The sequence below is a fragment of the Curtobacterium sp. PhB190 genome (assembly GCF_004365385.1).
Lineage (GTDB): Bacteria > Actinomycetota > Actinomycetes > Actinomycetales > Microbacteriaceae > Curtobacterium.
Genome location: NZ_SODN01000012.1, coordinates 54,573 through 112,243, shown reverse-complemented (window position 1 = coordinate 112,243; position 57,671 = coordinate 54,573). Strand labels below are relative to the sequence as shown.

The 57,671-nt window shown below is 68.7% G+C and carries 42 protein-coding genes (1 of these 42 only partly in view); 18 read left to right on the top strand and 24 right to left on the bottom strand.

From position 1 onward, the window contains the following. The 3 genes from EDF47_RS17585 to EDF47_RS17575 all read left to right on the top strand — a co-directional run. Nucleotides 1–425 carry the 3' portion of an ROK family transcriptional regulator gene (locus tag EDF47_RS17585; protein WP_133938826.1) on the top strand. It extends 706 nt beyond the left edge of the window, so only the last 425 of its 1,131 coding nucleotides appear in the window; its start codon lies off the left edge, out of view; it ends in the stop codon at nt 423–425. 92 nt (nt 426–517) lie between these two features. Continuing rightward, nucleotides 518–2,533: a beta-galactosidase gene (locus EDF47_RS17580; protein ID WP_133938824.1), complete on the top strand. Its 2,016-nt coding sequence runs from the start codon at nt 518–520 to the stop codon at nt 2,531–2,533. After that, nucleotides 2,530–4,692 carry an alpha-galactosidase gene (locus EDF47_RS17575; RefSeq protein WP_243834080.1) on the top strand — a complete coding sequence of 721 codons (2,163 nt, stop codon included), beginning with the start codon at nt 2,530–2,532 and terminating at the stop codon, nt 4,690–4,692. Before EDF47_RS17580 ends, EDF47_RS17575 begins: the two co-directional genes overlap by 4 nt. 311 nt (nt 4,693–5,003) lie before the next feature. Here EDF47_RS17575 and EDF47_RS17570 read toward each other — a convergent pair whose 3' ends face one another. Beyond that, entirely contained in the window at nt 5,004–7,697 is a 2,694-nt protein-coding gene (locus tag EDF47_RS17570) for a glycoside hydrolase family 2 protein (RefSeq protein WP_133938822.1), read from the bottom strand. A 117-nt stretch (nt 7,698–7,814) separates the two neighbouring features. On the opposite strand from EDF47_RS17570, the gene EDF47_RS17565 reads away from it, so the two are divergent. Genes EDF47_RS17565 through EDF47_RS17540 form a run of 6 tightly spaced genes read left to right on the top strand, consistent with a single transcriptional unit; the run spans nt 7,815 to nt 15,447 of the window. Further along, nucleotides 7,815–9,500: an ABC transporter substrate-binding protein gene (locus EDF47_RS17565; protein ID WP_133938820.1), complete on the top strand. Its 1,686-nt coding sequence runs from the start codon at nt 7,815–7,817 to the stop codon at nt 9,498–9,500. Nucleotides 9,501–9,534: 34 nt separating this feature from the next. Further along, nucleotides 9,535–10,524: an ABC transporter permease gene (locus EDF47_RS17560; protein ID WP_111086984.1), complete on the top strand. Its 990-nt coding sequence runs from the start codon at nt 9,535–9,537 to the stop codon at nt 10,522–10,524. A gap of 12 nt (nt 10,525–10,536) precedes the next feature. Next, a complete protein-coding gene (locus EDF47_RS17555; RefSeq protein ID WP_133938818.1) occupies nt 10,537–11,571 on the top strand; it encodes an ABC transporter permease in 1,035 nt (344 codons plus the stop codon). Then, entirely contained in the window at nt 11,568–12,440 is an 873-nt protein-coding gene (locus tag EDF47_RS17550) for an ABC transporter ATP-binding protein (protein WP_123313058.1), read from the top strand. The genes EDF47_RS17555 and EDF47_RS17550 overlap by 4 nt, the downstream gene beginning before the upstream one ends. Beyond that, the gene (locus EDF47_RS17545) at nt 12,437–13,330 is read left to right on the top strand and encodes an ATP-binding cassette domain-containing protein (protein ID WP_123340275.1); all 894 of its coding nucleotides are present in this window, start codon (nt 12,437–12,439) and stop codon (nt 13,328–13,330) included. The genes EDF47_RS17550 and EDF47_RS17545 overlap by 4 nt, the downstream gene beginning before the upstream one ends. Next, a complete protein-coding gene (locus tag EDF47_RS17540; protein ID WP_166673263.1) occupies nt 13,291–15,447 on the top strand; it encodes a glycoside hydrolase family 36 protein in 2,157 nt (718 codons plus the stop codon). Before EDF47_RS17545 ends, EDF47_RS17540 begins: the two co-directional genes overlap by 40 nt. 204 nt (nt 15,448–15,651) lie before the next feature. Here EDF47_RS17540 and EDF47_RS17535 read toward each other — a convergent pair whose 3' ends face one another. The 5 genes from EDF47_RS17535 to EDF47_RS17515 form a co-directional block, all read right to left on the bottom strand. Continuing rightward, nucleotides 15,652–17,280, bottom strand: coding sequence for a DHA2 family efflux MFS transporter permease subunit (locus EDF47_RS17535; protein WP_133938814.1), 1,629 nt, complete (start codon nt 17,278–17,280; stop codon nt 15,652–15,654). Nucleotides 17,281–17,356: 76 nt separating this feature from the next. After that, nucleotides 17,357–17,989, bottom strand: coding sequence for a response regulator transcription factor (locus tag EDF47_RS17530; protein WP_123340278.1), 633 nt, complete (start codon nt 17,987–17,989; stop codon nt 17,357–17,359). After that, a complete protein-coding gene (locus tag EDF47_RS17525; protein WP_166673262.1) occupies nt 17,986–19,188 on the bottom strand; it encodes a sensor histidine kinase in 1,203 nt (400 codons plus the stop codon). Before EDF47_RS17525 ends, EDF47_RS17530 begins: the two co-directional genes overlap by 4 nt. Nucleotides 19,189–19,217: 29 nt before the next feature. Continuing rightward, nucleotides 19,218–20,027, bottom strand: coding sequence for an ABC transporter permease (locus EDF47_RS17520; RefSeq protein WP_123340280.1), 810 nt, complete (start codon nt 20,025–20,027; stop codon nt 19,218–19,220). Then, nucleotides 20,024–20,863 carry an ABC transporter ATP-binding protein gene (locus EDF47_RS17515; protein ID WP_133938810.1) on the bottom strand — a complete coding sequence of 280 codons (840 nt, stop codon included), beginning with the start codon at nt 20,861–20,863 and terminating at the stop codon, nt 20,024–20,026. The genes EDF47_RS17520 and EDF47_RS17515 overlap by 4 nt, the downstream gene beginning before the upstream one ends. 199 nt (nt 20,864–21,062) lie before the next feature. Between EDF47_RS17515 and EDF47_RS19980 the strand changes: the two genes are divergently transcribed. The 4 genes from EDF47_RS19980 to EDF47_RS17495 are packed head-to-tail and all read left to right on the top strand — an operon-like array spanning nt 21,063 to nt 24,196. Beyond that, nucleotides 21,063–21,416 carry a lactococcin 972 family bacteriocin gene (locus tag EDF47_RS19980; protein WP_165901411.1) on the top strand — a complete coding sequence of 118 codons (354 nt, stop codon included), beginning with the start codon at nt 21,063–21,065 and terminating at the stop codon, nt 21,414–21,416. A 32-nt stretch (nt 21,417–21,448) separates the two neighbouring features. Continuing rightward, nucleotides 21,449–23,326, top strand: coding sequence for a hypothetical protein (locus EDF47_RS19975; protein WP_165901410.1), 1,878 nt, complete (start codon nt 21,449–21,451; stop codon nt 23,324–23,326). Next, a complete protein-coding gene (locus EDF47_RS17500; RefSeq protein WP_123340284.1) occupies nt 23,323–23,994 on the top strand; it encodes an ATP-binding cassette domain-containing protein in 672 nt (223 codons plus the stop codon). The genes EDF47_RS19975 and EDF47_RS17500 overlap by 4 nt, the downstream gene beginning before the upstream one ends. After that, on the top strand, nt 23,981–24,196 hold the full coding sequence (locus EDF47_RS17495) for a hypothetical protein (protein ID WP_131846333.1): 216 nt from the start codon (nt 23,981–23,983) through the stop codon (nt 24,194–24,196). The genes EDF47_RS17500 and EDF47_RS17495 overlap by 14 nt, the downstream gene beginning before the upstream one ends. 50 nt (nt 24,197–24,246) lie before the next feature. Here EDF47_RS17495 and EDF47_RS17490 read toward each other — a convergent pair whose 3' ends face one another. Next, nucleotides 24,247–24,819, bottom strand: a complete 573-nt coding sequence (locus EDF47_RS17490) for a hypothetical protein (protein WP_131846332.1) — start codon at nt 24,817–24,819, stop codon at nt 24,247–24,249. 139 nt (nt 24,820–24,958) lie between these two features. Between EDF47_RS17490 and EDF47_RS17485 the strand changes: the two genes are divergently transcribed. Then, a complete protein-coding gene (locus EDF47_RS17485) occupies nt 24,959–25,891 on the top strand; it encodes an NADP-dependent oxidoreductase (RefSeq protein ID WP_133938808.1) in 933 nt (310 codons plus the stop codon). Between the two features lie 347 nt (nt 25,892–26,238). On the opposite strand, the gene EDF47_RS17480 is transcribed toward EDF47_RS17485, so the two are convergent. The 7 genes from EDF47_RS17480 to EDF47_RS17450 all read right to left on the bottom strand — a co-directional run bounded on the left by EDF47_RS17480 (nt 26,239) and on the right by EDF47_RS17450 (nt 38,829). Further along, on the bottom strand, nt 26,239–28,242 hold the full coding sequence (locus EDF47_RS17480) for a hypothetical protein (RefSeq protein ID WP_131846330.1): 2,004 nt from the start codon (nt 28,240–28,242) through the stop codon (nt 26,239–26,241). 26 nt (nt 28,243–28,268) lie between these two features. Then, complete coding sequence (locus EDF47_RS17475) at nt 28,269–29,597, bottom strand: DUF2130 domain-containing protein (RefSeq protein WP_133938806.1); 1,329 nt, start codon at nt 29,595–29,597, stop codon at nt 28,269–28,271. A gap of 17 nt (nt 29,598–29,614) precedes the next feature. Continuing rightward, on the bottom strand, nt 29,615–35,767 hold the full coding sequence (locus EDF47_RS17470) for a DUF4011 domain-containing protein (RefSeq protein ID WP_131846328.1): 6,153 nt from the start codon (nt 35,765–35,767) through the stop codon (nt 29,615–29,617). A 94-nt stretch (nt 35,768–35,861) separates the two neighbouring features. Then, nucleotides 35,862–36,101 carry a hypothetical protein gene (locus EDF47_RS17465; RefSeq protein WP_131846327.1) on the bottom strand — a complete coding sequence of 80 codons (240 nt, stop codon included), beginning with the start codon at nt 36,099–36,101 and terminating at the stop codon, nt 35,862–35,864. Beyond that, nucleotides 36,101–36,346 (bottom strand): hypothetical protein, encoded by a 246-nt coding sequence (locus EDF47_RS17460; protein ID WP_131846326.1) that lies wholly within the window; start codon nt 36,344–36,346, stop codon nt 36,101–36,103. Before EDF47_RS17460 ends, EDF47_RS17465 begins: the two co-directional genes overlap by 1 nt. Before the next feature lie 202 nt (nt 36,347–36,548). Beyond that, nucleotides 36,549–37,820 carry a hypothetical protein gene (locus EDF47_RS17455; RefSeq protein ID WP_207896182.1) on the bottom strand — a complete coding sequence of 424 codons (1,272 nt, stop codon included), beginning with the start codon at nt 37,818–37,820 and terminating at the stop codon, nt 36,549–36,551. A gap of 16 nt (nt 37,821–37,836) precedes the next feature. Further along, complete coding sequence (locus tag EDF47_RS17450) at nt 37,837–38,829, bottom strand: hypothetical protein (protein WP_207896184.1); 993 nt, start codon at nt 38,827–38,829, stop codon at nt 37,837–37,839. A gap of 140 nt (nt 38,830–38,969) precedes the next feature. On the opposite strand from EDF47_RS17450, the gene EDF47_RS17445 reads away from it, so the two are divergent. Further along, nucleotides 38,970–41,078, top strand: a complete 2,109-nt coding sequence (locus EDF47_RS17445; RefSeq protein WP_133938804.1) for an AAA family ATPase — start codon at nt 38,970–38,972, stop codon at nt 41,076–41,078. Continuing rightward, a complete protein-coding gene (locus EDF47_RS17440; RefSeq protein ID WP_131846324.1) occupies nt 41,059–42,261 on the top strand; it encodes a restriction endonuclease in 1,203 nt (400 codons plus the stop codon). The genes EDF47_RS17445 and EDF47_RS17440 overlap by 20 nt, the downstream gene beginning before the upstream one ends. 9 nt (nt 42,262–42,270) lie before the next feature. On the opposite strand, the gene EDF47_RS17435 is transcribed toward EDF47_RS17440, so the two are convergent. Then, nucleotides 42,271–47,061, bottom strand: a complete 4,791-nt coding sequence (locus EDF47_RS17435) for a type ISP restriction/modification enzyme (protein WP_133938802.1) — start codon at nt 47,059–47,061, stop codon at nt 42,271–42,273. A gap of 58 nt (nt 47,062–47,119) precedes the next feature. Continuing rightward, nucleotides 47,120–48,154: a 5'-nucleotidase gene (locus tag EDF47_RS17430; RefSeq protein WP_243650019.1), complete on the bottom strand. Its 1,035-nt coding sequence runs from the start codon at nt 48,152–48,154 to the stop codon at nt 47,120–47,122. A gap of 509 nt (nt 48,155–48,663) precedes the next feature. Between EDF47_RS17430 and EDF47_RS17425 the strand changes: the two genes are divergently transcribed. Next, nucleotides 48,664–49,602 (top strand): hypothetical protein, encoded by a 939-nt coding sequence (locus EDF47_RS17425; protein ID WP_131846322.1) that lies wholly within the window; start codon nt 48,664–48,666, stop codon nt 49,600–49,602. On the opposite strand, the gene vsr is transcribed toward EDF47_RS17425, so the two are convergent. The 6 genes from vsr to EDF47_RS17390 form a co-directional block, all read right to left on the bottom strand. Beyond that, nucleotides 49,592–50,446, bottom strand: coding sequence for a DNA mismatch endonuclease Vsr (gene vsr / locus EDF47_RS20250; RefSeq protein ID WP_243834079.1), 855 nt, complete (start codon nt 50,444–50,446; stop codon nt 49,592–49,594). The genes EDF47_RS17425 and vsr overlap by 11 nt on opposite strands. Nucleotides 50,447–50,541: 95 nt before the next feature. After that, nucleotides 50,542–52,098, bottom strand: a complete 1,557-nt coding sequence (locus EDF47_RS17410; protein WP_131846321.1) for a PTS transporter subunit EIIC — start codon at nt 52,096–52,098, stop codon at nt 50,542–50,544. A 59-nt stretch (nt 52,099–52,157) separates the two neighbouring features. Continuing rightward, a complete protein-coding gene (gene murQ / locus EDF47_RS17405) occupies nt 52,158–53,081 on the bottom strand; it encodes an N-acetylmuramic acid 6-phosphate etherase (protein ID WP_133938800.1) in 924 nt (307 codons plus the stop codon). Nucleotides 53,082–53,089: 8 nt separating this feature from the next. Beyond that, entirely contained in the window at nt 53,090–53,995 is a 906-nt protein-coding gene (locus EDF47_RS17400; protein ID WP_133938798.1) for a MurR/RpiR family transcriptional regulator, read from the bottom strand. A gap of 197 nt (nt 53,996–54,192) precedes the next feature. Further along, complete coding sequence (locus EDF47_RS17395) at nt 54,193–54,780, bottom strand: hypothetical protein (protein WP_133938796.1); 588 nt, start codon at nt 54,778–54,780, stop codon at nt 54,193–54,195. Between the two features lie 9 nt (nt 54,781–54,789). Further along, a complete protein-coding gene (locus EDF47_RS17390; RefSeq protein ID WP_133938794.1) occupies nt 54,790–55,446 on the bottom strand; it encodes an NUDIX domain-containing protein in 657 nt (218 codons plus the stop codon). 91 nt (nt 55,447–55,537) lie between these two features. Here EDF47_RS17390 and EDF47_RS17385 point away from each other — a divergent pair, with 91 nt between their 5' ends. After that, the gene (locus tag EDF47_RS17385; RefSeq protein WP_133938792.1) at nt 55,538–56,479 is read left to right on the top strand and encodes an ADP-ribosylglycohydrolase family protein; all 942 of its coding nucleotides are present in this window, start codon (nt 55,538–55,540) and stop codon (nt 56,477–56,479) included. A gap of 147 nt (nt 56,480–56,626) precedes the next feature. Here the strand turns inward: EDF47_RS17385 and EDF47_RS17380 are convergent, their stop codons facing one another. Together EDF47_RS17380 and EDF47_RS17375 are read right to left on the bottom strand one after the other, a co-directional pair. Further along, nucleotides 56,627–57,103 (bottom strand): DUF4395 domain-containing protein, encoded by a 477-nt coding sequence (locus EDF47_RS17380; RefSeq protein WP_133938790.1) that lies wholly within the window; start codon nt 57,101–57,103, stop codon nt 56,627–56,629. After that, nucleotides 57,100–57,564 (bottom strand): thioredoxin family protein, encoded by a 465-nt coding sequence (locus EDF47_RS17375; RefSeq protein WP_133938788.1) that lies wholly within the window; start codon nt 57,562–57,564, stop codon nt 57,100–57,102. The genes EDF47_RS17380 and EDF47_RS17375 overlap by 4 nt, the downstream gene beginning before the upstream one ends. Between the last annotated feature and the right edge of the window lie 107 nt (nt 57,565–57,671).

Genomic DNA, 57,671 nt, shown 5'->3' with positions numbered 1-57,671 from the left:
TCGGGCACCTTCCGGTCCTCGGTGGTGGGCCCGACTGCGGCATCGGGCACGCGGGGTGTGCCTCGAGCTACCTGCCGAGTCCGGTGATCGTGCGGAATGCCGGGCGAGAGGGATCGTCGTACGAGCAAGTCGTCGAGCTCGCGCGGAACGGTGACGAGCAGGCCGTGGCGGCGTTCGAGGACGCCGGACGAGCACTCGGTGTCGTCCTGGCCACCGCGGTGCACATCGCCGACCCTGCCGCGATCGTCCTGACCGGCGACGGGCTGCCGGTGTACGACCTGGCACGGACCACGGTGGACGAGTCGCTCCGTGCGGCCCTGGCGCCGTACCGGCAGCCGGTGACCGTCGAGGTGCAGCCGTTCGAGTTCTCGGAGTGGGCGCGAGCGGGGGCGGTCCTCGCGATCCGGCAGCTGCTGGAGACCTGATGCGGCACCACTGACAGTGCGTTAGTTACACACGTTGACAAACACCGCTGGAGACGGGAGGCTGGTGCGGTCCACCCATCGAAGGAGATGCCGTGACCGCTGCCCCCACCGTCCCGTGGCCGACCGACGGCCTGTCGTTCGGCGGCGACTACAGTCCTGAACAGTGGCCGCGCGAGGTCTGGTTCGAGGACGTCCGCCTGATGCGCGAGGCCGGGGTGAACCTGGTCACGATCGGGGTCTTCTCGTGGGCGCTGCTCGAGCGGTCGCCGGGGGAGTACACCTTCGACTGGCTCGACGACGTCATCGCCCTGCTGCACGACAACGGCATCGCCGTGGACCTCGCGACGCCGACCGCCGCCCCGCCGAACTGGCTGCTGACCGCCCACCCCGAGGTCCTTCCGGTGGACGCGACGGAGCGACGGGAGCGCCCGGGCGGACGCCTCGGGTGGTGTGCGGCGTCGACGGTCTTCCGCGAGCACGCCCTGCGGATCGTCGGCGCCCTGGCCGAACGGTACGGTCACCACCCGGCGGTGCGGCTGTGGCACGTGAGCAACGAGCTCGGTGGCGGGAACGGCCGCTGCTACTGCGAGGAGTCGGCAGCGGACTTCCGGCGCTGGCTCGCCGACCGGTACGGGGACGTCGACACCGCGAACGCCGCGTGGGGAACGGCCTTCTGGGGACACAACTACACGTCCTTCGACGAGGTCTCACCCCCGCGTGGCGTCGGCGGCGCACCGAACCCCGGCCTCTTCCTGGACTTCGAGCGGTACTCGTCCGACGCCCTGCTCCGGCACTTCGACGCCGAGAAAGCCGTCATCGAGCAGTACTCGGACGTCCCCGTCACGACGAACTTCATGGTCGGTGCGGGGTCGCAGGTCGTCGACTACGCCGCGTGGGCGAAGCACGTCGCGATCCCGGCGAACGACCACTACACGCTCGTCGACGACCCGCACCGCGAGCAGGACCTCGCCCTCGCCGCGGACCGGATGCGCGGCATCACCGCCGGCCGCACCCCGTGGTTGCTCATGGAGCACTCGACGGGCGGCCCGAGCTGGCAGCAGCGCAACCGGGCGAAGGAACCGGGCGAGATCCTGCGCAACTCGCTCGCGCACGTCGCCCGTGGGTCCGACGGCGCAATGTTCTTCCAGTGGCGGGCCTCCACCGCGGGGGCCGAGCAGTTCCACTCCGCGATGGTCCCGCACGCCGGTACCCGCACCCGGATCTGGCGCGAGGTCGTCGCGCTCGGCCGCGCACTCCGCGACCTCGCCCCCGTGCAGGGCAGCCGCGTCGAGCCCGCCCGGGTCGCGATCGTCGTCGACGAGCCGTCCGGCTGGGCGCTGCAGTCCGGGCTGAAGCCGCACCGGGGACTGCGGTACTCGCGGGAGCTCCGTGCCTGGTACGCCGCGTTCCACGACCGGCAGGTGCTCACCGACGTCGTGCCCTCGGACGCCGACCTCGACGGCTACGACGTGGTGGTCGTCCCCACGATGCTCATCGTCGACGACGCCACCGCCGCACGGATCGCCGCGGTGGTCGACCGCGGCGCGACCCTCATCGTCACCTACCTGTCCGGCGTCGCCGACGAGACCGCCCGCATCCGTGCCGGCGGCTACCCGGGCGCGTTCCGGCAGGTGCTCGGTGCCTGGAGCGAGGAGTTCACCCCGCTGCAACGCGACGAGATCCGCACGCTCGACGACGGCGGCACCGTCACCGACTGGGCCGAGGCCGTCGTGGTCGACGACGCCGACGTCGTGCTCCGCTACACGGACGGATCGCTCGCGGACCGCGCAGCGGTCACCCGCCGCGCCGTCGGCGGCGGCGCCTGGTACGTGTCCGCGATGCTGCCTGCCCAGAGCGCCCAGCGGCTCGTGGACCGGGTCATCGAGGAGCGCGCGCTCCCGCGGACGGTCACCGCGCCTCCCGGCCTGGAGGCGGTGCGCCGCGTCCACGACGACGGTTCCGTGTTCCTGTTCCTCGTCAACCACCGCGCTGCCGACGTGACGGTCGTCGCGTCCGGTACGGACCTGCTCGACGGCTCCGGCCACGGGCCGGAGACCGTCGTGCCCGCCGGTCGCGTCCGCGTCCTGCGCGAGGAGCGTGCGTCGTGACCGTCGTGGAACGCGGTCCGGCGCCGGCGCGCGCACTCGACGGACGGCAGGTGCAGGTCCTGCGCGGCGGCGGGGTGTCGCTCGTGCTGGCGACCGCCGACGACGGGCTGCCCGAGGTGCTGCACTGGGGCCGCGACGTCGGACCCGTGACGGACGGCGACGGCGCCGAACTGCTGCTCGCGCTCGGACGGCCGCTCGGACCGAGCGCCCTCGACGCGGCCTGGCCACTGACCGTGCTGCCGACCGAACGCGACGGGTGGGAGGGGCGACCCGCGATCGCCGGACACGTCGACGGGCTGCCGCTCGTGCCGCGGTGGCGCGACGTCGAGGTGACCGCGGAGCCCGGCGCGCTGGTCGTGACCGCGGTGTCCGACGAACTGCTGCTGCGGAGTGCCTTCCGGCTCGACGACGCGGGCGTGCTGCGCGTCGGCCACACCGTGACGAACGGGGCCGCAGCGCCCGTCCACCTGCAGGCACTCGAGGCGACGCTGCCCGTGGGCGAACGGGTCGGCGAGGTGCTCGACCTGGCCGGACGCTGGACCCGGGAGCGCACCCCGCAGCGCCGGACCCTGACCTCCGGTAGCCATGCGCGGGAGAGCCGCCGCGGTCGCACCGGCCACGACGCCCCGACGCTGCTCGTGCTCGGGACGCCGGGGTTCTCGGACGCTTCCGGTGAGGTCTGGGGCGTGCACCTGGCCTGGAGCGCCGACTCGGTGCACCGGTACGACCTGCTCGCCGAGGCGCGACCGCTGCTCGGTGCCGGGGAACTCCTGCGCGCCGGCGAGGTGGTCCTCGGGCAGGGGGAGTCCTTCGCCGCGCCCGACGCCGTCTTCGTGTGGAGCGACGCCGGGCTCGACGGCCTGTCCGACCGGCTGCACGACTCACTCCGCAGCCGCCCCGGTCACCCGAAGCGCCCCCGGCCGGTGGTGCTCAACACGTGGGAGGCCGTCTACTACCGGCAGGGCCTCGCGCCCCTGGTGGCACTGGCCGAGACCGCGGCGGACATCGGTGTCGAGCGGTTCGTGCTCGACGACGGCTGGTTCCTCGGGCGCCGCTCGGACTCGACGTCGCTGGGGGACTGGCGCGTCGACCCGACGGTGTGGCCGGACGGCCTCGGGCCGCTCGTCGACCGGGTCCGCGGACTCGGCATGGAGTTCGGGCTGTGGTTCGAGCCCGAGATGGTGAGCCCGGTGTCCGAGCTCGCGGCCGCGCACCCCGAGTGGCTGCTGCAGCGCCCCGAGGACGACGTCCGCACCTGGCGGAACCAGTACGTGCTCGACATGGCGAACCCGCTCGCGCGGGCGCACGTGCTCGAGGCGATGTCCGCCGTCATCGGGGCGCACCACGTCGACTTCGTGAAGTGGGACCAGAACCGCGACATCGTGCACGCGGTCCACGCCGGACGTGCCGGCATCGACGCGCACACCCGCGGGGTCTGGTCGCTGATGGACGCCCTGCGCGCCCGGCACCCGTGGCTCGAGATCGAGGCGTGCGCGAGCGGCGGCGCCCGGGTGGACCTCGGCGTGCTGGAGCGCACCGACCGGGTGTGGCCGTCGGACTCGAACGACGCGTTCGAACGCCTGCCGATCCAGCGGTGGACCGAGGCACTGCTGCCGCTCGAGCTGATCGGCTCGCACGTCGGCCCCGAGGTCTCGCACACCACCGGACGGCACCTCGACCTGGACTTCCGGATGGCGGTGTCGCTGTTCGGTTCCGCCGGCATCGAGACCGACGTCACCCGACTGGCGCCTGCGGAGCTCGACCGGCTGCGGGCGTGGACGGCGTTGTACAAGCGGGAACGCGGGCTGCTGCACACCGGCCGGCTGCGGCACCTCGAGCTCGGCGACCCCGGGCTCGTGGCGACCTCGGTCGTCGCCGTCGACCGGTCGCGGGCGCTGGTGCGGGTCGCACGGACCGAGACCGGGCCGCAGTCGCTGCCGGTGCCGTTGCGGATGCGGGGGATCGACCGGGCGCGGCGCTACCGGCTGGCGCCCGTCACGGGGCTGCGGGTGCCGCACGGGCTCGACATGGTGCCGCCGGCGTGGCTCGTGCGCGGGCACCTGGAGCTGTCGGGCGCGGTGCTCGAGGACGTCGGGGCGCGGCTGCCGCTGCTGGCCCCCGCGACCGCGATCGTGTTCGAGCTGCACGCCCTCGACTGACGCGACCCTGCCTGCCGCCGTCGGCCTGCCTGCCGCCGTCGGCCTGCCGGCCGCCGTCGGCCTGCCGGCCGCCGACGGCCGGCTGGCGTCGGCCGTCGGCCGTCGGCCGTCGGCCGTGGTCGGGCAGGCGCGGCCGGCGAGCGGGCGGAACATCCCGGTTCGTGGCGTGCACACGCGGGTGTTTCGCCCGCTCGGCGGGACGAGGCGGCCGTACTGGTGCGCTGACGGTTCTGGTTCGCGATCTCGCAGGATCGTGAACCAGAACCGTCACGCCGCTGGCAGAACCCGTCCCCGCCCGAGCGCCGGGCTCGTCAGGGGAGGAGCGAGCCCGCGTGACGGAGGACGAACGGGCCGACGAGTGCCTCGGGGTCGATGCCCGGCGCACCCGTCACCGTGAAGGTCACCGACTCGCCGGCCAGCAGGGACACCAGTCCGTCGTCGACCCGAGCGGCCGGGTCCACACGGTCCGGGAACAGCGAGACGTCCCGCGCGTAGGACGTCGCCGTCACCGTGACGACCGCCCCGTCGTCCGTCGCCGTGACCGACGCGGACAGCGGTGCGCGGGCGAGCACCTGGTCGACGACCTCGGCGAAGTCGAACACCGTGCGGGTTCCGGCTCCGGTGACGACGAGCACCTCGGACCCGGCGTCCCCGGGCACGGCGAGCGAGGCCGGCAGCGTGACCCGGTCGGCGTCGGCGGGTGCGGCGGCGAGCGAGAACGACGACGAGTCGAGCACCGTGCCGTCGAACGCGACGCGGGAGACCGTGACCTCGTCTGCGGCCGGCGCCCCGGACGCGTTCACGAGCACGACGTCGAGCCCACCAGCAGTGCCGGCCGCGCCCGCAGCCCCGGCGGCGCTCGCAGTCCCGACCGCAGCCGGCTGCACGGTGAGCAACACCGGCTGGTAGGCCTGCCGCACCGCGTACCAGACCGGTTTCCGGATGCCCGCGTGGTCGACGAGCGCCCAGGACACCACGGGCCAGTCGTCGTTGAGCTGCCAGACGATCATCCCGGTGTTGTCGGGCGTGCGGGACCGGAACCACTCCATGCCGAAGCGGATCGCGTGCGCCTGGTTGAGCTGTGACGCCCAGTGCCAGTCCTCGATGCTCGTCGGCGTCGGCAGGTGCCCGCGCATGCCGTCGGCGAGCTTCCGGTTGCCCTGGTCGGCCTTCTGGTGCACGAGCATCTCGTGGCCGTCGGGGTCGAGCGGCTCGTCGTGCACCACCGCGGTCAGGGTCGACCAGGCGGGCGGGCCCTGGAACCCGAACTCCGCCACGAACCGCGGGTTCCAGTCGGCGTAGGCGCGGTAGTCGAGCCGGTTCCAGACGTCCCAGATGTGCACGCTGCCGTTCCGCTCGTCGTTCGGCGTCAGGTACTCGTCGAACGAGAACGGGCTGCCCGGCGTGTACGGACGGGTCGGGTCGAGCTCGGCGACGATCGCGGGCAGGAGCGAGCGGTAGTAGCCGTTGCCCCAGGTCCGGCCGACGAGCGACGGCCGCCAGCCCCACTCGGCGTAGGCGACGAGGTTCTCGTTGTTGCCGTTCCACACCACGAGCGACGGGTGCGGGCTGAGCCGGGTGACCGCTTCGCGGACCTCGGGCTCGACCTCGTCGGCGAGCCAGGGCTCCTCGGCGTAGGCGGCGCAGGCGAACAGGAAGTCCTGCCAGACGAGCACGCCGAGCTCGTCGCAGCGGTCGTACAGGTCGTCGGACTCGTAGATCCCGCCGCCCCAGATGCGGAGCAGGTTGACGTTCGCCTCGATCGCGTCGTCGATCCGGTCGGCGTAGCGCTCGGGCGTCATCTCGGTCAGGTACGCGTGGTCGGGGATCCAGTTCGCGCCCCGCACGATCACCGGCCGGTCGTTCACCCGGAGCAGGAACGGGGCTCCGCCGGCGTCGGCGGCGGTGTCGAGCGTCACGGAGCGGAACCCGACGCGGCCGGTCCAGACGTCGTCGCCGACCTCGACCCGGACGTCGTACAACGGCTGCTCGCCCTCGCCGCGCGGCCACCAGACGGCGACGTCGGGGACCTCGAGCCGCACGACGGCGGAGCCGTCGACGACGGCGCGCACGCTGGTGACGGACGTCGCGCCCGGCGCGGACGGGCGGCCGGGAGGCACGGTGCCGGACCCGACGGGTGTCGCCGCCGCCTCGGTGCCGCTCGCGCCGGGGGCGGACGTGCTCTGCTCGGCCAGGGCGACGCCGTGGCCGTCGGACCCGCCGGGGGTGACGTGCGGGGTCAGGGTGACCCGCGCCTCCAGGCCGGCCCGACCGGACACCCCTGCGACCGGAGCCGACCCGATGTGCTGGGAGAAGGCCCCGGTGGAACCTGCGGACTCGACGTCGACGTGCGCGGTGAGCACGCCGGTGGTGCCGTCGACGTCGACGAGGGGGCGGACGGCCGCGATGCGGGCGCCGCTCCACGACTCGATGCCGATCGACTTCCAGATGCCGCTCGTTGCGACGTCGATGCCCCAGTCCCAGCCGAAGTTCGACGCGTTCTTGCGGAGCGCGTTGTACGGGTGGTGGTTGACGTGGGGGAGTTCGCCGCCGTGCAGGGCGGACAGTCGCTCGGCCGCGGGGACCGGGGCGTCGAAGGTGATCACGAGCTCGTTCGTGCCGGGGCGCAGCAGGTGCCCGACGGGGAACCGGTACGCGCGGTGCTGGTTCGCGGTGGTGGCGACGACGATGCCGTTCAGCTCGATCGTCGCGAGGGTGTCGAGCCCCTCGGCGACGAGGTCGTGGCGGGCGTGCGTGGTCGGGCCCGTGCCGGTCTCGCCCGACCACGCGAAGGTGCGGCGGTACCGCCACACCGTGTCGCCGATCCACTGGGTCGCAGCCTCGTTGTCGCCGTCGAACGGGTCGGGGATCCGGCCCGCCCGCAGCAGGTCGGTGTGCACGCAGCCGGGGACGATCGCGGCGACCGGCTCCCGGTGCGCATCGGCCTGTGCCGGGCCGTGCACCGCCTCGACCGTCCACGTGCCGTCCAGGGTGGTCCGCTCCATTGCGTCTCCTCAATCGTGACGGGGCCGTGACCCGACCCCTTGACCGCCTTAGTTTACGCGTGTAACAATCACGCTCACAACGTGGATCCTGCGACGACGCAGACCGAGAGGACAACGATGTTCAACCCAACCCGTTCACGGCTCGCCATCGGCGCCGCCGTCCTCCTCGCCGCCGGCCTCGCGCTGAGCGGCTGCAGCGCGAGCGGCAACGCCAGCACGAAGGGCGACGCCGCCTCGACCCTGGTCGCCTACACCGGACAATCCGGCGACTACCAGATCAACTTCAACCCGTGGTCGCCGTCCAACATCGGCGGCGTCGGCACGATCTACGAGTCGCTGTTCTTCATCACCAACGTCAACACGAACGACCCGAAGCCGCTGCTCGGCAAGTCGTACGAGTGGAACACCGACGGCACGCAGCTCACCATCACACTGCGCGACGGGGCGACCTGGAGCGACGGCGAGCCCTTCACCTCGAAGGACGTCGTGTTCACGCTGGACATGCTCAAGAAGCAGAAGGCCCTGAACTCGATCGGCTACGACGGCACCGCGAAGGCAGACGGCGACTCCAAGGTCGTCGTCACCTTCGACAAGCCGTCGTTCGTGCTCGGCCCGAACCTGCTCGGCAAGACCTGGATCGTGCCCGAGCACCTGTGGAAGGACATCGACCCGACCACCGACGTCGTGCGCGAGCCCGTCGGCACCGGTCCGTACACGCTCGGCACCTTCAAGGCGCAGGCCTTCACCCTCGAGGCGAACAAGAAGTACTGGGACGGCGCCCCCGCCGTGAAGACCATCCGCTACCTGTCGCTCTCCGGCAACACCGCCGGCGCCGACGCGCTCAAGCAGGGCTCGATCGACTGGCAGACCGGCCCGGTGCCGAACATGGACGACATCGCCGGCAACTACAACGGCTACGACGGCATCACCGTCGGCCAGAACCAGATGGCGCTGCTCACCTGCGCGAACACCGACCTCGGCTGCACCGGCCCGCAGACCGACCCGGCCGTCCGGCACGCCATCGCCGACGCGATCAACCGCAAGCAGCTCAACTCGCTGGCGTTCGAGAACACCGCGAGCGAGATCTCGCCGACCTTCGCGCTCACCACGACGCAGAAGGACACCATCTCGAAGGACATCGAGCTGGCCGTGATGCCGGAGACCGCCGACAAGGCCGCCGCCGCGTCGTCGCTCGAGGGCGCCGGGTGGAAGAAGGGCGCCGACGGCATCTACGCCAAGGACGGCAAGAAGCTGTCCCTGACCGTCGAGGTCGTCACCGGCTGGACCGACTACATCACCGCGATCGACACGATGACGCAGCAGCTCAAGGCCGCGGGCATCGAGCTCAAGGCGCAGCAGTCGTCGTGGAACGAGTGGACCGACAAGAAGACCAAGGGCAACTTCGAGCTCGCCATCGACTCGCTCGGCCAGGGCCCGACGGCGAACCCGTACTACCTGTACAACAACTACTTCACGACGGCGAACACCGCGAAGGTCGGTGCAGCAGCCCCGATGAACATCTCGCGGTACAGCAACCCCGACGTGGACAAGGCCATCGCGAAGCTCGCGACGATCAACCCCGAGGACACCGCCGCCACGCAGCCGGAACTCGACACGATCCAGCAGCACATCGTCGAGGACCTGCCGTACATCCCGGTGATGACCGGCGGCACGACGAGTGAGTTCCACGCGGCGAAGTTCACCGGCTGGCCCACGAAGGACGACCTCTACGCCTTCCCGGCGGTCTGGGCGAGCCCCGACAACGCCGAGATCTTCAAGGCGCTGAAGCCGGCGAAGGGCTGACCACGATGGGATCGCGACCGAGGAGCACTCGACGATGACCTACTTCCTGCGCAAGATCGGCTTCTACATCGTCGCGCTGTGGGCGGCACTGACGCTGAACTTCATCATCCCGCGGCTGCTGCCCGGGAACCCGGTGGACATCCTGCTCGCCAAGCTCCAGCAGCGCGGCGGGCAGGTGACCCCGGCGACACGGCAGGCGTACGAGCTGCTCCTCGGTGGCGATTCCTCGGAGCCGCTGATCTCCCAGTACGGCCACTACCTGGTCAACGTGTTCCGCGGTGACCTCGGGGTGTCCGTCAGCTACTTCCCGGCCCCCGTCACCGAGGTCATCGCGAGCTCGCTGCCGTGGACCATCGCCCTGGTCGGCATCGCGACCATCCTGGCCGCCATCATCGGCGTCGGCCTCGGGGCCTTCGTCGGCTGGCGTCCGGGCACCTGGCTCGACTCGTTCGTGCCGGCCACCACCCTGCTCGCCGCGGTGCCGTACTTCTGGCTCGCGCTGATCCTGGTGTACTTCTTCGCCACCGGCATCCACCTGTTCCCGGCACAGGGCGGCTACGACGTCATCCTCACACCGGGGTTCAACTGGGACTTCATCGCCTCCGCGATCCAGTACGGGGTGCTGCCCGCGGTGACGATTGTGCTCGCATCGCTGGGCGGCTGGCTGCTCGGCATGCGCAACATGATGGTGTCGACGCTGTCCGAGGACTACATCACCACCGCCCAGGCCAAGGGGCTGTCCGACGGCAAGATCCTGCGGAACTACGCCGCCCGGAACGCCGTGCTGCCCTCCGTCGCCGGGTTCGCGATCTCCCTCGGGTTCATCGTGTCCGGCTCCGTCGTCACCGAGCAGGTGTTCTCGTACCCGGGCATCGGGTCGAAGCTGCTGTCCGCCGTGACCAACAACGACTACGCGCTCATGCAGGGGATCTTCCTGTTCATCACCCTGGCGGTCCTCGGCGCGAACCTCGTCGTCGACCTGCTGTACGGGCTCATCGACCCGCGGACGCGGGCGCGGAGCTAGGGAGGACACGCCATGACCAACATCCAGCAGGACACCGAACCCACCATCGGCGCACTCGCCGAGGAGGCCGACGCCGGGTCGACGCGGAGCATCGCCACGGCCCGAGCGTCACGACCGAAGGGCGGCATCCGCCGTCTCCTGCCGACCCTGACCCCGTGGCTCATCACGGGCATCGCCCTCGTCGCCGGCGTCACGCTGTTCGGCGTCGTCGGGCCGCTGCTCGTCGGCGACCCGACCACCATCCGCGACTCCGGACTGCAGGGACCGAGCGGCGAGAACCTCCTGGGGACGACCCAGACCGGGCAGGACGTCCTCGCCCAGCTCGCCTACGCCACCCGGGGCAGCCTGCAGATCGGCCTGATCGTCGGCGTCCTCGCCACGGTGCTGTCCGCGTTCTTCGGGATCCTCGGCGCCTACCTGGGCGGGATCATGGACGAGGCGTTCTCGCTGTTCTCGAACGTGTTCCTCGTGATCCCCGGCCTGCCGCTCGTGATCGTCATCTCCGGCCTGGTCCCGCGAGAGGCCCGCGGGCTCTGGACCATCGCCGTCGTCCTCGCGATCACGTCGTGGGCCGGGTCCGCCCGGGTCCTGCGTGCGCAGACGATGTCGATCCGGAACCGCGACTACGTCTCCGCCGCCCGTGTCGCCGGCGAACGACCCTGGCGCGTCATCGCCGTCGAGATCCTGCCGAACCTGCTGCCCGTCCTGGCGTCGCAGTTCGTGTTCGCGGTGATCGCCGCGATCCTCGGGGAAGCGGGGTTGTCGTTCCTCGGCCTCGGGGCGTCGAACTCGTCGACGCTCGGCACCATGCTCTTCTACGCCCAGAACGGCTTCGCGCTGGCGAACGGCGCCTGGTGGTGGTTCGTGCCGCCCGGCCTGCTCATCGCCCTGCTCGGCATGGGGCTGTCCCTGGTGAACTTCTCGATCGACGAGGTCATCAACCCGCGACTCGCGAACGTACGTGCCCAGCGGCGGCGCGAACGTCGCGCCAAGCGGGCTGCCCGCGCCTCGCGGTCCGCACGCACCACGAAGGAGTTCGTCCGATGAGTGCCGAAGCCGTGCTGACGATCGACCACCTCGACGTCGTCTACGAGACCGAACACCCCGTGCACGCCGTCAAGGACGTGTCGCTCACCCTGGCACCCGGCGAGATCCTCGGGCTCGCGGGGGAGTCCGGCTGCGGCAAGACGACCCTGGCCTACGCGATCACCCGGCTGCACCGACCGCCGGCGAAGGTCGCCTCGGGCAGCATCACGTTCCACGACCGCGACGGCACCGACATCGACCTGCTCGGGCTGCCGCACGAGCAGCTGCGGGCCGTGCGCTGGTCGAAGCTGTCGATGGTGTTCCAGGGCGCGATGAACGCCCTCAACCCCGTCACCACCATCCGGGCGCAGCTCGACGACGCCCTGAAGGAACACCGGCGCGACCTGTCCCGCAAGGAACGGCGGGCCATCGCCGAGGACGCCCTGAGCCGCGTCGGCGTCGACCCGTCCCGCATCACGGCGTACCCGCACGAGCTGTCCGGCGGCATGCGGCAGCGCGTGATGATCGCGATGGCGATGCTGCTCGAACCGCAGATCATGATCATGGACGAGCCCACCACAGCCCTCGACGTCGTGGTGCAGCGCGAGATCCTGCGCGAGATCGTCCGACTGCGCGACGAGCTCGGGTTCGCCGTCGTGTTCATCACGCACGACCTGCCGCTGCTGCTCGAGATCAGCGACCGCATCGCGATCATGCTGCGCGGCGAGGTCGTCGAGTGCGACCGGGCCTCGGTCATCCAGCACGACCCGAAGCACCCGTACACGCAGAAGCTGCTGCAGTCGTTCCCGAGCCTGTCGGGGGAGCGCGGCGCGTTCATCCGCTCCGGCGTCGACGACCACGCAGCCGCCGTCCACGAGGAGATCCGATGACCAGCGTGACCGTCAGCCACCTCGGCAAGGACTTCCACACCCGCAAGGGCCTGAAGCGCACCACCTTGCACGCCGTCGACGACGTGTCGTTCGAGCTGCTGCCCGGGAAGACCGTGGCGTTGGTGGGGGAGTCCGGCTCGGGCAAGTCCACCATCGCCCGGATGCTCGCCAAGCTCGAGAGCACCACCCGCGGCTCGATCGACGTGCGGCTCGAGGACGGCACACCCGTCGTCGGCAGCATGTACCGCCGGCACGTGCAGATGGTGTTCCAGGACCCCTTCGCGTCGCTCAACCCGTTCCACTCGATCGAGCACCACATCGCCCGGCCGCTCCAGCTGCACCACCGCGCTCGGGGCGCCGACGAGACCGCCGAGAAGGTGCGCGAACTGCTCGGCCGCGTCAACCTCGACGAGGACTTCGCGAGCCGCCGACCGCACGAGCTCTCCGGCGGGCAGCGGCAGCGCGTCGCCATCGCCCGCGCACTCGCCCCCGGCGCCCAGGTGCTCATCGCCGACGAACCGGTGTCGATGCTCGACGTGTCGATCCGGCTCAGCGTGCTCAACCTGATGGGCCGCCTGCAGCGCGAGGACCACCTCGCCGTGCTCTACATCACGCACGACCTGGCGACCGCACGCCACTTCTCCGACGAGATCCTGGTGCTCTACCGCGGCCGGGTCGTCGAACGCGGGCCCTCCGACGCCGTCATCCTCGACCCGCAGCACGACTACACCCGACTGCTCGCCGAGGCCGCCCCCGACCCGGAGCGCATCGACCGCAAGGTGACCTCGGGCAGCGCTCTCGACCGCTCGAAGATCGACAACACCACCTGCTACGACCACGGTGTCGGGGCGTGGGTGTCGAGCGAGCCGGCACCGGTCGGCGCACGGTGAGCGGAGCCTTCGCCGACTGGGTCACCCCCGGGTTCTCGGCACGGTTCCGGATCGGCGACGACCAGCCCGCAGCACTCGTGTCGTTCGTGGCGAGCGGCGGAGCACGCGCCGACGGGGCGCTCCTCGATGGGCCGGCGGACCCGCAGCCCCTGGTGGAGCTGACGACGATCGGACACGGGCGGTTCCCGGGCGGGTACCGGCACGTGGACTCCACGATCGGGGCGCGACTGCGACCCGTGTCGTGGCGTGCGTCCGACGACGCGACCGATCCGTGGTTCCGGATCGTGCAGGCGGACGCGGCCACGGGCCTCCAGGTCGAGTCGGTGTTCCGAGCGCGCGCCGACGCACCGGCGTTCCAGACGTGGACCGAGGTGTCCGCCGACGACGGTGAGCACGTCGTGGACTTCGTGTCGTCGTTCGCGACCGGGGCGTTCCTGACCGACTCCGGGGTCGGCGTCGACGACCTAGTCCTCGTGCACGCGGACAACGACTGGGCTGCCGAGAGCCGGTGGTGGACCGATCCGCTGCGGTCGATCGGACTCGCGGCGATCGACCGCGAGGCGCAGCACCACCCGCCCCGCAGCCGCGCCGTCGTGCAGAACCGTGGGTCGTGGTCGACCGGTGAGGCACTGCCGATCGGCGTGCTGACACCTGCTGCGTCCGCTGGCGCTGCGCCCTACGCGCTGGCCTGGCAGATCGAGCACAACGGGCCGTGGCTGTACGAGCTCGGCGAGACCCGACGGCACGCGTACGTGCTGCTGAGCGGGCCGACCGACCAGGAGCACCAGTGGACGGCGGTCGTGGCTCCGGGGCAGCCGTTCGTGTCCGTGCCGGTCTCGGTGGGGATCGCCGGCTCGGTCGGTGGGGCGTTCGAGGTGCTCACGGCGCAGCGTCGGGCGTTCCGGCACGTGCGCGAGGCCGATCGCGCCCTGCCGCTCGTGTTCAACGACTACATGAACACGCTCATGGGCGACCCGACCACCGAGAAGCTGCTGCCGTTGATCGACGCCGCTGCCGATGCCGGAGCGGACCTGTTCTGCATCGACGCCGGCTGGTACGCCGAGGGGCACTGGTGGGACACCGTCGGGGCGTGGGAGGAAGCTGCGTCGCGGTTCCCGACCGGGCTCGGGTTCGTCATCGACCACATCCGGTCGCGGGGGATGCAGGCCGGGCTCTGGCTCGAACCCGAGGTCATCGGCATCCACTCGCCGCTGGCCGCGACCCTGCCGGACGACGCCTTCGTCCACCACCAGGGAGTGCGGGTCGCCGAGCACGGACGGCACCTGCTCGACCTCCGGTCACCGGCCGCGCGGGCGCACCTGGACTCCGTCGTCGATCGACTGGTCGGGTCGCTCGGCGTCACGTTCTTCAAGATGGACAACAACACCATGACGGGGCCGTTCTCCGGCATGCTCGAGCACCAGCGCGCGCTGCTCGACTGGCTCGACGACGTGCAGGCCCGGTACCCGTCGCTCCTCATCGAGAACTGTGCCTCGGGAGCGATGCGCGCCGACTCCGCGATGCTGTCCCGGTTGCACATGCAGTCGACCTCGGACCAGCAGGACCCGGTGCTGTCGGCGTCGATCGCGGCTGCTGCCCCCGCCGCGATGCTGCCCGAGCAGGCCGGGAACTGGGCCTACCCGGCGCCGTCGATGTCGCCCGACCTGTTCGACCTGTCGCTCGTGAACGGGGTGCTCGGGCGGATGTACCTGTCGGGCTACCTCAACTCGATGAGCACATCGCAGCGGGCGGTCGTGCGTTCTGCGATCGAGGCCCACCGGGCAGTGCTCGAGGTCATCGAGTCGTCGGTGCCGGTGTGGCCGCTCGGGCTGCCGGCCTGGGAGGACCCCTGGCTCGCGCTCGGCTTGCAGGCTGCGTCGGGCGATCTGTACTTGTCGGTGTGGTCGCTGCCCGGTGCGTCGGGATCGGTGTCGTTGCCGCTTCCGGGCTTCGCCGGGCAGGCGGTCGTCGTCGAGCCGCTGTTCCCAACGGCGCTCGGGTCGTGGTCCGTGGCGTGGGACGCCGCCTCGGGTTCGCTCGAGGTCACCAACGGCGGGGCGACCCCCACAGCGCGGGTGCTCCGCGTCCGACCGGAGGGGGCGGACGCGGAGCACTGAGCGGGGCGCGCGTCGCGATGGCAGGGCGCGCGTCGGAGCGGACGGGAGGCACGGTGCAGGCAGGCGCCGAGCCTCCCGTCCCGTCGGTGGTCGCGTCCACGGCGCGGGGGACGCGGGTCCGCGTCCGGCCGGTGACGTTTCTGGTTCAGGATCCTCGGGGATCGTCAACCAGAACCGTCAGCAGCGGTGCAGGAAGGCCCCCGGTCAGGCGCGGGTCTCGCGATCGGCGTCGGCTTCTGAGTCGTCGTCGGGGCGGCGCGGGGCGCGGAGCCGCAGGGTCGCACCGAGGCCGATGACCAGGAAGCCGGCGGCCGAGAACGCGGCGGCGCGGGTGCCGTCGGAGAACGCCTCGGCGGCGTCGGCGCGGGTCTGCCCCTCGAGGCCGGCGATCGCTCCGCCCGAGGACTGCACCACGGTGTCGGCGATCTGCTCGGACTGGGCGGTCGAGACGCCGGCGTCCTGCAGGCGGTGCTCCAGGATGCTGCCCGTCGAGGTGAACAGCACCGTGCCGAGGACCGCGATGCCGAGCGCCGAACCGATCTGGCGCGCGGTGCTCTGGGCGCCGGAGGCTTCGCCGCTGCGCTCCACGGGGACGTCCTGCAGCACGACGCCGGTGAGCTGGGCCGTCGCGAGTCCGACGCCGAAGCCGTAGACGAACAGGCACGGGACGATCGCCCACCACGGGGTCGACGAGGTCACGACGAACCCGATCGCGGCCACCCCGACGATCTCGGCGCCGATGCCCATCCGCACGATCGGGAGCGCCCCGATCCGCTGTCCGACCGTGGCCGCGAACCCGCTCGCGACGAACGACCCGATCGCCAGGGCCAGCAGCACGAAACCGGTCTGCAGCGCCGAGTAGCCGAGGACGTTCTGCAGCCAGAGGGGCAGCGACAGGATGATGCCGAACTCGCCGAGCGACACGATGAGCGCCGCGATCGAGCCGTTCCGGAACGAGCCGATGCCGAACAGGTCGAGGGCGATGAGCGTCGACCGGCCCGTACGCTGCCGTCGTCGGGAGCGGACGACGAAGGCCACCCCGGCAGCGATCGCGATCACGAACGCGACGGGGATCGGCGAGACCGGGCCGTCCCACGACCACGAGCCGATCGTGAACGGTGTCGACGACGGAGTCCACCAGCCGTAGGTGCGACCCTCGATCAGCCCGAAGACCAGCGCAGCGCTCGCGATCACGGACAGCAGGGCTCCGACGAAGTCGATGTGGCCGGTGTGCTCGGCGTCGCGCGACTCCCGCACGGCGACCGCGAGGCCGACCAGGATGACCGCCACGATCGGGGGGTTGATGCCGAAGGCCCACCGCCACGAGAAGTCCGTCGTCAGCCAGCCGCCGAGCAGCGGACCGACCGCCACCATCCCGCCGATCGTGGAGCCCCACACCGCGAAGGCGATGCCGCGCTCCCGGCCGGTGAACGTCGCGTTGAGGATCGACAGCGTGGTGGGCAGGACCATCGCGCCACCGACACCCTGCAGCACGCGGGACGCCACGAGCAGTTCGCCCGTCGGGGACAGCGCCGCCAGGACCGACGCCACCGCGAACAGGATCACGCCGATGGTCAGCAGTCGTCGGCGACCGAAGCGGTCGGCGACGGCACCGAAGACGAGCAGCAGCGCGGCGAAGACCAGCGTGTAGCTCTCCTGCACCCACTGCACGAGCGTCGAACCGATGTCGAGGTCGGCGACGATGCTCGGGATCGCCACGTTCACGATCGTGGAGTCGACGATGATGAGCGCGACCGCCAGGCTGATCACGACCAGACCGATCCACCGGCGGCGATCGAGGGTGGTGGTGGGAGCTGCGGCTGGGGCGCTCATGTGCGTGTCCTCTCAGATGATCAGCATGCTGACTACCTGACGGTACACCCGCTCCCGATGACCGGCGCACCGGGGTTCAGGGGAGCAGGCGGAGTTCCATCGCGCGGGTCACGGCACGGGTGCGGTCGTTGACGCCGAGCTTCTCGAACACGTGGCCGAGGTGCGTCTTCACCGTTGTCTCGCTGAGGAACAGTGCACGCCCGATCGCTGGGTTCGAGTTGCCCTGGGCGACGAGCTGCAGGACCTCGAGTTCGCGTGGGGTCAGCGACGGGCCGGCTGCCACGGCCGACGAACCCGTTGCTCGTCGGACCAGCGCAGCGGCAGCCGAAGGGGCCAGTGCCGTCTCGCCCCGCGCGGTCGCCCGCACCCCGGCGAGGATCTCGGACTCCGGGGCCGCCTTGAGCAGGTAGCCGGTGGCCCCGGCCTCGATCGCCGCGAGGATCTGGTCGTCGGACTCGTACGTCGTCAGGATCAGGACGCGGACGCCCGGCTCGGCCGCGAGGATCTCCGCCGTCGCCGCATCGCCGTCGAGCTCCGGCATCCGCAGGTCCATCAGCACGACGTCGGGGCGCTCCGCCAGCACGACGGACACCGCTGCTCGGCCGTCGCTGGCCTGGCCCACCACGTCGATGTCGTCGGCGTCCTGCAACAGCGCGACGATGCCCGAGCGGACGATCGGGTGGTCGTCGGCGACCACGACGCGGATCACCGGGTCACCTCCGCCACGGGGTGACGAACGGCGGACGGGAGGCCCGGTGCGGCTCCGGTGGGCAGGGTTGCCTCGACGACGGTGCCCCGGCCCAGGGCGCTCGTGATCGTGCAGGTGCCGCCAGCGAGGGCGAGGCGCTCCCGCAACCCGCGCAGCCCGTGCCCGGCCGTGGGCTGCTCGGGGTCGAACCCAGTGCCGTCGTCGGTGATCCGCAGCACGGTCTGCCCGTCCTCGGGGATCAGACGGACCTGCACGGAGGCGGAGCCGGCGTGCGCGCGGACGTTGGACAGCGCCTCCTGAGCAACACGCAGCAGGACCACCTGGGCATCGCGGTCCAACGCGCAGTCGGACGCGTCGACCGTGACCAGCGTCCCCGTTTCGCGGGTGTGCCGTTCGGCGAGGCGGTGGAGGGCGCCGGCGAGGCTGTCGCGGGTCATGCCGGCGGCCCCGGCTGCGACGAGGGTGCGGGACTCCTCGAGGGCGGCGCGGGCGGACTCCTCGAGGACGGTGAGCCGTTCCTCGAGCGCATCGGGGCGGTCGTTCGCCAGGTCGCCGCGAGCCCGTTCGGTGAGCATGACGATGCCGGCGAGGTTCTGCGCGACGGTGTCGTGGATCTCGCGGGCCAGGCGCTCCCGTTCGCTCGCGATGCCCGCGGTGCGGTTCGCGTCGGCGAGGGACTGCTGGGTGGCGCGGAGCTCCTCGACGAGCTGGCGGCGCTCCTCGGACAGACCGGCGACGCTCGAGATCCACACGCCCATCGCGCAGGCACCGATCACGCTGATGCCCTCGATGAGCAGGGTGCTGACCAGGGCGTCCGGGCCACTCGACAGCTGCAGGCCGATGCCGCTCGCGAGCGCGACGGCGATGGACAGCAGGACCGCGGTGCGGACGCGCTCCGTCTGCACCCACACGAGCGGGAACACGATGCACTGCACGAACGCGGTGCTCGGCACGACGGCCGGCAGCACCAGGGCGGCGACGACGACGAGCGGCAGGAACACCGCGGCGGCTCGGGGGCTGTCGTAGCCACGGTGCCCGTACACGATGTACGCCACGACGAGGACCACGACCGCGAGGTACGCGGGCCAGCGGGTCGACCACGGGGACCAGCCGAGCGCGGTGATCACGGCGGTGAGGAGCATCGTGCCCGCGAAGAAGACGTGCAACCACCGGTTGCGCACCCACGTCTCGCCGCTCATGACGACAGCATCCCACCTGCCCGGCGCCATCAGGAGTCCTTGCGGTTCCAGCGGAAGGTGAGGGCGCAGGCCACCGTGCCCCCGACCAGCCACGCGACCAACACGAGGGTTCCGAGGGCGAGGTGCCACGCGCCTCCCGGCTCGGCGGACGCGAACGCGTCTGGTAGGAAGACGGACCGCATGCCGGACGCCATCCAGCGCAGGGGGAAGACGGACGCGACGTTCTGCAGCCAGTCGGGCAGTTGCGTGAAGGGCAGGTAGACGCCCGAGATGAACTGCAGCACCAGGACGATGGGGACGATCGTGGCGGTGGCGCGGCGGCCCTCGCGGGGGAGCGCCGAGATCGCGATGCCGAGGACGCAGCTGGTGGCGATGCCGAGGACCATCACGCCCGCGAAGACGCCCCAGTTGCTCGCGTCGGTCGGCAGGTCGACGCCGAACACCAGGCTCGCGATCCCAAGCAGCAACGCCGTCTGCACGATGGTCGTGACGAGCACCATGCCGATCTTGCCGACGAAGTAGCTCAGGACCGGCAGTGGCGTGCCGCCGAGGCGCTTCAGCGTGCCGTCGCTGCGTTCGGTCGCGATGTCGACGCCGAGGGACTGGGTGCCGGAGAGCAGGATGCCCGTCGCGACCAGGCCCGGCAGGTAGTAGGTGGCGTAGTCGACGCTGATCGGTCGCCCGTTGCTGGCGACGGCGCGGATCGGGTCGGCGTCCGCGAAGGCCACCGAGAACAGCGCCAACATGATGATGGGGAAGAGGAACGTGAAGAAGACGGCGTCGGGAGCGCGGAAGTAGGAGCGGATCTCGTACGAGATGCGGCTGGTCGCGGTGTTCACTTCTGGCCCACCATTCCGAGGTAGACGTCCTCGAGGGACGGGCGGATGACTTCGAGGTCGTGCATGGCCGTGGTGCTGCTGCGGATGAGCGCGGTCGGGTCGCTCGTGCGCTCGTCGTGCAGGTCGCCGGCGTCGTCGCGCCAGCGGACTCGTGGTGTGCGGGCTTCGGCGCCGCCGATCTCGTCGATCGGGGCGATGTCGAGCAGCTTCCCGTCGGCGATCACCGCTGCCCGGTCGGCGAGCTGGGCGGCCTCGTCGAGGTAGTGCGTGGTGAGCAGGATCGTCGTGCCCTCGGACTGCACCTGGCGCAGGAGGTCCCAGAACTGCCGGCGGGCCTCGGGATCGAAGCCCGTGGTCGGTTCGTCGAGGAACAGCACCTCGGGGCGGCCGATGATGCCGAGGGCGACGTCGACGCGGCGGCGCTGGCCTCCGGAGAGTCGGGCGATGCGGGTGTTGCGCTGGTCGGTCAACCCGACGGCCGCGAGGAGTTCCTCGGTGCTGCGGTGCTTCGGGTACAGCGTCGCGAAGTGGTTCAGCTGCTCGGCGACGGTGACGTTCGGGGACTCGGCGCTGGTCTGCAGGACGATGCCGATGCGTGCGTTGTGGCTGCGGCTCGTCCGTGCAGGGTCGTGGCCGAGGACGCGGACCTCGCCGGCGGTACGGGAGCGGTAGCCCTCGAGGATCTCGACCGTCGTGGACTTGCCGGCGCCGTTCGGGCCGAGGAGGGCGAAGGTCTCGCCGGGCTGGATGACGAAGCTGACGTCGTCGACGGCGACCTTGCCGGTGGCGTACTGCTTGCTGAGGTGCTGGACCTCGATGGCGGGGGACTCGGGCATGGGTCCAGCTTGGCCGGTGGGGCGCCGCGGGGGATCGGTGGGGGCGGTGGTGCTGCATCCTCCGATCGGGGGATGGTGCGGGAAGGACGCGAGCATGTCGTATTCGAGATATCCGGAACTTCAGATTCTGGCGTCGCTCTGCTTGGCTCGGTGCGGGGTCGACGCGGCCCTCCCGTTCCCCCAGCAGAAAGGCCCTTCCATGAAGCGCTTCGGAAAGCTCTCGGCCGTCATCGCGGCTGCAACGCTGTGCTGTGTCCTCGGCGCCGGTGTCGCACACGCTGCTCCGGATGACGCAACCGCCAGTGGCGGCAGCGCGTCCGCCGACGACCTCGGTACCGACGCCACGACCGTCGTCGGTGGCGGCACGTGGTCGTACGGCGTGATCGGCCACCAGGTGGTCTCCGCCTACGACAACCGTCGGTACACCCACAGCACCTCGGTCAAGTCCTCCGGCGTGACCAAGTCGTCCGGACGGATCGCGAAGGGCAAGATCGCCGGCGCGAGCCGCCCGAAAGCACTGTGGGGCAACCAGGCCTTCTGGGCGATCTACTGATCCGGAACTTCGCGGCCGCCACCGTCCTCGCGGTGGCGGCCGTACCGCTCCTGCTCGTCGGCCTGATCGTGTTCGTGGTCGGGAGTGGTGAGGCGAGCGGGTACCTCACCGGCCGGACGACGATCGACATGGTCGACTTACCGCTCGGTCCGACCAAGCAGGAGCACATCCAGCAGCTCACGGAACTGGCCGAGGACCACGACGTATCGCTCGCCCTCGTCGTGCCGGATCGTTCCGGCGCGCCGGACACCGTCACCGCGTACTCGTTCGCCGGCTCCGTCGCCGCCCCGGTGTTCTGGGGGAACGTCGTCGACCGGCCGGCGAGCGACATCGGTGACGCCGTCATCGTCTGGTCGTACGCGGTCGACGGATCGGCCGTGCAAGTCGGTGCCTTCCTCGACGCGTTGCGCACTGCGGGGTTCGAGTTCGTCGACGCGACCCCGACGGTCCGCGTACTGGCACCAGCGGTGATCGGGCAGCCCGGCGTCCTGGCGATCGTGGCGTGCATCGCGCTCGGAGTCGTCATCGCCGTGGTCGCGGAGTCGGACCGGCGGGACAGCCGACAGCGGCTCCGCGGACTCGCCGGATGGTCACCGAAACGCATCGCCGCTCGTGAAGCCCTCGAGACAGCGGGGCTGTTCGTCGTCTGTTCCCTGGTGGTGTGCGGGGCGCTCGCCGTCTACTTGCTCGTCCGCGGGGCATCGCCGACGATCTGGTCGTTCAGCGTCGGGCTCGCCGGAGTGATGCTCCCCGCCGCCTTCGTCGGTGTCGTCGGACTCCACGTCGTCTGCTCCGTCGTCGGCCGCCGCAGGTGGACGAGCCTCGCGGCCCCGGTCGGGCGCCCGGCCGTCGTGGCACTGTGCGGTGTCGCACTCGTCAGCATCCTGACCGTGAGCACGAGTGGCCTCGTCGAGCAGGGGCGGACGGCCTCCGAGCTCGAGCGATCGCTGCGTTCCGAGGCCGCCGACGGCGACGACGTGGTCCTGGGCGTCGGGATGGCCTCAATCGCCGACGAGGACGCGTTCGGGCGCGTTGCGCTGGCTGCCCTCGCCACCGGCACCGCCGAGCTGGCGCAGACGACGTTCATGCAGGACGCGCTGCTGGTCGCCGGAGACCGGGCGGAGCAGCTGGTCGGGGACGACCGTGACGGTGTCACCGTGCTGGTCCCCGAGTCGGTGGCGACCGACATCGCCGCGATCGCCGACGGCGTGCGGGAGAGCTTCGACGACGGCTGGGAGGTGGACGACGAGCAAGCGCCCCGAGTCGTCCCGATCCACACCGAGGTCGTCGGATCGACCGCACCGATCGTCGCCGCCGCTGACCGCTGGATCGATTGGGTGCTGCCACGCACCACCACCGGCGCGGACGTGCCCGTCATCGTGGTGACCGACGTGCGGGACCTGCCGCCGAACCGACTCGGCACCGCGACCCGGAACGGCGAGGTCCGGTTCGCCGACCGGACCGCGCTCGTCCGGCAACTCACGGACGCTGACCTGCTCGACGTCGTCACGCAGATCAACCGAGTCGGTGCCGTGCTCGAACGAGCGCTCGCAGCCGTCCGGACATCCCGCGCCGTCATCCTCGCCGCTTCGGCCGGGACGATGCTCGCGATCCTGTTCGCTACCGCCACCCTGATCGCCGATCACCGGACGCGGCATCGACGAGCAGCACGGCTGCGATTCCTGGTCGGCCGGCATCCCGCGGTGCAGCACGCGCGGTTCGTGCTCGTCGCGAGCGGCATCGCCGCCGGGACCACCGCCGTGACCGTACTCGTCGGCGACGACGGCACCGGTGCCGGCAGCGGCGCCTTGCTCGCTGCCAGCACGGCCGGGGCAGTCGGCGTGCTCACCGCAGTCGCGCTGTCCGTCCTGCTCGCCGCCACACACCACCGAAAGAGGCCACGCCGATGACCGAGCACCAGCGACTCAGCATCGAGGGGATCGGCTACGACATCGCCGGGCGGACGCTCTGGAACGACATCACGTTCCAGCTCGGCGCCGGACAGGCCCTTGCCCTGCGCGGACCGTCCGGACAGGGGAAGAGCACGATGCTCCGCTGCCTCGCCGGGTTGGAACGACCGCCGCGGGGTCGGGTCGTCGTCGACGGCACTGACCTGCACACGGCGAGCGAGGGGGAGCGGCGTGGACTGCGCCGAGACACCATCGGCCTCGTCGTGCAGGACCACGCCGTCGTGCCGGAGTGGACCGTTGCCCAGAACCTGCGGGTGCTGCGGCCCCGTGGCGTCACCCGGGCGGCACTCAGCGATCGGATCGACGAGGCACTGCTGATCGTCGGGCTCGGTGGTCGGCGGGATGCTCGTGCTGGGACGATGAGCGGCGGCGAACAGCAGCGAGTGGCCGTCGCACGAGTGCTGGCGCAGCGGCCACGACTCGTCCTCGCCGACGAGCCCACCGCGTCGCTCGACACCGAGAGCGCGGCGCGCGTCCGCAGCGGTCTCGACGCGCTGCGTGCATCGGGCAGCGCTGTCGTCGTGGCGACCCACGACCCGGCGCTCATCGCGTGGGCCGGTGCAGAACGGTCACTCATCCGGCTGGGGAGCGACCATGGACGTCCGTGAGACCACGCTGCAAGCTGCGGTGGGCGCGCACCTGGCGGGGACCCACATCCGCAGGACACACCGGTTCCTGCAGGGGAGTGGCACCGTGGCGCCGGGGTTGCGCTGGCCGGACGCCTCGGACGGCCGCGATCCCCGGGCCGTCCTCGAGGCCGAGGGCCCCGCGTTCTCGGCGGGCGGTGGTGTTCTCGTGCCGGAGCGCTGACGGTTCTGGTTCGCGATCGTCGGGGATCGTGAACCGGAACCGTCACCGTCTCAGTACTGCGGCCGGATCCAGTCCGTCGGTTGCACGAAGCGGGCGCGGGGCAGGACCTCGTCCGGCTCGGCGGTCCGCACGCTCGTGATGATCGTGTCCTCGCCGTACTCCGACAAGCGGCGGGCGATGCCGTCGCGCTCGTCGATCACCATCGTCGTGCGGGTCGCCGGATCCCCGCGGTGCTCGAACGTCACCAGGATCGAGTGCTCGCCGATGTGCTCGACCAGGATCGGGTGGAAGCTCTCGGGGCCGCGACCCCACCGGAGCATCAGGTCGGGCACGGCCATCCGGACGACGGGAGCGGAGACCATGCTCCGGGCGAACGACACCTCGTGCGGACCGTCGTCGGGGTCGTGCGGCACGCCGTCCCGGTAGGAGACCGGCTTGGCGCGCTGACGGACGAGCGTCCAGGTCTGTGCGGGCTCGTCGATGTCGACGCGGAACTGCCAGTACTTCTGCCGGGGCTCCTGGTGGATGCCTTCGAGGACGTACCGGGCGGGCCGGCGGAGCGCGGCGAGCTCCTCGGCGATCGCGGGGCCGTCGGGCCGGGTGACGAGTTCGTCGAAACGCACGCTGTCAGCATGGCGCACCACGCGCAGTGGACGTCACCCCGTGACGGACTGGAGGCCCGTGGCGGCCTGGCGCCGTGCCTCCCGTCCGATCGTGGGTCGCGTCAGGTTGCGTCAAGCAACGTCCGCGTAGACCGGGAGGATGCAGGTCGTCGGAGTCGAACAGTTCGGAGGGCCGGAGGCCCTCGCCGTCCACGAGGTGCCGGAGCCGCACGCCGGTGCGGGGTCCGTGCGGATCCGGGTGCAGGCGTTCGCCGTGAACCCGACCGACACGGGGGTGCGTGCCGGGGAGCGGGACAGCTCGCAGGCCTCGCCGCCGTACGTTCCGGGGATGGATGCGGCCGGCGTCATCGACGAGGTCGGGCCCGACGTCACCGGGTGGGAGGTCGGTGACGAGGTCATGGCGATCGCGTTGCCGCTCAGCGCGCACGGCGGGGCGTACGTGCAGGAACTCGTGGCGCCGGTGGGGTCGTTCACGCGGGTGCCGCGCGGGACGTCGGTCGCTCTCGCTTCTACAGTCCCGATGAACGGGTTGACGGCGTTGCAGATCCTGTCGCTCGCGGGGCTGTCGCGGGGGGACACGCTCGCCGTGACCGGTGCTGCCGGGCTGCTCGGGAACTACGTGGTGCAGCTCGCCGTCGCCGCTGGGCTGACCGTGATCGCTGATGCTGCCCCGGCGGACGAAGCGCTCGTGCGGTCGCTCGGACCGGCGCACATCGTGCCGCGTGGTGATGGGTTCGCTGCCGCTGTCCGTGCGCTCGTGCCGGACGGGGTCGATGCGCTCGCCGACGCTGCGGTGCAGCGTGGGGTCGTCGTCGACGCTGTTCGGGACGGGGGAGTGTTCCTGGACGTGCGGGGATGGTCGGGGGACGACTCGCGGGGGATCCGGTTCGAGCAGGTTGCGGTGTTCTCGGAGTACCGGTCGTTCGACAAGCTCGAGCAGCTGCGGCATGCGGTCGAAGGGGGAACTGTGGTGCCGCGGGTGGCGGAGGTGTTGCCGGCCTCGCGGGCTGCGGAGGCGCATGAGCGGCTCGAGGCTGGGGGGACGCGGGGGCGGTTCGTGTTGACGTGGTGAGTTGACGACGGGGTGAGGAACGGGAGGCGCGGTGCCGGTTGGTGCCGCGCCTTCTGTCGTTCGGTGGTGAGGCTCTCGTGCTTCGCTCACGTCGAGCAGGTGCCCAACCGGCAGGCGGCCCGACAAGACAATCGGAGCGTGTGGGCTCCCGTGGAGGTCAGTTCGCCCACGACCGCGCCTGTGCGCTCAGCACCGACCGTGCGACATTAAGCGCAGCGTGAGAGCTCGCGGCTCCCTGGATGCTGATTGACGGATCCCAAGTGCAGTGAGCCGTTGATGGTGCCCGGGGTGCATTTACGGTGGTTGATCAAATCAAGCCTCTTGATCGGGATCAGGCGGCGTCGTAGTCACTTCGCATTCGGGATCGTCAGATGACGCCCGATGTAGCCGATGTAGATCTTTCCGGTACCGGCCGCATCGTCGAGGTAGTGCATCCGCGGGGCGAAACGATCTCGGTGCGTCGGTTTGAAGTGCGCGAGCATCAGTGCGCGGCCGGAACCGTCGACTTCGACGGGAACGGGGCGGACTCGTTCTCCGTGGAGCTTCTTGTTGTTGATAACCGTTGTGCTTTCTGTCGGAGCATGCCGGTCGGGTGAGCACTTCGCGCCGAGCTGTGCGTCGTCCGTGAGGTACATGTGCACGTTGCCTGAGTAGCCGTCGCGCTTGGCCTCGACATAATCGCTGAGGACGCGTACATACGACCACAGCGCTGCTGCGTACCGCCCGGTGCCGTCGCGTTCGTCGATCTCTGCGGCGATGTCTTGATCACCTGTGAAGATGACTCGGTTGAGCACGGCGTGAGCGTCCTCGCCGGGGGTTAGACGCGCGACCAATTCGCGAACGTCGGCGGGAGGATCCCACTCCGATCCATCGGCCACTGACGCAAAGCTCGCGCGCTGAGCTGCGTCGAGGCCCCTTCGCAGCCAGTCTCGTTCGCGCGCAGCTCGTCGTGCTTCTTCGGCTTCGATCGCAGCCTCTACCTCGAGGTCAGCAATCCTTGAATTCAACGAGCCGATCATGTCGCTGAGGTGCGATTCGCGTTCGGCGGCTTCTGTGAACAATTGTTCGAACGCCTCCTGCTCGAGCGATGCGGTCGCGATGAGCTTGTCGAGCTGGTCGAAGTGTTCCTCGCGGGGAGCCGATGCTTTGAGCCAGCGCAAAACAAACGTGCCGACGCGTCGGAGGAGATCCGTCGGGACTGCTTGGACGTCGTCGTCTGCCCAGTCCATCGGCACGGCGATAATTCCGGTGCGAGCCGGAACGGGATCGGCAACAGGCAGCGGCGTGCTACCGGCTGAGACCGACTTCTCCGGTTTGAGTGATCCATCGTTTGGCAAATTTGCCGCGTCGAGATCGCTCGACACCATCTCGTCGATCCGCACTCCGCGTGCTCGACGAGCCTCGGCCTCGCCCAACAAGCGCATCGTCCGACGGACGTCTTTAGGTAGCTCGAGGTCGAGCAAGCGCCTTCGGATGCCGGCTGCGTGCATTGCACGGATCGACACATCAGCTCGCCCGCGACGGATCGACCGAGCGAAGGTCGCTGGTCCTAGCACCCGATGCCGCACCGCGTCCGACGGCGAAGACAGGTCGACGGAGGGGAGGAATGTCCGGATCCGCCCCGCGGGGACACCGTGCGATGAAGGAAGCAGCGCGTCGAGTTCAGCCACCGCGTCATGAGCGATCACGTACGTCGCGGCGACACCAACGCTGTATTGCGTGAGGCTCTCGACCGTCTTTGTCCAAGCTTCGTCCGTGTCGAGCCCGAGAGACGACGCCACGACAACCGACGCGGTTCGCCCATCGTCGGTGAGAACGTCGATCAGATGACCGACGTCGTCACGTCTGATGATCTGCGGGCTGTTGGTGAGACGAGCAGAGCCATCCTGGACCACCACACGGTCGAGGATCTGGCCGACGATCCGCGGGGGCGCTACTGCCAGCACGGAATCCTCGTCCCGCTCGATCACGCGGCCAGTCTCGATGACCAAGGCGGAGGAACCTGGCCGGCCGGACCCATTCGACATCGCGAACACGGAGACGATCCATGTCCCTCGGTTCCGTTCGACGAGTCGGATGAGCCGCCGCGTCTGCCCGTGGTTATCGCTCGTGTCTGTGACGGACAACACGGATTCGGGTCCGAGTGCATAATCACCCGTGCCTTCCCACTCGATCGAGTCGAGGGTGCCACCCTTCCGCGTACGGCGTTTGGTAGCAAGCCAGGCCCGTACTTCCTCTTCCGCCAGCTGCACCGCATCGACGTGGTCAGGAAGACGGAGCACCGCCCGGTACCCGATCGATTGGTGGTGAACGGCGTCCTGAGCCTCGATGATCGCCGTGCGGTAGACCACGGCCGCAGGCTTGGCTGTCTCGAGTGTCATCCTTCGGTGCCGTCCGCGGTGTCTTCGACGATCTGGAGCGCCCCGAAGCGGGCCTCCATCGTCGGATTCTTCCGAGTGAGCTTCTTCACGCTGATGTCAGTCGCCTTGTCGTTAGCGAGACGGAGGTTCCGTTCGGAGCCGAGCAACGCCTCCTTGACCTTCTGTAGCCGGTCAATCGACTTGTCGATCTCGGTGATTGCTTCCTGGAATCGGCGCGACGCGAGTTCGTAGTTCCGGCCGAACGCTGTCTTGAAGGCGTCGAGGTCGCTCTCGAAGGACGTGATGTCGATGTCCTGCGCCTTGACACGTTCGAGTTCCGCCTTGAACTCCGCGGAGTGGAGGGCGGCGTTCCTTAGCAGCGTGATGATCGGGATGAAGAACTGCGGCCGGATCACGTACATCTTGGGGAAGCGATGCGACACGTCGACGATGCCTGAGTTGTACAGCTCGTTTTCCGGCTCCAGCAGCGAGACGAGGATCGCGTACTCGCATCCCTTCTCGTTGCGATCTTTGTCGAGCTCCTTGAAGAAGTCCTCGTTCTTGTGCTTCGTGGCAGTCATGTCGGCCTCGTTCTTCATCTCGAACATGATCGAGACGAACTCGGTGCCGTCCTCGAAGTCGCGGAATACATAATCGCCTTTGCTGCCGCTCCTCGCGTCGTTATCCTTCTCGAAGTACGCGTGTGGGAAGGCAGTTGCGCGGATCTGGTTGAAGGTGTTCTCGCAGTGCTGTTCGAGCGTCTCGCCGATCATCTTCGTCGACAACTTGGCCTTCAGGTCGCGCAGCCGCTCGATCTGCTCGTCGCGGTCCTTGATCTGAACCGCCCACTTGTCGGTGAGGGACTTCTCCGAGAGGTCGTGCTCGAGTTCTGCGCGCTTCAGGTCGTTCCGGAGTGTCAGAATCTCCGTGTCCTTTTCGACGACAGTCCTCTGCATGTGCTCACGCAGTTTCGCCTCGGCGAGCTCGACCACGCTCTGTTGCGCCTCGCGGAGGTGCCGCAGTTCGTGCGACATCTCGTCGCGTTCGCGCTCGAGACCGGACACAGCCTCCGTGACCGCGAGCTGCCTCGTGGTCGACTCGGCGGCGAGTTTCGCGGCAAGCTCGTGGATCTCGGCTTCCTTTGCGGCTGTCGCATCGCGCAGTATCGCAGCTGACTTGGCCCCGGCGAGCTCCAAAGCGGACTCCCGCTCGCGCTCGGCGACCTCGAGTCGTTCGTGGAGTGCTGAGTCGAATTCGCGGTCACGGACCTGCTTGACGATGTCGGCGTAGCCGGCATCGTCGAGCGAGAAAGTCTCGTCGCAGTGCGGGCAGCGAATATCGTGCATGTCTGATGTCCCCTTAGTTAGAGTCTTGCGAGGAGTTCGGACTTCTTCGCCGCGAACTCCTCCTCGGTCAGGATTCCGGCCTTCACGAGATCGCCGAGCCTTGCGAGCACGTCGAACACGTCGGTCTGCGACATGTTGGGTGAGGAGGCACCGGCTGCAGCAGCGGGTGCAGGCGCAGGCGCTGGCTCGGGCGATTTAGGTTCGATTAGAGCGCCGGACGTCGCCATCAGAGGGGCCTCGCGCTGCGCCCGCGGGAGGTCGACGACGGGTGCATGCTGGGCCTCCAGATCGATCTGCGATGGCACCGGTGCCGGCGCCAGAGGCTCAGATGTTGGTGCGTCCAGTGGGTCGCCGGGCGTTTCCTGGAAGGTAGCGGCGGATTCGGCGACGGGAAGCCCGGATCCCCTTCGCTCCGCATGGGCCCTTTCGTGTGAGCGAACGATCGCGTCGACGACTGCGTCCTTCGACGCAAGCCACTGCGGCATCCAGACCCGACGGACGGCCGGCCAGTGCATGAGGTTCTCGAGCACCTCGAGGGGGAGTGCGTCCCGATCGGCGACCGTCGCACGGCCCGCCCAGGCGGGACTGTCGAGCAGTACGGCCACCAGCGGTTCGTCCGGCGTCGAAGCGTGCGCCACGGCGAGGTCGACCTTAAAATCCGACAGCCCGACGTTCGTCCTGACCGACAGCCCGCGTGCGCGGAGGGCAGCGGCCACGTCCTCGCGGTGTTGGTCGGTGAGCGTGAGGTCGGAGCGTGCGCCGAGTGCAGCCTCGGCACCATGGTGTGCCATCTCGAGGTAGGCGCGCAGGTGCTTGATCCCGAGCGACGTCGTCTCCTCGGCGCGGAGATCAGCCGGGTCGAAGCTCGTGAACATGACGACCTCGCGCCGCGCTCGGGTTATCGCCACGTTCAACCGACGCTCGCCGCCTGGGTTCGTCAGCGGGCCGAAGTTCAGGGGCAGCACCCCGCGGTCGTTCTTGCTGAATGCGGTCGAGAACAAGATCGTGTCCCGCTCGTCACCCTGCACGTTCTCTAGGTTCTTGACGAACAGTCCGTCGGCCGCGTCGTCGAGGGCACTGGAGATCCGCTCGTCCTCGAGGCCGCGCAGAAGCTCCTCGATCAGTGCCCGCTGCTGGGCGTTGAACGTCACGACACCAAGCGACGGAACGCCCTCGGGATCGTCCGCGAACCGCCTGCTGATCTCAGCGACGATGGCGTCGGCCTCGACCGGGTTGGTCCGCAGTGTTCTGCTCGATGCTCCAGCGGACGCTCGGAGGAATGTGCCCTCGACTCGCCTCAGCGAGACGCCGTGCCCGCCGGACGACGACGTCGCCGGCGCGGGGAACGAGGTGAGCTGGTCATCGTAGTAGTGCCGGTTGCTGAACGCGATCAGAGCTTCGTCCTGGCTCCGGTAGTGCCACGACAGCTGGAATCTGTCGACCCGGGCCTGCACACACTCCGCGAGGATCGACTCCTCGTCGACAGCGACTTGTTCCGGAGCGTCCTCGTCGTCGTCCGATGCGATGGTCGACTCCGCGAAGGAGGTCGGCGGCATCTGCTTCGAGTCGCCCACGACGACGACGGCCTTCGCTCGGCCCATGGCACCGATCGCGTCGGCGACCCGGACCTGGGAGGCCTCGTCGAACACGACCAGGTCGAAGAGATCGCCCTTGGCCTCGAAGAAGCGCGCGACCGAGTCCGGGCTGACGAGCACACAAGGGGTCAGCTCAGTCACGAGGTCGCCGTACGTCGCCATGAGGTCACGGACGGTCGTGCGGCTGCGCTGCTTGTTGATCTCGGCGACGAGGCGGCCGGCCGCACCGGCCGCGGTCGTCGCCGAGAACGAGCGACGCGCGACGACCTGTTCGGGGATGCTCCGCGGAAGATGGCCACGGAGTTCACGTGCTGCGGTCGTGTACTTGTCGATCTGGCGTTCGTGCGCGTCCGGATCGAACTGATCGAGCCCCGTGGCACGCGCGCGCTCGCGACGCGTCGAGAGGGCGAGACCCCGGTCGAAGGCCTCGAGTGCGTCCTCAGCCGACGCGGCTCCGGTGAGTAGCGCGTCGTGGGCTTCGACGAGTCCGGCGTCGCGGATCGGCGCAAGTACCGCGCGCCACTCCAACCATGCGTCGGGGGTGACGGAGAAAGACCCGGACCCCGTGCGGTCGGCCCGGGACGCCTGCCAGCGCTCCACCGGGAGGGCGGTTCCGATCCAACCGGACCAATCGGGCATCGCAGCGAGCGTTGCGTACGCGTCGTGGTGCTCCAGGACTACGGCGCGGAGCTGGCCGTCCGGCCCGCCGCTGCGGGTCGCGTACGCCTCGAGGGCCCTCCGGAACCGTACGTCGGCCGCGTCGTCCGGATTGGAGGCACGGGTGACGTCCGCCACCCACCTCACCCAGCGGGCCTCGTTCGCGATGGACGCCGTGTCCCGCTGGTCTAGGGGGGACCATGCGCCGTGGGACGACAGGCCCGGCTGCGCCGCGACGCGTTCCGCGAGGTCCCGCGCGACGGCTTGCATCTCGGCAGCGCGGATCGTCAGCTGGACCAGGTGGTCGTGGTCGAGGACGATGCCCGGCACGACGACGGGAGCGAGGAGCTCGGCCGCGGCCGCGACCTTCTTCTTCCTCCCGAAAACGCCGGAGGCCTGCGCCTCGGTCGCGGCGGCCGCGACCTGCGCGAGGTCGAGTCCGAGCGACGCCGGCGTGAGCACGGACAGGACGTCTGCGAACCGCTCGGCGAACCCGTCGACATCGCGTTGCAGCGCGTCGGCAGATCTGCTCCAACCGGGCTCACGGATCGCCGAGAGGAGCGCGGTGGTCGTCGGCGGCGCCTCGACCAGGCTGGCGAGAGCAGTGAAGTGCTCTCGGGCGAGTGCCGCCGAGAGGGATTCTCGGAAGTGCTGGTCCTTGACGGCGAGCATCGTGTCGATCGCTTCGTCGTAAGCCAGCGCGGCCGCGTGGAGCGCCCGCGGGTCAGGCTCGGCGTCCGAGTCCCATCCGGCGAACCCCCACGGGTGATCGGCGCTGGGCCGTGCCCGCAGCGCGACATCGGGCGCGTCGCGGAGCGCAGAACGAATCGCGTTCACCTGGACCTCGGTGATCCTCGCGGCCGCATCTGTCGGCACGTCCATCCCCGTTCCGAGGCCCTCCGTGGCGAGTTCGGAGTTCCGCGCCGAGTAGAACGACCGTCCGGACTCGTTGGTCTCGTGCAGGCGCTTTGCGTACCTCGCGAGCGCGCGACGCGTAACCGACACCGCGTCGGACGAGCGCGCCATCGACTCCCGGTCCACCACAGGGCGCTGGGCCAATGCCTCCCGCAGCCGAGCACGGACCTCGACAGGCTTGGATCCCTTGTCGTGCAGGTCGAGCGTGAACGGCGCGAGGCCGACGTCGGTGAGGCGCCGCCGCACGACCTCGAGCGCAGCACGCTTCTCGGCCACGAACAACACCCGTCGGCCGTCGACGATCGACTTCGCGAGCAGGTTCGTGATGGTCTGCGACTTGCCCGTACCCGGAGGGCCTTCGAGTACGAAGGTCCGGCCGGCGGTGGCGGCGTCCACGGCTTCGAGCTGCGACGAGTCCGCCGACACTGGCAGCTGCGCGAGGAGGTCATCGAGCGCGGTGTCCCGCGACTGCACCGTGTCGAGGTCCACCGGGGATCCGATGAATGCCTCGGTCGGAGTCTCGATGAGGTGTTTGACCAGCGGGTTCGTCGCCAGGTCTCGCCAGTGCTCGTCGAGGTCCTTCCACAGGCGGAACTTCGCGAACTGCAGGATGGCGAGGTCGACGGTCGGCTCGACTGTTGCCTCGATCCCGGCTTCCATGATTCGCTTGCGCGTACCGGCGAGGACCTTCTCGATGTTGATCCCTGCCGCGTCAAGCTCCGGGTCGGCGAGGGCCGGGATGGTGAGGTTGTACTCGGCGCGCAGCTTCTCGAGCAGGCAGTAGTTCGGCGTCGACGTGCCGGAGTCGTCGAGCGACACCTGGTAGATGCCACCCCGTGTCCGGGCCTTCATCGTGACGGGGACGAGGATGAGCGGGGAGCGGACGACCCGGGTCTTGACCTTCCAGGACAGGGTGCCGATCGCGATGTACAGGTTGTTCGAACCCGTCTCCTCGATGACGGTCTTCGCCTTGTGCGCCAATGCTTGCAGCTGCCGGCTATAGCGCTCGCCGGAGACGTCCCCGTGGACTTCGCGGCGGCTCCGGAACAGCTCGGTCTTGTCCGCGTCGGTCAGGTACGCGGCGGACTGCACCCCGCGGGCGCGGAGGACCTCCGCGACTGCATCCCGGGGCAGGATGTCGAACGGCTTCCCGGAGTTGAGGTAGTCCTCGAATTCAGCAATCCCGTCCGACGCCGTGTGCAGCTTGATGCCTGCGCGGTCGGTGTAGTTGATGAGGCGGTTCCGCAGGCTCAGGTCGAGCAAGCTGTTCTTCCACTGCTGGACACGAGCCGGGGTGTCGTCGGGCTGCGTGGTGCCGTCACCGTCGTAGGCGTCTGGGACGTACGTCGCCGGCGCCACGCGATGTGCCGTGTACTCCGTCACCGTGACGGATCCGTCGGCGGCGAGGGTCGTTGCCGGCAGGGGCCAGATGTTGCTGGCGCGGGCGATCGAGACGTCGACAGCCCCCATCACCTCGGCAAGGAGATCCATCGAGAGGTGCGCGCGACCCTCAGCACGGATTTCCTCGATGGAGAGCGAGGCGAAGTCGCTCGTCAGCTTCGTCGTCTCGACCACTCCGAGCTTCCCGGCGTCGATGCCGTTCCGTAGCTCGACGCTGGTCGAGAAGATCGACGGCATCGGTTCGTCGAACCGCGCGTAGGCGAGGAAGGCGTGCCCTGTCTTGATGACGAGCAGCGGCCGGAGCCCGACACGTTCGAGGGCCGCCGCGAGCACGACGGTGGTGTCGAGGCAGGTGCCGAAGCGGTCCTCCAGCACCTCGGAAGGGGTGCGGACCTGCTGGCCGATCTTCCAGCTTGCCGGCGGCATCGAGTACCGGACGTCGCGACGACGAACGGCCGTCATGATCGCATCGACCATCGCGTCGATTCGCGCTGGATCGCCGTCCTGGTAGCCGGCGAAGCTCGCACGGCCGGTCGTCGCTCGGAGGATCTCGGCTGCGTCGTCGATGATCGGTGCGAGCGCCGGGTGGTTCGGCTGGACGTGCGCAGCCAGTAGTTCGGCGTGGAGCTGCCGTCCGAAGAAGTACCAATGGTGTGCCGCGAGGAGGTCGATCTCGGCGACGCGGCTCGCGAGGACTGCCTCGCCGTCGCGGAGCGTCACTCGGACCTCGGCCGGCTGGTTCGTCTCCACCTTCGACATGAGAGACGGCTCGAGGTTGAATCGAAGGTCGTCGAGCCGCACCGCGACGTCGGTGACGAGATCGAAGAAGTGCTCGCGTGGTTCTCCGAGAGAGACGCCCGAGGCGACCACATCGATCGTGAGACGAGCGTTTCGGATGCTGACGCCCGTGTGCACGACCAGGACTGCTTCGACCACGCTGATCCGGTTCTGGGCCATCGCGTAACTGACGAGCGGCGACGCGAAGACCTCGAGCGTCGTCGTCGGGAACTGCTCGGAGTCGACCGCATCTGTCGTCGCGTGGACTTCGGCGGTCGCGGTGACCCCAGCCGGCTCCGCTTTCGCCATACGCGCTTGGAACGCTCTGCGCAGCGCGGCGGCTTCGGATGCCTCGGCCGGTGCTTCGAGGAGTTCGAGAACGCGGACGGTCGTGTCGAGCGCACGGTAGGTGTCCGCCTCGTCGAACGGGGCGTTGTGCGCCCACCGGTTCCGGACGTCGCGGAGTTCGCCAGCGAGACGACGACCGCTGTGGTCGAGCTCGAACGGGTAGCCGAGCTGGGGCAGTTTCTCGGTGAGTGCGCGCAAGATCACCTGCAGGTCGGACGACGCATAGGTGGTGTTCGGACGACCGTGCTTCTGACGGTCGAGTAACTCGATGAGCATCGGCCACTTCGCATCCCCGGCGAGCCGAGGTTGAAGCACACGTTCCACGACGGGCTCGAGGCCTGTCGCTGCCGACCGCAGTGCGCTTCCCACGAAGTCGATGTTCTGTTCCACGCGCCGAAGCCTCCCGACTTGGCAGCTGACGAGCGCGCACCCCCACGGTTCGCGGTGTCTCGTCAGTCTGCTTGAACATGCTGCCATGAGGCACCGTCATTACTGAGTCCCGTTCCGGCACCAAAGCGGGGGGCTTGACGGGAACGCGCACGAGATTGCGGGATGCAACCGCAGCTCCCGTTCACCCGCTCGGCGTCAGTTCACCGCGCGCAGTCCGGACCCATCCCATGCCCGCACTGGCGCGGAACGAGATCTCGTCGACGCGCTTCTTCTCAGACGCCGTGAACGGCCGCACGGGATCGCAGATCTCACGAACCGGCTTCGCGAAGTCCCACGGAAAGGACCGACCATCGGACTTGCGCTGGTCGATGTTCGCGATGGAGTACTCGCCGGGCGGAACGCAATGCAGCTTCGGCGTCATCACTGTCGTGAACCCGCGGCAAGCTGTTCGACGTGCGTAGGCTTGCCGTCTGGTCCGATCTGCATCGCTGCCCAGGCACTGATTTGGGCGGCCTGTTGTCGGCGTTCGGTCCGTCGGCCCTGGTCGTCTCGGTCGGATTCGATGTCGTAGAGCTTCTTCGCCTGTCGGCCAGCGATGACCGCCGTAGCGAGCGCACCCGCCGTAGCGATCGCACTCAGACCCTCGAACACCGTGCCCCATCCCATGCAAAGATGCTATCGGTGGAATGTGAAGTATCGCAAATTAGTCGAGAAAGTACGTCCGGGTCTTGCGGTCAGTGTCGAGGACGAGTTCCGGCGCCACGCCGACGTGCTCCGCGAGCGCGACCGAGCCCTGTACGGCAATGTAAATGTCGGGCGAGAACGCGCGCTCGAGCAGGGAGATGTAGGTGGACGTGCTTACCCGGATTCATTCGAGCAATTCCTGGTGTTCGACCGAGAGCTGTTCGTCGAGTACGCGTTGTTCGTTGGCGTACCGCGCAAGGAGGTCGGCTTCTTGCTCTGCGAGCGCGTCAGATGCAGCTCGGTACATCACGGCCCCGACGGCGTTCCCGATGACGGCGCCGAGCACTGGGACCGGGATGACCGCCTGCCCGACGAAGGAGGACAAGGCACTGACTGCGGCCTCCACGGAAAGGAGCTCAGCGTTTTCGATGAACTCGACCTCGCTCAGATCGCCCGAGCGGAACTTGTGCGCCTGCTCAGCGATTCCGAAGGCTGCGGTTACCAGAGAACTCGCAACGGCTGCTGGGGTCGCGGTGAAGTTCGTGAGCGAGTAGAGGCTCGCACCACGGACGCTGCCTTTGACAACGCCCCACCCGGACTCGCCCAGGATCTCGGTCCAGTCGCCGCTAGTGAAGTCCTTCAGCGGCGTCCCCGCGCGGCGCTTCCTCAGCACGGCCATGACGAAGCTCGTTCCGCCCTCGACCGCCCCAGCGATGATCGTGGCTTTTGCTCCTTCGCGTAACGTCGCGCGGCTCGCTTGAAGCGCTTCCTCACGCAGAGATCGATCAGTGGCTCGGAGCGACTCTTCTTCTGTCGCGAACGTCTTGGCGTACGCGCCCCGCTGTGCGTCCCCGTAGTCGAGGGCGGAGGGCTCGAGGGCGTCGATCCCGACCTCACCCGATTCGAAGAACGCTTGGACACGTTGCCAGTCCTTGAGCGACCACCCCTCGGGTCCGCCGCGGACGAGCTTGCTTGCGTCTGCCGGTCGCATTTCGTACAGCGCGCGGATCGTCTCGTAGTGATCGGCGGGGATCTGGTATCGCCCGCCGTTCTGTACGAAGTCGGGGTACTTCTCGAGGTGCTCTGCGACGGCCCGGAGCCCGAAGCGGCCGCCTGCGGCCACGAATTTTTGCTGGACCTCCACGCCCTCTCGCAGGAGGTCCGCCGGGCCGTTGTCATTCACCCACTCGTAGACCGCTTCGTTTCCGAGGACTCGAGCGCGTGCGTTCTGGATGCCGGTCTCCGCGACCTCGGCAATGAAGCCGTGCATTCCCTTGATGCCGCCTCGGTTCCGGGTGACGACCTCGACATTGATCGTGCGCATCGCCGCTTCGACGGTCGTCAGAGCGTCCTTCAGGTTCTCTCCCTGGTCGGCCAGACGAGAGAGCAGTGAGTCGAGTCGCAGTTGGTTCAGGTGATTGACCCATGCGGCGACCGCCTGCTCCTGAGTGCTCATGACGAGCTTGGAAGTGTCACTCATCGATGACCGCCGGGTTCACCCGCTTGGTCAACACGTTGGCGCACGCCGCCGCGGTGTTCACGAGCACCGCGAGCTGAGACTGCTGCTCCGTGGTCAATCCGAGGAAGTCACGCGCGAACAGCGCTTGCGACTTCGTGAAGTGATTCAGCAGGAGTTCTCGGAGCGACGTGCTCTGCTGTAACAGCTCTTCAATCTGCGCGTCCAGCCCTTCTACCGTCGCGGTGTTCTTCTTCAGCGCGAGCAGAGCCTTCTGTTTCGTCTCCCGCGTCTCGAACTTCTTCTTCGTGAACAGCACGACCGAGGTGAGCAGGGCGGCTCCGGCGACCGTCCAGCCGATCGGACCTGCGAGGGCCAGTAGCGCCCCACCTACCGCGGTGCCTCCGCCGCCGGCCGCAATCGCACCTCCGCCGAGCCACGCGAGAGCTGCGTTTGTCGCCGCAGCGCCGGAAAGCGTCGAGATCGCCGTGCCGGTGGAAGCCGCGCCGAACGTTGTCGCGACCCACATCGCTGCCGTTGGGGCGAGGCTGGCGACTGCAGCCCCCGCTGTCAGCCCTGCACCGGCGCCCAGCGCGGAAGCGCGCGCGGCCTCGAGGTCCATGCGCGCGAACTCCTCGGCGTCGAGGAAGGCGGCACGGCTCAGGTCGATCACCTCGAAAGCCGTCTCGAACGACTTCGGCGTGTTGGCGATGCTGTTGACGAGGAGCTCGACGAGCTCGAGGAGGTCCGCGGAGCGCTCCCGCTGGCGGAGGACCGCGAGCCCCTTATCGTTCATGGCGGTGAATGCGCTGTTGTACGCGACGACGACTTCTTCGTACGACTCGGCGTCCGAGTCGATCAGGTCCTCGACGACCTCCGCGAGCGCGTCCCGCCCATGCATCGTCTGACTGATGACCTTGCTAGAGGCATCACGGGTCGCCCTCCCCACATTGTCGAGGGTGCTGGCGAGCCCGTGCCTGAACTTCTCGGGGTTGAACCGTTCGACCAACGTCACTCCTGGTTTTGAGGTGGGCTCTGCGCGAGCAAAACTATCCGAAACGACTGACGCCGAGCGGTGCCGCGTACGAATGTGCGGAAGCCCGCAGAGGTGTTATCGGCGAAGAGCACCGAATCCGTCAGACTGAGCAGATGAGCCGCTCCGAGAACCGGATGACCCGACTGCGCGAGGCGCTGCGCTACCTACATGACCATGGTGGCCAGGCGCGTCGCCTCGAGGTCTGGGAGGCGGTGATCTCGGCCGTCCCGCTCGAAGTAGAGGAGCGAGAGCCGAACTCGAAGGGCCGTCCGAAGGGTGAGTCGGACTTCCTCTGGGGCACGACCTCACTCGTGCACGCCGGGTTCATGACGAAGCGTAACCGTGGCGAATGGCTGCTGACCGATGGTGGCCGTGCTGCCGCGGAGCTCGAGCCCTCGGACTTCACTAGAGCCCTCAATGACGGCGAGCGCGCGTTCCAACGAGAACAGCGGGAGGATCGCGACCTACGCCTCGCAACGGAGATCGTCCCGCCCGACTCGCGTGCCGAGGTCATCCGCAACACGAGCGCGATCTTCGTCGACCGCGGGCTGCGGCGGCTCGACTCCGTCTTCGCACCCGGGCGGAGCGTCTGGCGTCGTGAGGTCCTGCAGGAGATCGAGCGTGTTTTCCTCGATCGGCCTGATGCCGACGGCCCGGACTTCCTCGCGAAGATCGGAGCGCAGTTCGACGATGCGAGCGATGACGCGAAACTCCTCATGGCCGAGCTGATCTGCTGGCAGATCCTGCCCCTGCAAACTCCGGGCGAAAGAAGGAAGCGCGAGCGTGTGCGCTTCTTGCTGGACCGGATGGAGCATCCGGTGACGATCCCGACCGAGATCGATGAAGCATTTCGCTCCTGGTCGTTCAATCCGGGTCAGGCGCTGTCCGGAAGTCACACGTTCACCACGCTCGCCGTGGTCGTCCGGACCGCTAAGGCGTGGATGGCCCTCGATGAGGACGCTCGTGGTCGTGCTCTCGATGATCCATGGGCGTGGCGTGACCTCGTGGCGGCGGTCGACGGAACCGCGCTTCCCATCCAGCGGAATGAGCTGCTGTTCCTGGTCCATCCCGGAGTGTTCGGAGAGGTGGTCTCCGGCGACAACCGGGAGTCCATCCGGAGCGCATTCGCGGGCGAGGTCGAGGGGCAGATGGATGATGACCCCGACGCAGCGCTCCTACAGATCACGATTGCTCTGCAGCAGAAGGCGAAAGGTCCTGCGCTTTACTATGAGGAGCCGCTCTCGTCACGGTGGCAGAGGCGGCTCGTCCCTGCAGCGCCTTCCGACGACGCACAGAGCTCCGACGGGGAAGCGCCAGTGGCACCGCGAGACGATTTCCCGCGAGCGAACGGGGCGTTGACAGACTCCCTCCACATGCCGCTTCCGTGGCTGCAGGGCACCCTCGATTTCATCGAGCGCCGCAAACAGGTGATCCTCTACGGCCCTCCGGGCACCGGCAAGACGTTTCTCGCCCAGGCCCTGTCGAAGCACGTGACGGACGGCACCGACGGCGACACCACCATCGTGCAGTTCCACCCGACGTACTCGTACGAGGACTTCTTCGAGGGCTTCCGCCCCGTCGCCAACGACGACAGCGGCAACCTCGCCTTCACTCTTCGGAAGGGACCACTCCGGCGCCTCGCCGACGCGGCCGCCGCCAACCCGGAGGCGAACTACTTCCTGGTCATCGATGAGATCAACCGCGGCAACATCGCGAAGGTCTTCGGCGAGCTGTACTTCTTGCTCGAATACCGGGACAGCGAGATCTCCCTGCTCTACAGCGACGAGCCGTTCACCCTGCCGAGCAACATCTTCGTCATCGGCACGATGAACACCGCAGATCGCTCGATCGCGATGCTTGACGCCGCGATGCGGCGCCGCTTCGCGTTCATCGAGCTGCACCCGGAACGCGACCCCGTGCAGAACGTGTTGTCGCGTTGGGTGGTGACCAAGGGCCTCCAGGACGACCGTGCCGCGCTGCTGACGCGACTCAACGCGCAGATCCAGGACCACGATGCCAAGGTCGGCCCGTCGTTCCTGATGCGCGATCTCCGTGGGACCGGTCTGCAGGACGTGTGGCGGTACGAGATCTTGCCGCTCCTGGCGGAGCACCACTACGGCGAAGGCGTCGACCTGGAGGCGCGGTACGGCCTGGCAACGCTGCGTCGGCAGACGACGCCCGCGTCGGCGGACGGGGCCGAAGGTGCTTCCGTCGACGATTGAGCTGCGGGAAGCGGACCAGCCGGTGGTGCACCGGCTGCCGCGGGCGGTCGCCGTCGGGCTCGCGGCGGCGAACATCGCGACCGTCGCGCCCACGCTCGGAGAGGACGAGTACCGCGTGAGCGGTGTCCGGAAGGTCGGCGTCGTCCGGATCGCCGGTTACACGGTGTGGTTGAAGCCGAAGACGCCAGTGCGGCGGCTGTTCGCGATGCTCGGGTACGCCCGTGCCGGGAGCGCGATATGGACGGTGGACGACTTCGGGTTCGAGGAGGACGAGGACCTCTTGCCGGCATTGGCGCACGCGTTCGTGCGGCAGGCCTCGCGGGCGTTGGCCGGAGGGCCGCTCCGCGGGTACGTCACGCGGGAGGATGCGCTGCCGCTCGTGCGCGGACGGTGGCGGATCGGGGATCAGCTGACGCGGCGGGGCGGGCAGCCGCTGCCGGTCGAGGTGTCGTTCGACGACTACGTGGAGGACATCGCGGAGAACCAGGTGCTACTGACCGCTTTGACCCGGTTGTTGCGCCTGCCGGGAGTGCCGGCGGACGTGCTCGGAGCGCTGCGGCGGATCGTGCGGGTGCTCGATGGGGTGTCGGTGATCCCGGTCGGGGCGCCGGTGCCGGTCGTTCGGGCGGATCGACGCAACGCGCGGTACTCATCGGCGTTGGCTCTGGCGTCCCTCGTGTTGTCAGGGTCGTCGGTCGAGCAACGCGCCGGGGCGGTCGTCGCGTCGGGGTTCCTGGTGGACATGTGGTCGGTGTTCGAGGACTTCGTGTCGGCTGCCCTGCGTGAGGCTTTCAGGCCGTACGGGGGAGTGCTGGTGTCGCAGTACCAATCGACGCTCGACATCGACGGCACGGTGAAGATCGCCCCGGACCTCGTGTGGCTCGTCGACGGAGAGGTACGGGCGTGCATCGACGTGAAGTACAAGGTTGAAAAGCACGGGCAGTACCCGAACGCAGATCTCTACCAGATGGTGGCGTACTGCCGGAGGTTCGGGTTGGAGGAGGGGTGGCTGGTATACGCCGGGACGGGTAGCGAAAACTCTTCGGCGGAGTTGACGAACGGTCCGACAGTCACGCGCAGTCCGGTCGATCTTGATCGAATCGGAGTCGCGTCCCGACTTGACTTCTTTCAATTGAGTGCTCGCGTTGCAGGCGGGGTGCCGTGCGAGCGGTCACGGCCGTGACTCGCTCCACTACAGGTCCGGTCCGCTGCGGTAGTCCAGAGCGGGAAGCGCCGCGACGATGCGAACCGTTTCGACGCTGACCGTCACGATGCGTTGGATCAGCTCGACGATGTAAGCCGAGTTGCCATGTTCAGCTCCCCAGTCGTTGGGATCGTTGACGATGCCGGACGCTTTGTCGGTCTTGACCTGGTACCGCTCGAGGATCCAGTCGAGTGCCGACCGAGAGCCGAGCTTGTACTCGTGCGCCGCGGCCGGGATGCCACTGATCGTTACGCCGGACGCAACGTGAATGACCGTGCGGTCCCAGTTGCCCGCCTTGCCGCCGTACCGCACCTTCGTCACGCGCAGGTCAGCGGGTATCGGCCCGCTGAGCTCTACCGGGTACAAGTCGGCGCTTTCATACCCGATGTGTAGCTCGGACAGCGCCCGACCTGCCGCCGCAAACGCCTGGAAGTCGGCCGTATCTGTCAGTTCCGGGATGCGCGGCAGCATCTTCTTCAGATCAGCGTCGAACTCGCGTCGGTAGTCCTCGGAGTGCAAGAGCCCGTAAACAGCGAAAAACACGTCATCACCGGTGACTTCCTGCCCGTACAGCTTCCGATACCGGGCGAGCGCGGTGTCGGTGATGTTGTCGCGGCGTTGCGGCCCGTCGAACATCGCGAACCCCCCGTCGTTTTGCTTAGCGTCGTAGACGTAACGCGGGAAGAACTGACCGCTGCCGGAGCCCCAAAGCGCAAGGTCGGGAACTGCGTCAACCGACAGCGCTGAAGCCGCATGGCCCGCTCCTGGCGCGGTGAGGTAGATGCCGTGGTTGCGTTCACCCGAGGGGAAATACGCCGTGTGCTGAGCAGGGCGGTGGATGACGCGAGGATCGAAATACAGCTGTTGACGGCTGAAGGGGCGGTACATGGCTGTTGTGATCTGAGCGTTGTTAACGCTGATGCGTTCGTCGCGCTTGAACCGGGCGAGCAGTGACGACGTCCAGCTGATGCGTTCCGGATTCGTATCGATGAAGTCCTCGGCAGGTTGCGGTCGGCCCGCTTGCTGCCAGCGGTCGAGTTCGGCGTTATACGCGTCGATCATGCGGGTTACGTTGCCGCGAAGCGCTGGGGCGGACGAGTTGTAGACCCACGCGTCGCGGTTGGTCTGGAGCCCCGCTGAGAAGCTACGGAAGATCGCCGACTCGGGCGCCTTGCGATCCCCGATCGCGGTGAACGTCTCGAAGGCGTCGTTGCGCTGGTTGATCCAGTCGCCGTGGTTGTTCGGGGTTATCTGCTGCCACGGGACACCGTCGGAGTCGCGGTACTGCTCCAGGAGGCCGAGCTTGTCGTCGCGGCTCAGGTAGTCGCCGATGTCGCGGTAGTGGATCGCGCCGGAAGAAGACCGGTCGGGGTTCTTCACGAGCAGTGAGATAGCGACGGAGGCGCGGCTGCCTGAGCCAAACACCTTCCCGCCTTCGCGTCGGGACTCCTCACCAGCGGTGCGTTGATTGCCGCGGAGGTTGAGGATGTAGAGCTCGGTGAATTCGTCTTGGAGGGCGAGCCGGAGGCCCGCTGCGGTGTTGCCGTCGAGAAAGCCGCCGTTGGTGACGTAGGCGACAATGCCGTGGTCCTTGATCCGGTCGGACGCCCAGCGGATCGCACGGATGTAGGAGTCGTACAGGCTGTTCTTGTTCTGCCCCGTCGACCGCGCCGCATAGGTGTTGGCAATGCGCTTGTCGAGGTAGGGGTACTTGAGGTTCTGGTTGTTGTCGTTGGCGGAGTCTTGCCCGGATGAGTAGGGCGGGTTGCCGACGATGACACGGATGTCGAGTGCGTTCTGCTGCTTGACACGTTCGTTGTTGTCGCCGAACACGCCCTGGTCGTCGTAGGTGTCGTCGTCCTCGGCGGTCTGGAATGTGTCGGTGAGGACCACGCCGGGGAACGGCACGTACTTGCCGCCCTGGAGGCTGTTGTAGGTGGCTTCGATGTTCACGGCGGCGACGTAGTACGCGAGCAGCACGATCTCGTTCGCGTGGAGCTCGTGCCGATACTTGTGCGCCAGATCGGCCGGGGTGATGAGGCCGGATTGAAGGAGGCGGACGATGAAGGTGCCGGTGCCGGTGAACGGGTCGAGGACGTGGACGCCGTGGTCGGTGAGGCCGGCACCGAAGTGGTCGCGGGAGAGCCTGTCGGCGCTTCGGAGGATGAAGTCGACGATCTCGTTGGGTGTGTAGACGATGCCGAGCCGTTCGGACGTTCCCCGGAAAGCGCCGGTGAAGAACTTCTCGTAGAGCCGTTTGATGATCGTCTGACGGCCGGAGGCGTCGCTGATGCCAGCGACGGTTCGTTGCACGCCGGCGTAGAAGCCGGCGAGGTCACTGGTTTCGGTGGTGAGGTTCTGCTCTTCGAGGGCGTCGACCATGCGTTGCATGACCTGCGAGACCGGGTTGTGGTCGCTGAAGGCGTGGCCGGCGAAGAGGGCATCGAAGACGGGTTGGGTGATGAGGTGCTGTGAGAGCATCTCGATCGCCTGCGGTTCGGTGACACCGGGGTTGAGGTTGTCCTGGAGGCCTTTGACAAAGCGGGTGAACTCGGTGTGGAGACTTTCGTTGGAGCCGTCGACGAGGCTGGTGATGCGCGCGATCTGCCGACCGGCGATTTCGGCGACGTCTTTGGCCCAGTTTTCCCAGTAGTCGCGTTCGCCGACCTTGTCCACGATGCGGGCGTAAATGGCGTTCTGCCAGTCCGCGCCGAGGATGCTCATGTCGAGCGGGATCTGCGACGTCTCCGGTGTCGCCGTGCCCGGTGCGGGCTCGGGGAGGTCGGCGTCGGTGTAGTTGGTCGCGATGACGGGACCGGTGTCAGTGCGGCCGTTTAGATCGATCTGTTCGATCTTTGCTTCGAAGCGTTCATCGTGTGCACGGAGTGCGCGGAGGACGTCCCAGACGACCTTGAACTTGGTGTTGTCGTTGAGCGCTTGCTCGGGTGACTGTCCCGCTGGTACTGCGATGGGGAGGACGATGTAGCCGTAGTCCTTGCCGGGGGCTTTGCGCATGACGCGGCCGACGGATTGGACGACGTCGACGGGGCTGTCGCGAGAGTTGAGGAAGATGACCGCGTCCAAGCTGGGCACGTCGACACCTTCGGAGAGACAGCGCGCGTTGGTGAGGATGCGGCAGACGTTCTCACCTGCCGTGTCGGCTTTCAGCCAGTCGAGCTTCTGGTTGCGTTCGAGGATGTTCATCCCGCCGTCGACATGGTCCGCTTCGAGGCGGAACGTCTGCTCGTCGCCGTCGGCGTTCCGGTCGATGCGGGCTCCGGCGAGGCTGTCCGCGCGGACGCCGTCGACGCCGTCGTAGCCGTTGAGGTATCCGCGGACGGTTTTCGAGTCGGCGATGGAGCGGGAGAACGCGACCGCCCGGCGGAGCGGCTTGTGCGCGTTCGGGGCGGTGGTGTCGATGCCCTGCACGCCCCGCTTGGCGAGGCCGTTGTAGATCCCCACGATGCGGGCAGCGTCGGGGATGTTCAGTTCCCCGTCGGCGGCGAACGTTTCCTGGAATGCGGATCCGATGGAGTCCTCGTCGATGGTGAGGACCAGCACCCTGTAGTCGGTGAGGAGGTCCCGTTCGACGGCTTCCCCGAACCCGAGCCGGTGGAACACGGGGCCGAACACGGCTTCGTCGTCCATCGAGTACAGCACAGCCGCGTTTTCATCCGCCTGGCTGCGGGCGGATTCGGCGTAGATCTTCGGCGTAGCGGTCATGTAGAGCCGCGCCTGCGTCTGGATCGACTCGTCCGAGTGCACGCGGAGAAACGCCGACTCTTCCGCGCCTTGCCGGATGAATCCAGCGGTGCGGTGTGCCTCGTCGCAGATCACGAGGTCGAAGTCGGCGAGACCCTCTGCTTGGGCTTTCGCGATCACGTCAATTGATTGGTACGTCGAGAAGAAGACGGTCAATCCGTCGGGCGCTGTACTCTTTGCGACCTCTGTGAGGAGCTGTTTGGTGTTGGTTGTTGCCGGGTATGCAAGGTCAGCAACGGTGAAGTCCTCCGAGACGCGCCCGACCTTGCTGTCGGAGCAGACCGCAAAGGCGCGAAGCGGCATGGCGCGTTCTTGGGACCATTCCCGCAAGGTCTGCGACAACAAAGCGATTGAGGGAACGAGGAACAAGACGTTGCCTCCGCGCCCGGCGACATCCTCCGCAATCCGGAGGCTTGTGAAAGTCTTGCCTGTTCCGCAGGCCATGATCAGCTTGCCCCGCGCCGACTCGGCAAACCCGGCCCGCACGGCGTTCAGTGCCTCCACCTGATGCTGGCGGAGCATCTTCTGTTGCGGGGCTGCTAACGAATCGGGGTGGTCGAAGGAGTACTCGGACCAGTCGATACCGGAGTGTTCAAACTCTTCAATCGGGATCTGCGCGGTGGGCAGCTGCTGATCGACGAGCGCTTCGAGCGCGTTCTTCCCGAGCGGGGCGGTGGCTACGATCAGGCGGGAAGAGAACGCCGCCTTTCCCGACGCGGTGAAGAACGAGTCGAGGTCGCCCTTCTGAACCGTGTTGCCCGCGTCGTGGAACTTGCACTGGATCGCGCACAACCCGCCACCATGACGCTCCCGTGCAACGAGATCGATGCCGGTGTCGGTCTTCCCGTTTCGGTCAGGCCAGTCTTGCCAGAGCCACACCTCGTCGAAGCGCGCCGTCCACTTCGGGTCGGTTGTCAGGTACGCACGAGTCAACCGTTCGAAGAGGCGGCCCTTGGTGCGCTTGTCCGGAGCGATGGTCGCGTAGACGTCGAGCAGATCGTGGATGGACATCGCCATGATGCGGTTCCCCTTGAGGTGCGGCTGGCACGGAGGCCAGGTCGGAGCGAGATCGAGACTAGCTGGCGAGATCGTCTGGCTGGTCCTGCGGCTCGCGGTTCACCGGCTCTTCCGTGTCAGCCGCGACGTTGGGTGGCGTCCCCTTCGCCGCGTTGACGATCCCGAAAGGGACGTGAACACTCGGTACTTCGTTGGCCGCCCCGCGCAGGTGATCCACTTGGTCGTCGAAGAAGATGTGCGGACGGAGGACTCGCAGGATGCGGGCCTTCTCGACACCGCCGAGGAAGAACGCATCGTTCACCCGGAGGCCCCAACCCTGCAGAGTCCGAACGACTCGTTCGTGTGCCGGCGCATTCCTCGCGGTCACGATCGCGACGTGAACGCGACGGTTGTAGGTCGGATCGGTCCCAACCAAATCCTCTTCGATGTCCTGGATGCGATTGATCCCGCGCAAGAACCGTGCCATCAACCCCTCCGGCATCGCTTCGTCGGTGTGAGAGGCCTCGTTCTCATGGAAGGCCGCGAGATCGGAGGCTTGCATGATGCGCTCGGAGGAGTCGTCCGTCAGCACACCGTCGAAGTCGAACGCGATGCGTAAGTCAGTGCCGGTCGGATCCTCTGCCGGCGTGCCGACAACGCGACCGGCAGGCAGGCCGCGGTCGATCGCAGCTCGGACGTCGTCGTCATTGGCGGAGAGGAACAACGACATGTTGAGCGCCTCCATGTATTCGTGCGACGACCGGCCCTGCATGAAGATCGCCCGCGAGATTGCGAGGTCGTGCGCTTCGAGTGACCGCATCACTCGTAGTCCCGTCTCCGGGTCGTTCCGGGAGAGGATGATCACTTCGACCAACTGCCCACCGTCCGGGCGCAGGTCGTTGAGAGACAGCAAGCGGCGGATGAACGGGAATGCGACGCCCGGGAGAAGTGTGTCGTCGAGGTGCTCTTCCTGGTGCTTCCGGTACTCGTCCTCCCCGTACTCGCGGAAGATCTTGTCCGAATCGGACAGGTCGAACAGTGCGCTCGAGGCGACACCGACGACCAACATGTCGTCTAGAGCGAAAGGCATCTCTGTTCCTTGTTTGGTGCTCATGTTGAGCGAGTCGAGGTGTGTTGTGAGGAAGGAGAATCAGCGGCAGCACTAGATGCGCCGAAGTTGTCATCGTCAGTAAGCGTGCGTCGCCACCCAGAGCCCGTCGCGCGCCCGTGTCATACCCACGTACGACTGCCGCCGCTCGAGTTCCCGGCGCTCCCGCTCGGCCTCGCTCATCAACTCATGGGTGTTGAGCGGTCTCGGCCTCGGTGCCCTCGGCGATCTCGTAGCGTCCCGCCTGCTATTCAGCTTCGTCCGCCTGCCGCCGGTGTTCGTCGGCGCGGCTGCGGAGTCGTCGAGCTTCTGCCCCTGCAGAGGTTCCGGCGATGGCCATGGTGGTGCTCCCCGAGGAGTGTCCTGATCACACCGGCGTCCCCCTCGAACCCTCCGGTACTGCAACATCCTCTCTCGTGAGCAACTGTCAAGGGAGCTCCCCGTTCTGGGGGGCTGCTCAGCGTTCGAGCAGTTCGTCGGTCGTCGCCTAGCGTTTCCATAACGAGGGGATGGAAATGGTCTGGGACATCCCGATCGGCACGAGCATCGGACGGCGCGAGCTGCACAGCCGTCTCGGCGGTGGCAGCTGGCAGGACGGCATCACGCGTGTCGTGAAGACGAACGAGATGCTCGTCTTCACGAACGACGGCGGCGGGGAACATGGCTACGGCGTGCACGAGGGCCTCCGCGGTGACGGCCTGTTCCGCTACAGCGGGCAAGGACAGAACGGCGACCAGACGCTGACCGGCAACAACAAGGCGCTGGCGGATTCCGAGGCAATCGGTCGCCCCATCCGCGTGTTCCGGGGTCAGGGGACCGTGACCTACGTCGGGAGCTTCGCGCTCGCTGATCCTCCCTACAGCTGGGAGCGCTTCCCCGGGACCGGCTCGTCTCCTGAGCGGGACGGACTGGTGTTCAACCTCGTTGCCGTCGACGCGGACACGTCGCTCTTGCCTGCCCTCGTCGACGAGGCCGGCGACCCTTCCGGCCGCGCGTCAGCGATCGGTGCCTCTTCAGCCACGTCTGCCTGGCAACCGCTCGACTTCAGCGAGTACCAGGTGCGGCGGGTCGAAGAAGGCGAGTCGATGCGATCCGTCTCCCGTCGCGAGTTCGAGCTGCAGACCCGGTTCGGCGAATGGCTCCGTGCTCGGGGTGATGATGTGCAGGTGCTGCGTCTCACGGACGACGGTGTGACGATCGTGCCCGATCTCTACGTCCCGACGATCGGCCAGGTCGTCGAGGCGAAGAAGTCGACCGCGCGGGCGTACGTCCGAACCGCGATCGGGCAGGCGCTCGACTACGCGGCGGTCGCGAGACGTCACGGTCTGGCGGTGACACCGGCGGTCCTCCTGCCTTCCGAGCCCCAACCCTCGATGTTGGAGCTGTGCACCTCGATCGGGATCACCGTGTGGTGGCCGATATCGAGCGGTGGCTTCCGGGAGGTCAGGCCGTAGCCGCGGCTCTGCTCAGGATCCTCACTGTGGGCAGATCTGGCTCGGCCCAACCGAGCGAGCCGAGTTCGGCGGGGAGGACCCAGCGCAACTCGTCGTGGTCCGTGCTCGACGTCGGTCCGTCCGCGGCCCAGGCGACTCGGTATGTGGCGAGGTCGATGTCGACATTGCCGACACGGGTGAGGGAGCGGTCGATCGGTTCGCCAACGACGACGTCAAGACCGAGCTCTTCGTGGAGCTCGCGTCGCAGGGCTTCGGCAGCGAGCTCTCCCGGCTCGACCTTCCCGCCGGGGAACTCCCATTGGCCCGCCGCTGGTCGATCACGTGCCCTTCGACATGTGAGTACGCGACCGTCAGGCCGAGTGAGTACGCCGGCCACGACCTCGATCATGCGTTCCATCCTGCCTGAGAAACTCAGCGCGGTACGAGCGATTGCACCCCATTGATCCAGGGCGTGCTCGACGGAGGCGGCTGCCTCCTCGGGACGTTCGTGCTCCCAGAAGCGCAGCACCCGCCAGCCTTCCATCACCAAGATCGCCTGGTTCTGTGCGTCCCGCTGACGATTGGCGAGCAACTTCCGACGCCACAGCTCGGCGTTCGCCTTCGGAAGGTGGGCGTGCTCCTCACAAAAGTGCCAGAAGCACCCGTCGACGAAGACAGCGATCCGCGCACGTGGAAACACGAGGTCGGGTCGAACGCGGCACCGACTGCTCACGCGCCGATCGACGAAGAACCGTCGCCCTCGGCGGTGCAGTTCACGACGAAGTGCGAGTTCGGGCGCGGTGTCTCGTCGACCAAAGCGCGCCATGTGCCGCCGACGAGCATCGTCTGCTTCCCACTTCTCCACGCTCCGATCCTCACCAAGTATTAGATGAGTTGAGGATCCGAGCGGTGATCTGTGGACGGACCGACGATGGACTGCGATGTGGGGGAAGCGGGCGATCAGCGCGAGTCGGCCGCAGTCGCTCCGACCGGCGAGACCGGCACATCGAGGGGCGCATCCGGAGCCACGGGATCACCGGACGGCACTGACGACTGCGCCTCCAGATCCGCCCTCACCGACTCCGACACCCCGAACAACAACGTCGCCACGAACCCGACGACGTACGCCACCACGAGTCCCGACCCGTACCCGAGCAACGCCCACCCGTACCCGGACGAACCATTCAGCAGCGGGATGAGCGATAGGTCCGACGCCCCGATGGCGATCGCCCCGACGGAATGCCCGAGCTGGTCGAAGAGCCCGACGACACCGCCACCGAACGCGCCACCGATGCACGCGGTGATGAACGGCCGACCGAGTGGGAGCGTCACGCCGTAGATCAGGGGCTCGCCGACACCGAGGAACCCGGCCGGCAGCGCACCACGGATGGTCCGCACCAGGGAGGCGTTCGAGCGGAACCGCACCCACAGCGCGATGCACGCACCGATCTGCCCGGCGCCACCCATCGCCAGCACGGGCAGCAGCACGGTCCACCCGGTCTGGTCGATCAGGGTGGTGTGGATCGGGATGAGCCCCTGGTGCATGCCGGTCATGACGAGCGGCAGGAAGAGGCCTCCGAGCACGAAGCCAGCGAAGGCCCCACCGTTCGCGAGCAGCCAGGTCGCCGCGGTCCCGATCGCAACGGAGACGACACCGGCGACGGACATCAGGATCCCGAGGGTGATCGACCCGGCAACGAGCACGGTCACAGTCGGCACGACGATGAGCGCGATGACGTCGGGGGTGACCTTGCGCATGAAGCGCTCGACGTAGGCGGCGAGGATGCCGCCGGCCAGAGCGCCGAGCACACCGCCCTGCCCGGGGGCGAGGGTCTCGCCGAACACGGTCACGTTCGCGACCCCGGCAGCGACGATGATGCCGCCGACAGCGCCACCGAGGATGGGCGTGCCGCCGAACTCCTTCGCGGCGTTCATCCCGACGAAGACGGCGAGCAGGGACAGGAAGCCTGAGCTCAGGACGCCGAGGAACGGCGTCACCCCGGGCAGCCACCCGAGGTTCGTCAGGATGCCGTTGATCCCGGCGATCAGACCGCAGGCGATCAGTGCGGGGATGAGCGGGATGAAGATCGCGGAGATCTTCCGGATCGCACGCATAGTGCGGCCGTCGGAGCGGGACCGTGCGGACGCCTTGATCGACGCGCCGCGAGCGGCGAGCTCCTCGGGTGACGCACCGGACGCACCGGATGCACCCGACTCGGCAGCGGCACTGGATGCACCGGACCCACCAGCCGCAACCGACGGGGCGGCCGCGCGCAGGGCCTCCAGGTCGACGGCCACGCGATCGACGAGACCCGGGCCGAGCACGATCTGCAGGTTCGAGCCGGCCGCCAGCGCGGCCATGACGCCGTCGGTGGACTTGAGCTCGTCGAGCGCGACCGCGTCGGTGGACACGACCTCGACGCGCAGGCGGGTCATGCAGTTCTCGACGTCGGCGATGTTCGCGGAGCCTCCGACGGAGTCGAGGATCTGCTGGGCGAGTTGCTGTGCATCGGGCATTGCTGTGCTCCTCGGGGGAAGGAATCGAGCGGAAGGAAAGCGGGGAAAGGGGAAGAGGTCTACAGCACGGCGCGCAACGAACCGGAAGCACCGACGAGGCGCTCACGGGCCGAAGCAGCCGAGGCGCCGGTGAGGATCACGGCGATGGCGGTCTTCACCTCGCCGTCCGAGGCATCGAGCGCCGCCTGGACGTCGGCGGAAGCAGCGCCGGTGACGTCCTGCACGAGCGAGAACGCCCGGGCGACGAGCTTCGCGTTCGTGGCCCGGACGTCGACCATGCGGTTGCCGTACGTCTTGTGGCTGCGCACCATCGCGAGCGTGGTGAGCATGTTCAGCACGAGCTTCTGCGCGGTGCCCGCCTTCAGGCGGGTCGACCCGGCGATGAACTCGGGGCCGACGACGACGTCGATGGCGATGTCCGCCTCGCGCCCCGCGGCCGAGTCGGGGTTGCACGCGACGGAGACCGACAGGGCGGAGCGGCGACGGGCCTCCAGGATGGCTGCGATCACGTAGGGCGTCCTGCCGGACGCGCTGATCCCGACGACCACGTCGTCGGCCGTCAGGCCGAGCGCGTCGAGGTCGCGGACGGCGGCTGCTTCGTCGTCCTCCGCGCCCTCGACGGCGGTGGTCAGGGCGACGTCGCCGCCGGCGATGAGCCCCACCACCTGGCTCGGGTCGGTGCCGAAGGTGGGTGGGCACTCGCTGGCGTCGAGGACGCCGAGCCGGCCCGGCGTGCCGGCGCCGACGTAGACGAGTCTGCCGCCGCGCGCGAACGCTGCGGCGATCGAGTCTGCCGCCAGGGCGATGGCCGGGAGGCACGGCTCCAGTGCCGCAGGCACGCTGCGGTCGCCAGCGTTCATGCGCTGGGCAGCTTCGAGCGTGGAGATCGTGTCGATGTCGTCCAGTGAGTGGTCGGTCGCCTCGGTGGTGAGGGCGGCGAGCTCGCCGCGGAGGGCGTCGTGGCTGTCGTGCTTGGTAGTCATGGTGGTGCTCAGTTCCGGTGGTGGGTGCGGACGGCGTCGCGGCTGCGCGCGAGGAGCGGCTGGGACCGCTCGTCGGTGCGCTGCGCGACGACGATGAACAGGGCGTCGACGATGGCGAGTTGGCTCATGCGGCTGCCCATGGCGGCGGGGCGGAGGGCGCTCTCGGCACCGGCGACGCCGAGCAGGACGTGGTGGGCCGTGGTGGCGAGCGGGGCGTTGGCGTGGCCGGTGATGGCGACGATCGTCGAGCGCTGGGCTGCGGCGGCGTGGGCAACCTCGAGCGTCTCGGTGGTGGAGCCCGAGTGGCTGACGAGCACCAGGACGTCGTGCTCGCCGATGACGCTCGCGAGGGTCAGGGCGTTGTGCGGGTCGTCGGCGATCGAGCTCACGATGCCGATGCGTTCGAGCTTGAGGTGGAGGTCCCGCGCGACGATGCCGCTCGCGCCGACGCCGTACAGGACGACGCGGCGGGCACTGCTCACGGCTGCGGCCGCTGCTTCGAGGGCGTGCGGGTCGAGCGCGGCGCGGGTGTCGGCCATCACGGCGCGGACGTCCTCGGTGACCTTCGCGATGACGGTGGCGACGTCGTCGTCGACGGCGACCCCGGCGTGGATCTCGGTGTGCTCGCGCTCGTGGATACCGCGCTCGACCGCCCGGGTCATGCTGCGCTGCAGGCCGGCGAAGTTCGCGAAGCCCAGGTGCTGGGCGAAGCGGGAGACGGTGGCGGGGGAGACGCCCGCGCGGCCGGCGAGTTCGGCGGCGTTCGTGGTGGCTGCGGCTGCCGGGTCCTCGAGGACGGCGTCGGCAATGGCGCGCATGCTCGACGGCATCGTGGCCGACTGGGTGCGGACGAGGGCGAAGGCGTCGGCGCGCTCGATCCGGTCGGGCCGCTCTGACTGCTCGGTGATCGTCATCCCGCTATGAAAGCGTCTTTCGTGAGCGAGCGCCAGGGGTGAAAGTAAATTGCGTGTTACGGGTGGCCGGGTGGCCGGGTGGCCGCGCGGCGGGGCTCGCGCGTTCAGTGAGCAGAAAAGGTTGAGTCGTCGCGCCGGACTCGACGTTTTCTGCTCACTCGATGAGCGGCGGACGCGAACCTGGGCGGTCGTGCGCGTCAGGCTTGCGGGGCCGGGGATGCCTCGATGGTCGCCGCCCGCAGGTACCGCCGCGACCGACGTACTGCTCGCAGCAGGATCGGCGTCATGATCAGTGCGGTGATGAGCAGTGCTGCGCAGAGGAACCGGGGGAACGCCGAGCCGGAGACGTCCTCGTCAGCGAGCATCGGGAACTGGGCGCCAGCGATGCCGAGGTAGAGCAGGAGGAACTGCGCGAGGGCGAGCGGCTGGTAGGTGGAGAGCAGCAGTGCATGCTCGCGCGCCCGGAGGGCGAGGTCGGACTCAGGCGGCTGGATCGGGCTGCCGGTCTTGATCGCTTGCGTCACCATGCGCTTGCCCGCAGGGGAGAGCCCCGCCGTGGTGGCTTGCATCGCGGTCGACATCCCGATGGTCGTGGCGAGGATCGAGAAGGTACCGGTCAGGCCACCAACGGCCGCGCCGAAGCCGACGACGGTGAGGACTGCGACGGCGCCCGACTCGGTCGTGGCCAGCAGCCCGCCGATGACGGCGCCGACGACGGCTCCGAGCAGTGCGAGCAGGGTCGTCCGTCGCCAGGCGCGGCGTGCTGTCAGTTCGAGTTCCCCCATGCCTCCACCCTACGAGCGGATCGCCGTGTACCGCGTCGCCGGCTTCCCCGGCCCGTCCGCGCGCTTCGTGTCCGTCGCGACCAGCTTCGGCAGCATGGCTCGCCGGAACGAGTCCGGCAGGAGGCGCTCGCCGAGGACCGCCTCGTGCAGCTGCCGCAACTCCGACATCGTGAACGGTTCGTCGAGCAGCCCGTGCGGATCCGGGGCAGCGCTGTGGACGGACCGGAGCCGAGCGACCGCGAACTCGAGGATGTCGTCGTGCCCGTGCACCATCCCGCGCGCCTCGAAAACCGGCGTGAGTCGCACCTCGGGCTCGTCCAGGTCCAGGTCCAGAGCATGAGCCGGCACCACGTCGAGGTGCGCCACCGACAGCACCCACCCACGGTCGTCCCGCGCCGGATCGTCGAACACGTGCAGCTGCTCCGGCGCGAGCCCCGTCACGCCCGCCTTCGTGGAGAGTGACCGCAAGACGGCCGAAGCCAGCCGCTCACCCTCGTGCACGAACGTCCCCGGGAGTCGCCAGTCGCCCTCGGTGGCATCGCGGACCTGCACGACGGACAGTGGTCCGCCCGCGGGGACGGTCAGCACCGCGGTGTCCACGGCGACGGAGGGTCGCGGGTAGTCCGTCAGGCGTCGGCCGCTCGCGTCGCGGTACTCGTCGGTCATGCCGGTGAGTTTACGCACGCTTGCGCAAACGTGACGAGTGGTGCAGGATCGGTTTTACGCAATCTCGCGCAAACCCGATCTGGAGGTCCACATGACCACCCCGCAGATCCACGACCGAGCAGTCGGTGCCGTCCTCGGTTCCGCTGCCGGCGACGCCCTCGGCGCCGGGTACGAGTTCCGACCGGCAGTGCCCGAGCCGACCCCGATCACGATGACCGGCGGCGGCTCCTTCGGCTGGGCGCCGGGGGAGTGGACCGACGACACGAGCATGGCCGTTCCGATCCTCCGCACGGTCGCCCGCGGCGGCGATCCGGCTTCGGAGCCAGCCCTCGACGGCCTGGTGGCCGCCTGGGCAGCGTGGTCGGTCAACGCGCCCGACGTCGGCATCCAGACGCGCAACGTGTTGACCGGTCTGGAGGCGCGGATCGCCTCCGTCGCGCGGGCTTCGGCCCGGCAGGAGCACGAGTACAAGGGCCGCTCCGCCGGCAACGGGTCGCTCATGCGGACCGCACCGTTGGTGCTCGCCTACCTGCGCGGTGACGTCGGCGAAGAGGAACGGCTCGCAGCGGCGGCTCGCGCGATCAGCGACCTGACGCACTACGAGTCCGACGCGGGGGACGCGTGCGTGCTCTGGTGCGTGGCGATCCGGCACGCGGTGCTGACCGGCGAGCTCGACGTCCTGCGTGGCGTCGACCTGCTCGACCTCGACCGGCGCCGAGTGTGGGTGGACCGGATCGTCACGGCCGAGCACTCACAGCCGGTGGACTTCACGGAGTCGAACGGGTGGGTGGTGTCCGCGCTGCAGGCCGCCTACGCCGCGGTGCGCCGGAGTTCCTCGCTCGAGGACGCCCTGGTCCGCGCAGTCCGCACCGGCAACGACACCGACACGGTTGCTGCGATCGCCGGCGGGCTCGCAGGTGCGCTGTACGGGGCGTCGTCGTTGCCGGCTCAGTGGCGGGAGCTACTGCACGGCTGGCCGAACCTGCGCGCCGACGACCTCGTCGCGCTCAGTGAGCAGGCGCTCGCCGTCTGACCGGACCGGCGTCGGAGGCTGCCGTGGGGGGAGCCTCCGCCGTCGGGCTGGTCGTTCTCGTGGGGCCGGCCCACCGCTCTGGAGGCGACCACATCGGCAGCGCGGGTGGCGGGGCGGAGGTGAGCCGGGCCTCCCGGTCGACCGCCGTCAGGCGATGCCGCGTCGCGGACGGAACACGCCCGCACGGACCAACCACACGTAGAGCAAGCAGCCGATGCAGACGTCGAACACGGCGTTGAGGAACGCGGCGATCAGGGCGACCGCGGCGCCGATGGGGGCTGCGTACGGCACGCCGAGCAGGGCGAGGAGCAGCGCCACGGCGGTGACGAACAGGCCGACCTGCTGGGCGAAGGTCGGGGGTTCAGGAGCCTCGAGCTCGGCGGGCGGGGCGAGCCTCGGCCGGACGAAGCGACGGAAGAGCGCGCCGTAGGGGTGGCGGCGGATGCCGGCGATGCCGCCGATCGCGAAGAGCACCACGATGACCGCGAGCAGGACGATGCCGACGACCCATGTTGCGGGGATCAGCGTCAGGACGATCGTCAGGGCGAGCAGGACCGTGGTGATCGCGGCGCCGAAGCGTGGGGAGCGGGGGTCGATGCCTGCTGCGGCAGGGGCGGTGGTCATCGGGACTCCTGTGGGCCGGTGAGGACGGTGTCGAGGGCTGCGGCGAGCTCCGGTGGGCGGGGTGGCCCTCCGAAGCGGGTGCGGACGGCGTGGGAGCCGTCGACGAGCAGGACCGTGGGGGTCTGCAGGACGTTGAAGCGCGTGGCGAGGTGCGGGTGCTCGGCGAGGTCGATCTCGAGCCGGGTCACGCCGGGGTGCTGCGCTGCGAGGCTGTCGAGCTGGCGGGCCGTCGCCGGGCAGCGGGCGCAGGTCGGCGTGGAGAACTGGACGAGGGTGGCGCGGGTGCCGAAGGCGGTCGGGGGAGCGATGTCGGCGACCCTGCTGTCGGGGCTGGCTGGCGTGTTGCGCGCGCGGCCGGTCTGGGGGACCGCTCGGCCCGTCCTCGTGCGCAGGAGCAGGCCGATCACGGTGGCGAGTGCGAGGACTCCCGCCAGGACGGCGACGGCCACGATGACGGTCATGCCGTGACGGTACGTCGTTCTCGTGCGTCCGGGGGTGAACGTGACCGAACGTGACGGTCTCGGTGGGGTCGGACGATCGTGGAGGGGCTCGCGTCCGGAGGTCCGAC

What these genes read in the sequence shown, in the direction of transcription:
- EDF47_RS17430 (WP_243650019.1), bottom strand. Translation starts at nt 48,154, where the DNA reads ATGAGCACCAAACAAGGAACAGAGATGCCTTTCGCTCTAGACGACATG.
- EDF47_RS17400 (WP_133938798.1), bottom strand. Translation starts at nt 53,995, where the DNA reads ATGACGATCACCGAGCAGTCAGAGCGGCCCGACCGGATCGAGCGCGCC.
- EDF47_RS17470 (WP_131846328.1), bottom strand. Translation starts at nt 35,767, where the DNA reads ATGGCAGCATGTTCAAGCAGACTGACGAGACACCGCGAACCGTGGGGG.
- EDF47_RS17545 (WP_123340275.1), top strand. Translation starts at nt 12,437, where the DNA reads ATGACCAGCGTGACCGTCAGCCACCTCGGCAAGGACTTCCACACCCGC.
- EDF47_RS17495 (WP_131846333.1), top strand. Translation starts at nt 23,981, where the DNA reads ATGGACGTCCGTGAGACCACGCTGCAAGCTGCGGTGGGCGCGCACCTG.
- EDF47_RS17390 (WP_133938794.1), bottom strand. Translation starts at nt 55,446, where the DNA reads ATGACCGACGAGTACCGCGACGCGAGCGGCCGACGCCTGACGGACTAC.
- EDF47_RS17445 (WP_133938804.1), top strand. Translation starts at nt 38,970, where the DNA reads ATGAGCCGCTCCGAGAACCGGATGACCCGACTGCGCGAGGCGCTGCGC.
- EDF47_RS17525 (WP_166673262.1), bottom strand. Translation starts at nt 19,188, where the DNA reads ATGAGCGGCGAGACGTGGGTGCGCAACCGGTGGTTGCACGTCTTCTTC.
- EDF47_RS17435 (WP_133938802.1), bottom strand. Translation starts at nt 47,061, where the DNA reads ATGGCGATGTCCATCCACGATCTGCTCGACGTCTACGCGACCATCGCT.
- EDF47_RS17500 (WP_123340284.1), top strand. Translation starts at nt 23,323, where the DNA reads ATGACCGAGCACCAGCGACTCAGCATCGAGGGGATCGGCTACGACATC.
- EDF47_RS17555 (WP_133938818.1), top strand. Translation starts at nt 10,537, where the DNA reads ATGACCAACATCCAGCAGGACACCGAACCCACCATCGGCGCACTCGCC.
- EDF47_RS17465 (WP_131846327.1), bottom strand. Translation starts at nt 36,101, where the DNA reads ATGACGCCGAAGCTGCATTGCGTTCCGCCCGGCGAGTACTCCATCGCG.
- EDF47_RS17385 (WP_133938792.1), top strand. Translation starts at nt 55,538, where the DNA reads ATGACCACCCCGCAGATCCACGACCGAGCAGTCGGTGCCGTCCTCGGT.
- EDF47_RS19980 (WP_165901411.1), top strand. Translation starts at nt 21,063, where the DNA reads ATGAAGCGCTTCGGAAAGCTCTCGGCCGTCATCGCGGCTGCAACGCTG.
- EDF47_RS17380 (WP_133938790.1), bottom strand. Translation starts at nt 57,103, where the DNA reads ATGACCACCGCCCCTGCCGCAGCAGGCATCGACCCCCGCTCCCCACGC.
- EDF47_RS17410 (WP_131846321.1), bottom strand. Translation starts at nt 52,098, where the DNA reads ATGCCCGATGCACAGCAACTCGCCCAGCAGATCCTCGACTCCGTCGGA.
- EDF47_RS17475 (WP_133938806.1), bottom strand. Translation starts at nt 29,597, where the DNA reads ATGCACGATATTCGCTGCCCGCACTGCGACGAGACTTTCTCGCTCGAC.
- EDF47_RS17455 (WP_207896182.1), bottom strand. Translation starts at nt 37,820, where the DNA reads ATGAGCACTCAGGAGCAGGCGGTCGCCGCATGGGTCAATCACCTGAAC.
- EDF47_RS17560 (WP_111086984.1), top strand. Translation starts at nt 9,535, where the DNA reads ATGACCTACTTCCTGCGCAAGATCGGCTTCTACATCGTCGCGCTGTGG.
- EDF47_RS17565 (WP_133938820.1), top strand. Translation starts at nt 7,815, where the DNA reads ATGTTCAACCCAACCCGTTCACGGCTCGCCATCGGCGCCGCCGTCCTC.
- EDF47_RS17425 (WP_131846322.1), top strand. Translation starts at nt 48,664, where the DNA reads ATGGTCTGGGACATCCCGATCGGCACGAGCATCGGACGGCGCGAGCTG.
- EDF47_RS17550 (WP_123313058.1), top strand. Translation starts at nt 11,568, where the DNA reads ATGAGTGCCGAAGCCGTGCTGACGATCGACCACCTCGACGTCGTCTAC.
- EDF47_RS17535 (WP_133938814.1), bottom strand. Translation starts at nt 17,280, where the DNA reads ATGAGCGCCCCAGCCGCAGCTCCCACCACCACCCTCGATCGCCGCCGG.
- EDF47_RS17375 (WP_133938788.1), bottom strand. Translation starts at nt 57,564, where the DNA reads ATGACCGTCATCGTGGCCGTCGCCGTCCTGGCGGGAGTCCTCGCACTC.
- EDF47_RS17570 (WP_133938822.1), bottom strand. Translation starts at nt 7,697, where the DNA reads ATGGAGCGGACCACCCTGGACGGCACGTGGACGGTCGAGGCGGTGCAC.
- murQ (WP_133938800.1), bottom strand. Translation starts at nt 53,081, where the DNA reads ATGACTACCAAGCACGACAGCCACGACGCCCTCCGCGGCGAGCTCGCC.
- EDF47_RS17515 (WP_133938810.1), bottom strand. Translation starts at nt 20,863, where the DNA reads ATGCCCGAGTCCCCCGCCATCGAGGTCCAGCACCTCAGCAAGCAGTAC.
- EDF47_RS17485 (WP_133938808.1), top strand. Translation starts at nt 24,959, where the DNA reads ATGCAGGTCGTCGGAGTCGAACAGTTCGGAGGGCCGGAGGCCCTCGCC.
- EDF47_RS17395 (WP_133938796.1), bottom strand. Translation starts at nt 54,780, where the DNA reads ATGGGGGAACTCGAACTGACAGCACGCCGCGCCTGGCGACGGACGACC.
- EDF47_RS17460 (WP_131846326.1), bottom strand. Translation starts at nt 36,346, where the DNA reads ATGGGATGGGGCACGGTGTTCGAGGGTCTGAGTGCGATCGCTACGGCG.